Source organism: Nocardioides glacieisoli (genome assembly GCF_004137245.1).
Taxonomy (GTDB): domain Bacteria; phylum Actinomycetota; class Actinomycetes; order Propionibacteriales; family Nocardioidaceae; genus Nocardioides; species Nocardioides glacieisoli.
This window is the reverse complement of the sequence record NZ_SDWS01000010.1, coordinates 1-57671: the sequence shown is the minus strand read 5'-3', so window position 1 is coordinate 57671 and position 57671 is coordinate 1. Positions and strand designations below refer to the sequence as shown.

The following is a 57671-nucleotide window of genomic DNA, read 5'->3' as shown; positions in this document are numbered from 1 at the left end:
GGGACCTCCATGGACCTCGTGAAGGACCTGATCGACGGCCTCAACCACGAGGAGTTCCTCGTCGAGGGCTACGAGCCCACCTACACCGACCAGTGGGTCCGGGCGGTGCACTGCTACCACAACCTCGTGATCATCGAGAAGGGCGACAACCGCGAGGGCTCCAACCGCGACGCCGTCGCCCACGAGCTCTACGGCGCCTCGGAGCTCCCTGAATGACCGTTCTCCTGGTCACCAGTCGCGACCTGCCGACCGGTGAGCCGGGTGCCGCCGCGCTCGACGCGGCCCTGGCCGCACGCGGGGTCGACGCCCGCTGGGTGGTCTGGGACGACCCGGCCGTCGACTGGTCCGCTGCCTCGCTGGTCGTGCTGCGCTCACCGTGGGACTACACCGAGCGGCCCGCCCAGTTCCTCGACTGGGCGCGCTCGCTCGACCAGGCGCGGCTGCTCAACGGCGCCGACGTCTTCGCGTGGAACCACGACAAGCGCTACCTCCTCGACCTGCACCGGCTGCCCACGGTGCCGACCGCGTGGCTCACGAGCGCGGCGCAGCTCGTCGCGGCCGTCGACGACCTCGGCACGGCGGTCGTGAAGCCCGCCGTCGGCGCCGGTGGCCAGGGCCTGGCGGTGCTCGGTGCCGGCCTCGACCAGGCAGCGGCAGAGGTGCACGTCGAGGCGGGCGCGGTCGTCGTACAACCCCTCGTGACCTCGATCCGCACCCGCGGCGAGGTCTCGGTCTTCATCATCGACGGCGTCCCGGTCTGCCAGGTCGTCAAGGTGCCGGTGGGCGAGGAGGTACGGGTGCACGAGGAGTACGGCGGCTCGTCGACCGTGGTGCCCCTCGACCCGGCCTGCGTCGACGTGGCGCTCGCCGCCGACGCCGAGGCCACCCGCAGGTTCGGTCGACGGCTCGACTACGGGCGCGTCGACCTGCTCTGGTGGGAGGAGCGGTGGGTGGTCAGCGAGCTCGAGCTGATCGAGCCCGGCCTCTACCTCGATGTCGCCCCGGAGAACGCCGATCCGTTCGCCGACCTGGTCGTCCGGCGACTGGGCTGAGGCGTTTGCACTCTCGGTGGTCGAGTGCTAAACATGATGCTGGCACTCTCGACACGAGAGTGACAACGACACAGGTGGCGCTGAGGTCTGCAGAAGCCGGCGTGAATGGATCGCCGGTGGAGTGGATCGTCCGTCGCGGGCAGCCCGTCTGGTGTCGACACACAGACTCACGTCGATAGGAATCGCACGCGATATGGCCAAGCTGATTGCTTTCAACGAGGAGGCCCGCCGCGGCCTCGAGCGAGGGATGAACACCCTCGCCGACGCGGTCAAGGTCACCCTCGGCCCCAAGGGCCGCAACGTCGTCCTGGAGAAGAAGTGGGGCGCCCCCACGATCACCAACGACGGCGTCTCGATCGCCAAGGAGATCGAGCTGGAGGACCCCTACGAGAAGATCGGCGCCGAGCTGGTCAAGGAGGTCGCCAAGAAGACCGACGACGTCGCCGGTGACGGCACGACGACGGCCACCGTCCTGGCCCAGGCCATGGTCCGCGAGGGACTGCGCAACGTCGCGGCCGGCGCCAACCCGATGGGCCTCAAGCGCGGCATCGAGGCCGCTGTCGCCGCCGTGTCGGAGCAGCTCTCCAGCATGGCCATCGACATCGAGACCAAGGAGCAGATCGCCGCCACCGCGTCGATCTCCGCCGCTGACACCACCGTCGGCGAGATCATCGCCGAGGCGATGGACAAGGTCGGCAAGGAAGGTGTCATCACCGTCGAGGAGTCCAACACCTTCGGGCTGGACCTCGAGCTGACCGAGGGCATGCGGTTCGACAAGGGCTACATCTCGGCCTACTTCGCCACCGACCTCGAGCGCATGGAGGCCGTGCTGGAGGACCCCTACGTCCTCATCGCCAACTCCAAGGTGTCGACGGTCAAGGACCTCCTCCCGCTTCTGGAGAAGGTCATGCAGTCCGGCAAGCCGCTGCTGATCATCGCCGAGGACGTCGACGGCGAGGCGCTGTCGACCCTGGTCGTCAACAAGATCAAGGGCACCTTCCGCTCCGTCGCCGTCAAGGCGCCGGGCTTCGGTGACCGCCGCAAGGCCATGCTCCAGGACATCGCCATCCTCACCGGTGGCCAGGTCATCTCCGAGGAGGTCGGCCTCAAGCTCGACACCGCCGGCCTGGAGCTGCTCGGCCAGGCCCGCAAGGTCGTCATCACCAAGGACGAGACCACCATCGTCGAGGGTGCCGGCGACCAGGGCCAGATCGAGGGCCGGGTCAACCAGATCCGCGCCGAGATCGAGAAGTCGGACTCCGACTACGACCGCGAGAAGCTCCAGGAGCGCCTCGCCAAGCTCGCCGGCGGCGTGGCCGTGATCAAGGTCGGCGCGGCCACCGAGGTCGAGCTCAAGGAGCGCAAGCACCGCATCGAGGACGCCGTCCGCAACGCCAAGGCTGCGGTCGAGGAGGGCATCGTCGCCGGCGGCGGCGTGGCGCTCGTCCAGGCTGCTGCCACCGCGTTCGACAAGCTGGAGCTGACCGGCGACGAGGCCACCGGCGCGAACATCGTGCGCGTCGCGACCTCGGCCCCCCTCAAGCAGATCGCGATCAACGCCGGTCTCGAGGGTGGCGTCGTGGCGGAGAAGGTCGCCAACCTGCAGGCTGGTCACGGCCTCAACGCGGCCACCGGTGACTACGTCGACATGATCGCCGAGGGCATCATCGACCCGGCCAAGGTCACCCGCTCGGCGCTGCAGAACGCCGCGTCGATCGCCGCGCTGTTCCTCACCACCGAGGCCGTCGTGGCCGACAAGCCCGAGAAGGCTCCGGCCATGGGCGGCGGCGACGGCGGGATGGGCGGCATGGGCGGCATGGACTTCTGATCCTCGTCTGACGGAGTCGCTCGATCACCACAGCAGGGCCCCCGCTCCGGCGGGGGCCCTGCTGCACGTCCCCGGGCTGCGACGCCGCTGGTAGGAATGGCGCATGCGCCTCCCCGTCCCCGGACCTCGTGACGTCCTGTCCGCCCTCGAGCGCGGCGGTGACCAGGTCGAGGCGCTCGTCGGCGCCGTGCCGCGGATGCTGGCCCTCCTCGGCCAGGCCGAGGTGCTGGTTGCGCGGGCGTCTGCCGTCATCGATCGGGTCGAGGACGTGGCCGAGGCCGCTGCCGCGGAGGTGGCGCGGGTCGGGACGGTGGTCGACGACGCGAAGGTGCAGATCGACCGGGTCGGGACGGTGGTCGACGACGCGAAGGTGCAGATCGACCGGGTCGGGACCGTCGTCGACGGTGCCCAGGAGCGGATCGACAGCGTGGGGAAGGTGGTCGACGGCGCGGCCGTCCAGGTCGGTCGGGCGGCCTCACTGATGGACGTCCTCGAACCGCCGCTCACGACGCTGCAGCCGACGCTCCAGACCCTCGCCGACACCACGCACCCGGACGAGGTCGCGGCCCTCGTGCAGCTGATCGACCACCTGCCGCAGCTCACCGAGCAGGTCGAGCGCGACGTGCTCCCCGTCCTCACCACCCTGGGCTCGGTCGCCCCGGACGTCCACGAGCTGCTCAACGTCTCTCGCGAGCTCAACGAGATCCTCGGCAAGATCCCCGGCATCGGCCGCCTGAAGCGGCGGGTGGAGGAGGAGGACGAGGACCCGGACCGATGACCGACCGGAACCCGCCGGCGGGCCGCGTCGTCCCATCCGTAGCACCGGTCCCACCAGGAGGAATCGTGAACACCACCCGCCCCCTCGCCCGCCACCGCACCCTGCTCGCCGCGCCGCTCCTCGTGGCGCTGGCCTTCCTCACCGCGTGCGGTGCCGAGTCGGGCTCCGACGAGGCCCCGGACACGGCGACGTCGAGCAGCTCCCCGGACGCCACGACCGAGACGGGGACCCTTGCCCTCACCGCCGACGGCTCGGTCGCCGCCAAGTGCGCGATGCCGTCCGCCGAGACCCTGTCCACCTTCGACACCGCCTTCTCCGGCACCGTCACCTCCCTCGACGACGGCATGGCGACGCTGCAGGTCGACGAGTGGTACGCCGGCGACGAGGCCGCCACCGTCACCGTGGAGTCGCCCAGCAAGGACCTCCAGGACCTGCTGATGGCCGTCGACTTCCAGGAGGGCAAGACCTACCTCGTCAGCGCCACCGACACCCGGGTGACCCTCTGCGGCTTCACGGCCGAGCAGACCCCGGAGCTCCAGGCGATGTACGCCGAGGCCTTCGCCGGCTGAGCAGGCCGTCGGCCTCAGCTGGGCTTCGGTGCTCCCTTGCGGGCGTATCGCATCCATGTGATGGCGACGCACATGACCGCCCAGGCGATGCCGATGGCGTAGAACGTCGTCGGGCCGAGCGTGGTGACGCCGATCCCGAAGAAGAACGGGCCGAAAGCGGCGATCGCGGCGGTCCAGCCGATGACGCCACCGGCCTGTCGCTTCTCGAAGATCATCGGCATCTGCTTGAACGTCGACGCATTGCCGATGCCGCTGAACAAGAAGATCGCGAGCATCCCCCACAGGAACCGGTCGAAGCCGGCGTCGAGGGTCGCGGCCGACGTCGTGTCCGGCGTCAGCGCCGGGAGGGTGAACGCGATGGAGGCGATCAGGCCGACTCCGGAGACCACGGTCCACATCGCCCCGCCGGTCCGGTCCGTCAGCGGCGCGAACAACACTCGGGCACCCGCGCCGATCAACGGGCCGAGGAAGACGAACTTCACGACGTCGGGAACGTCGTAGCCCTCGACTAGGACCTTCGCTGCCGCTCCGGTGCCGCTCACGATGTCGGGGTTGCTGATGCCGTAGAGGTCGGCCATCAGCAGGCCGAACTGGGCGGCCAGGCCGGAGAAGGTGCCGAAGGTCATGATGTAGAGCAGGGTCATCAGCCAGGTGTCGACGTTGGAGAAGATGTCGAACTGCTGGCGGATGTTGGCCGTGATCGGCACCGACTTGAGCATCGTCCAGGCGAGCACGGCGGCCAGGACCATCAACGGGATCCAGATGAACGCAGCGTTCTGGTACCAGACGTCCTGGGGCGCCTTGCCGGGCATCGAGATGGTCTGGTGCGACCCGAAGAACGCGAGCCAGGAGAAGCCGATCAGGTAGGGCGTGAGCAGCTGGACGGCGGACACCCCGAAGTTGCCGATCCCGGCCTGGAGGCCGAGTGCCGTGCCCTGCTTGCGCTTGGGGAAGAAGTAGGACGTGCTGGGCATGAAGCCGGAGAACGCACCTCCGCCGATGCCGGCCAGGAAGGCCAGGACCATCAGCTCCCAGTAGGGCGCCGTGGGTTCCTGGACCCGGACGCCCCAGCCGAGCGTCGAGAAGACCAGCAGCAAGGACGTGAGGGCGACCATCTTGCGGGTGCCCATCACGGGCGGCAGGACCATCCAGAGGAGCCGGAACAACCCCGCCGACAGGCCCGGCATGGCGGCCATCCAGTAGAGCTGGGAGGTGCTGAAGCTGTAGCCGAGGGGGTTCAGCTTCGGGATGAGGGCGCTCGGGAGGAACCACGCCACGAAGGCGAGGAACAGCGAGAACGTGGTGATCCACAGGGTCTTCCACGCCAGGCCCTTGTCCCAGGTCTCCTCGTTCTCGGGATCCCAGGCGTCGAGCCACTCGCCGTTCCGGCGCGCTGCTTCGGTGCTCATGGTGGTGCCTCCTCAGGCGGTGGGTGCCGGCGCCAGCCCGGGAGCGGGACGGCGGTCGTCGGACGGGTTCTCGAGTCGACCGGCGAGCTCCGGGGACTCAGCGTGCAGCATGCGGACGACGGTCCAGTGCATCCAGACGGCACAGACGAGGGTCAGGACGAACAGGACGAAGAAGGTGCTCGACGGAAAGCCGGACCACGCCTTGGTGTAGGCGAACAGCGGTGGCAGGAAGAAGCCGCCGAGCCCGCCGAGCATGCCCACCAGCCCGCCGACCGCGCCGACGTTGTCGGGGAAGTACTCCGGGATGTGCTTGAAGACCGCCGCCTTGCCGACGCCCATCGCGCACCCGAGCAGGAAGACGAGCACCGCGAACGGCACCACCCCGATGCTGTAGGCCAGGTGCTCGCTCTGCGTGCCGTCGGGATGGCTGATGACGATGTGGCCGTTGGGCATCATCAGGATCCCGGTCACGACGAGCATGGCCCCGAAGGTCCAGTAGATGACGCGCCGCGCGCCGAAGCGGTCGGACAGGTGTCCCCCGAAGGGACGCAGCAGGGACGCCGGGAAGATGTACGTCGCGGTCAGCAGGGCGGCCGACTGGAGCGAGACGTCGAAGTTGTCCATGTAGTAGGTCGGCAACCAGGCCGCGAGCGCGACGTACGCACCGAAGACGGCCACGTAGTAGAGGCTGAACCGCCACACCCGCATGCTCCGCAGCGGCCGCACCTGCTGGCGGAGCGGCTGGCCCGTCCCGGGCGCCCGGTCCTGCTCCGGAGTGCCGAACCAGACCAGCGCAGCCATGACCAGCAGCAGCACGGCGTACACGACCGGGACCAGGCGCCAGCCCCCGTCGACGAAGCCGAAGTAGGTGGCACCGGCGGTGCCGGCGATCAACGGCGGACCGATGAACTTGGTGACCGACGCGCCCACGTTGCCCGCCCCGAAGAGGCCGAGCGCGAAGCCCTGCCGTTCACGGGGCTGCCAGGCGGAGTTCCACGCGATGCCGGCGGAGAACGAGTTGCCCCCGAATCCCACGAAGAAGGCGAGCACGACGAGCATGGCGTACGAGTCCGCGCGCGAGACGAGGTACGCGGGCACCGCCGTCGCGGCGAGGAGGAAGGTCATCACCTTCCGGCCGCCGATGCGGTCGGTGATCATGCCGGTGGGGAGGCGCCAGAGCGAGCCGTTCAGCGCGGCGGCCGCCACGATCCACGACAGCTGGACCTCGGTGAGGCCGAACTCCTCCTGGATGGGCTTGCCGAGGATGCCGAACATCAGCCACACCGCGAACATCAGGGTGAACCCGACGGTGGACAGCCACAGCACTCGGTCCTGGCCGGTCGTCTCGCTCATCAGCACTCCGTTCTCGACGAGGCGGGCACGACCCACCATCCCGGAAACTAGGGCGCTTCGGAACAACTCGGCCAACCGTGAGGACCTTGGTCCCGCACATCCGGGACCTAGTGCTCCTACTGCGCGCCAGGGGTGGCCGCACGGATCGCGGCCCCCTATGGTCGGGATCGCGGGCTGCTGTCCCGCCGCCACCTGGCGCACCCTCACCACGGAGGTCTGATGAGTCTCGAGAGCCCGCTTTCCTCGGCCCTGATCGGCGGTCGCCGGTTCTTCACCAAGGCGGAGGTGAGCGAGGACCAGCGGACTCTGCACAAGAAGGGCGGTCGCGAGGGCGACGTGTTCTACCGGGACCGGTGGAGCCACGACAAGGTGGTGCGGTCCACGCACGGCGTCAACTGCACCGGCTCCTGCTCCTGGAAGGTCTACGTCAAGGACGGGATCATCACCTGGGAGGCGCAGCAGACCGACTACCCGAGCGCCGGGCCCGACCGTCCCGAGTACGAGCCGCGCGGGTGTCCGCGCGGTGCGGCCTTCAGCTGGTACACCTACAGCCCGACGCGGGTGCGCTACCCCTACGTCCGTGGCGTCCTCCTCGAGATGTTCCGCGCGGCCAAGCAGCAGCACGGGGACCCGGTCGTGGCCTGGGGCTCGATCGTGCAGGACGAGGAGAAGGCGCGGGCGTACAAGAAGGCGCGCGGCAAGGGCGGCCTCGTCCGCGCGAGCTGGGACGAGGTGGCCGAGATCGTGGCCGCCGCCCACGTCTACACCGTCAAGCGCTGGGGTCCGGACCGGATCGCCGGCTTCTCGCCCATCCCGGCGATGTCGCCGGTCTCGTACACGTCCGGTGCCCGGTTCCTCGAGCTCATCGGCGCGCCGATGCTGTCGTTCTACGACTGGTACGCCGACCTCCCCAACGCCTCACCCCAGATGTTCGGTGACCAGACCGACGTCCCGGAGTCGGGCGACTGGTGGGACGCGGGCTACCTGATGATGTGGGGCTCCAACGTCCCGGTGACGCGCACGCCCGACGCCCACTGGATGACCGAGGCGAGGTACCGCGGCCAGAAGGTCATCGCCATCGCGCCGGACTACGCCGAGAGCGTGAAGTTCGCCGACGAGTGGGTGACCCCCGCGCCGGGCACCGACGGTGCGCTCGCGATGGGCATGGGCCACGTCATCCTCAAGGAGTTCTTCGTCGACTCCACCACGCCGTTCTTCGAGGGCTACACCAAGCAGTTCACCGACCTGCCGCACCTGGTCTGCCTCGAGCCCGCCGCGGACGGGTCGTACCGGCCCGGCAAGTTCCTCGTCGAGGGCGACCTCGGCGGCACGAGCGAGAACGCCATGTGGAAGCCGGCGCTCATCGACGCGGGCACCGGCGAGGTGCGGATCCCGCACGGCTCGATCGGTGACCGGTTCGGTGACGAGGGCGTGGGGAAGTGGAACCTCGAGCTGGGGGACATCGACCCGGCGCTCAGCATGTACCGCGACCACCAGGGCGGCACGCGCGAGGCCGTCGAGGTCGAGCTGCCCCGCTTCGACGCCGCTGACGGCAAGGTCCTCCACGAGCGGCGCGGCGTCCCGGTCGCGCGGGTCGGTGACCGCGTCGTCACCACCGTGCTCGACCTGCTGCTGGCGCAGTACGGCGTGGCCCGCGACGGCCTGCCGGGCCAGTGGCCGCGCACCGACGCGGCCGACCCGTACGGGTACGACGACCCCGCCGTGCCCGCCACCCCGGCGTGGCAGGAGCAGCACACCGGCGTGCCGGCGAGCCAGGTCACCCGGCTGGCGCGCGAGTGGGCGCAGAACGCCATCGACAGCGAGGGTCGCGGGATGATCCTGCTCGGTGCCGGCGTCAACCACTGGTTCCACTCCGACCAGATCTACCGCGCGATCCTGCTGCTCACCACGATCACGGGCACGCAGGGACGCAACGGCGGTGGCTGGGCACACTACGTGGGGCAGGAGAAGATCCGCCCGATCATGGGCTTCCAGCACATGGCCTTCGCCCTGGACTGGCACCGCCCGCCGCGCCACATGAACCAGACCGCCTACTGGTACGTGAACACGTCGCAGTACCGCTACGACACGTTCAGCGCCGACGACCTCGACGCGGGCACCGGGATCTTCGCCGGGCGGTCGGTGATGGACCTTCTCGCCCAGTCGGTCCGGCTCGGGTGGTCGCCGTCGTACCCCACCTTCGACCGCAGCAGCCTGCAGCTGGCCGACGACGCCGAGGCGGCCGGGATGGACGCCCCGTCGTACGTCGCCGCGGAGCTCAAGGCCGGGAACCTCCGCTTCGCCGTGGAGGACCCCGAGCACGAGGACAACCACCCACGGATCCTGTCGCTGTGGCGCTCCAACCTGCTCGGGTCCTCGGCCAAGGGCAACGAGTACTTCCTGCGCCACCTGCTGGGCACCGACTCGGCCGCGACGGCCGTCGAGGCGCCGCCCGACAAGCGACCGCAGGACGTGGTGTGGGCGGAGCAGGCGGCCGAGGGCCGGCTGGACCTGCTGATGACGATCGACTTCAGGATGACGTCGTCGACGATCTTCAGCGACGTCGTGCTGCCGGCCGCGACGTGGTACGAGAAGCACGACCTGTCGACCACCGACATGCACCCGTTCGTGCACTCGTTCAACCCCGCGATCGCGCCGCCGTGGCAGACGAAGTCGGACTGGGACACCTGGAAGGTCATCGCGAAGAAGTTCTCCGAGCTGGCCGTCGTCCACCTCGGCACCCGCAAGGACGTGATCGCCAAACCGCTGTGGCACGACACCCCGGAGGCGATGGCGAGCGAGCACGGCGTGGTGCAGGACTGGAAGACCGGTGAGGTCGAGCCGGTCCCGGGCAAGACCATGCCGGTGATCGCGGTCGCGGAGCGCGACTACACCGCGATCTTCGAGAAGATGACCTCGATCGGTCCGCTGCTGGAGAAGGTCGGCATGCTCACCAAGGGCGTGGCCTACGACGTCAAGCGCGAGGTCGAGATCCTGCGCCGTCGCAACGGTGTCGTGCACGGGGGAGCAGGGGACGGCCAGCCCAAGGTCGAGACCGACATCCAGATGGCCGACGCGATGCTCCACCTCGCGGGGGTCTCCAACGGCCACCTCGCCACGCAGGGCTTCCGGTTCCTGGAGAAGCGCACCGGCACCGAGCTGGCCGACCTCGCGGCCGAGCACGAGGGCAAGCAGATCACCTTCGCCGACACCCAGGTCGCGCCGGTGCCGGTGATCACCTCGCCGGAGTGGTCCGGCTCGGAGTCGGGCGGGCGGCGCTACAGCCCCTTCACCATCAACATCGAGCGGAAGAAGCCGTTCCACACCCTCACCGGCCGCCAGCAGTTCTACGTCGACCACGACTGGTTCCTCGGTATGGGCGAGATGCTCCCGGTCTACCGACCACCGCTGAACATGACGGAGCTCTTCGGGGAGGCGCCCATCGGCGAGCAGAACGAGCTCGGCGTCTCGGTGCGCTACCTCACCCCGCACAACAAGTGGTCGATCCACTCCGAGTACCAGGACAACCTGTTCATGCTCTCGCTCTCGCGCGGCGGCCAGTCGGTCTGGATGTCGGACCGCGACGCCGCCAAGGTCGGGATCAAGGACAACGACTGGATCGAGATGGTCAACCGCAACGGCGTCGTCGCGGCCCGCGCCATCGTGAGCCACCGGATGCCGGAGGGCACCGTCTACATGCACCACGCCCAGGACCGGCTGATCGACGTGCCGCTCACGGAGCGGGACGGCAAGCGGGGAGGCATCCACAACAGCCTCACGCGCGTGCTCATGAAGCCCAACCACATCGTCGGCGGCTACGCCCAGCTCGCCTACTTCTTCAACTACATAGGCCCGATCGGCAACAATCGCGACGAGGTCACGATGATCCGCAAGCGGACCGCGAAGGTGGAGTACTGATGCGCGTGATGGCTCAGATGGCCATGGTGATGAACCTCGACAAGTGCATCGGGTGCCACACCTGCTCGGTCACCTGCAAGCAGGCCTGGACCAACCGGACCGGCACCGAGTACGTCTGGTTCAACAACGTCGAGACCCGCCCCGGTCTCGGCTATCCCCGGACGTACGAGGACCAGGACGAGTGGGAGGGCGGCTGGGTCCGCAAGCCCAACGGGCGCCTCGCACTGCGAGCCGGCGGCCGCGTGAAGAAGCTGCTCAGCATCTTCTCCAACCCCAAGCTGCCCTCGATCGAGGACTACTACGAGCCCTGGACCTACGACTACGAGACCCTCCTCAACTCGCCTCAGACCGACACCTTCCCGGTGGCCCGGCCCAAGAGCCTGATCTCGGGCAAGGACATGAACGTCGAGTGGTCGGCCAACTGGGACGACGACCTCGGCGGGTCGCAGGAGCACGCGGCGCGCGACGTGATGCTCAAGGGCATCGAGGACAAGGTGAAGCTCGAGTTCGAGCAGACCTTCATGTTCTACCTGCCACGCATCTGTGAGCACTGCCTCAACCCGTCGTGCGCCGCGTCGTGCCCCTCCGGTGCGATCTACAAGCGGGCCGAGGACGGCATCGTGCTCGTCGACCAGGACCGCTGCCGCGGCTGGCGGATGTGCGTCTCGGGCTGCCCGTACAAGAAGGTCTACTTCAACCACAAGACCGGCAAGGCCGAGAAGTGCACGTTCTGCTACCCGCGCATCGAGGTCGGCATCCCGACGGTGTGCTCGGAGACCTGCGTGGGGCGGCTGCGCTACATCGGGCTGATGCTCTACGACGCCGACGCGGTGCTGGAGGCGGCGGCGGTCGAGGACGAGCATGATCTGTACGAGGCCCAGCGCGGCGTGTTCCTCGACCCCCGCGACCCGGAGGTGGAGCGGGCGGCCCTCGCCGCCGGCATCGAGGCCGACTGGATCGAGGCCGCGAAGAAGTCGCCCGTCCTGCGGCTGATCACCGACTACAAGGTCGCCCTGCCGCTGCACCCGGAGTACCGCACCATGCCGATGGTCTGGTACATCCCGCCGCTGTCGCCCGTGGTCGACGTCGTCAAGGAGACCGGTCAGGACGCAGAGGACCGGGGCAACCTGTTCGCCGCGATCGACACGCTGCGGATCCCCGTCGAGTACCTCGCCAACCTGTTCACGGCGGGTGACGTCGAGCCGGTGGACGGCGTGCTGAAGAAGCTCGCCGCGATGCGCTCCTACATGCGGGACATCAACCTCGGGCGCGAGCCCGACGCATCCATCCCCGCCGCCGTCGGCATGACGGAGGAGGAGATGTACGAGATGTTCCGCCTGCTGGCGATCGCCAAGTACGCCGACCGCTACGTGATCCCGCCGGCGCACGCCGAGCAGGCCCATGCGCTGGAGGAGCTGGCCACCGACTGCGCCGTCGACTTCGACGCCGCCGGCTCGCACTACGACCAGGCGCTGCTGGGTGAGGGCGCCGGCTATCCGACGCCGGTGGCGGTCGAGAACTTCCGGATGCTCCAGGACCGGCAGACCTCCGACTCGCTCGCCGCGCCCGACGACAAGGCCAGCCGGGTGAACCTCCTCAACTGGGACGGCAGGGGGACGCCGGAGGGGCTGTTCCCGCCGCGCGACGGGACGGGTGGTCGGTGATGTTCCGACGCAGGGGCGCGGCCGTCCGCGACGCGGACGCCGCCCGGGTCTGGGCGGTGTGCTCGGTCCTCCTGGACTACCCCACCGAGGAGATGGTGTCGTCCCTCGACGACCTCGAGTCGCTGGTCCCGGATGACGAGCACCTCGTCGGACTGATCCGGCACATGAGGGGCGCGACGCTCGCCGAGCTGCAGCAGGACTACGTCGTCACCTTCGACCACACCCGCAAGTGCGCGCTCTACCTCACCTACTTCGCCTACGGCGACACCCGCAGGAGAGGCGCCGCGCTCGTGCAGTTCAAGGAGGCCTACCGGCGCGGAGGCGTCGAGTGGTCCGAGGAGCACGGCGAGCTGCCCGACCACCTGTGCGCGGTCCTGCAGTTCGGCGCCACCGTCGACCTCGCGATCGGGCGGCAGCTCCTCGAGGACCACCGGGCCGGCGTGGAGATGCTCCGGCTCGCCCTCACCGGCTGGCGCAACGACGACGGATCGACCGGCTCGCCGTGGGCAGCAGCGCTGGTGGCGATCTGTGCCACGCTGCGTGAGCTCCGGGGCGAGGAGGCGGACGCCGTACGCCGCCTGGTCGAGCAGGGCCCACCGGCTGAGGAGGTCGGCCTCTCCGGCTACGGCGCGGACCCTGCCCTCGCCACCGGCCCGACCATCATCTCGTCCGCCGCGATCCCCGTAGGAGCTCCGCGATGAACGTCTTCCTCTGGGTGATCGTCCCCTACCTCTGCCTCGCGGTGTTCGTGGTCGGGCACGCGTGGCGCTACCGCTACGACAAGTTCGGGTGGACCACGCGCTCCTCACAGCTCTACGAGGACCGGTTGCTCCGGCTGGGCTCACCGCTCTTCCACTTCGGCATGCTCGGCGTCGTCGGGGGTCACGTGATCGGGCTGCTGGTGCCGCGGTCGTGGACCGCCGCCGTGGGCATCGACGACCACCTCTACCACTACGCAGCGGTCGGCGGCGGCCTCGTCGCCGGGGTGATGGCACTGGTCGGCATGTGCATCCTCATCTACCGGCGCCGCACGGTCGGGCCGGTCTTCTCGGCCACCACCGTGATGGACAAGGTGATGTACGCCTTCCTCGCCGCCGCGATCGTGCTGGGCATGTGGAACACGATCGCCGGCTCGATCTTCAGCCTCGGCGGGGAGTACAACTACCGTGAGGGCGTCTCGGTCTGGTACCGATCGTTCCTCGCCTTCCAGCCCGACGCCGAGCTGATGGCCCAGGCGCCGATCGGGTTCAAGCTGCACGCGCTCGTGGCGTTCGCCCTCTTCGCGCTGTGGCCGTTCACCCGGCTCGTGCACGTCTTCAGCGCGCCGCTCGGCTACCTGACGCGCCCCTACATCGTCTACCGCTCCCGCGACTCCCGGCCGGGCCAGCCCGGCAGCACGCCGAGCCGGCGTGGCTGGGACCGGGTGGGCTGACCAGACCATCACCGATCAAGGAGTGCACCCATGAAGACGACCTCGCTCCACCAGCTGGCCGACGAGCAGCTCGCCGCCGCCCGCGAGGCGAGCAGCGGCCGCGCGTCGGTCACCGTGTTCGGCGGCCACGAGCACGACCTGCGCCAGACCGTCGTCGCGCTGGCCGGCGGCCGGTCCCTCGGCGAGCACGAGTCGCCCGGCGACGCGAGCCTCCAGGTCCTCGTCGGCACGGTCCGGCTGACGGCAGGGGAGGACGTCTGGGAGGGCGGCGCCGGGGACTACCTGGTGATCCCTCCACACCGGCACGACCTCCATGCCGACACCGACGCGGTGGTGCTCCTGACGGTCGCCACGCGGTCCTGACCGGTGTGCCACTACTGCGGGTGCCGGCACATCCCCCTCATCCGCGACTACATCGCCGAGCACGAGCACGTGCTCGACCTCGGCCACCTGGCGCTGGAGCAGATCGGCCGCGGTGAGCTCGACCAGGGCCAGGCCACCGTCGCCCGGATGCGCGCCGAGCTGAGGTCGCACTGGCAGGGCGAGGAGGAGGGCGTGTTCGCGCTGATGCGCGGCGAGGAGCTCTACCGTGAGCACATCGACCCCCTCATCGCGGAGCACCGGGCGCTCGACGAGGTCCTGCGTACCCTGGACGTGCGCGACCCCGACCAGCTCGCGGTGCTCCGCGACGAGGTGGCGGAGCTGCGCGTGCACATCTCCAAGGAGGAGGACGGCATCTTCCCGGTCACCCTGGTGGAGTTCAGCGGACCCGAGTGGGACCTGGCGATCGACGCCTGGGAGCGAGCGCACCCCGGCCAGCAGCTGATGCCGGACTAGCGGACGGGGACGGAGGCGTGGCCGTGGAGGTGGTGGGACTGCTGCTCGCGGCCGGGGCGGGGGAGCGCTTCGGCGGGCCCAAGGCCCTGGCCCGCGACGGCGACGGGACCTCGTGGCTGCTGCGGTCGGTGCAGGCTCTCCGGGGCTGCGCCGAGATCGTGGTGGTGCTCGGCGCCGAGGCACAGCGAGCTGCAGCCCTGCTGCCGATGTCGGTGTCGCGGATCCACGCGGACAACTGGGAGGAGGGGATGGGTGCCTCGCTGCGCGCCGGCCTGACGGCCCTGGCGATGACCGACCACGACGTCGCCCTCGTCTCGCTCGTCGACCTCCCCGACGTCGATGCCGGCGTCGTGGGTCGCCTCCTCGACGCGGCGACAGGGAGGGACGACCTCGCCCGGGCGGCGTACGACGGTGTGCCGGGACACCCCGTGCTGATCGGCCGCGACCACTGGGCGGGCGTGGTCGAAAGCGCCACGGGCGACCGTGGGGCGCGCGACTACCTCGCCGCCCACGACACCCGCCTGGTCGAGTGTGGCGACCTCGCGACGGGTGCCGACGTCGACCGCCGGTGACGCTCCAACGTCCGACCAACGTGCCGGTCGTAGCCTGACGCCATGGTCGAAGGACTGGACTCCGCAGCGGACGTCGCCGCCCGCCTGGGCACGACCGGCTACCTCGCCGACGCCGAGCTGGCCACCGTCGTCTTCCTCGCCGCCCGCATGCAGCGACCGCTGCTGCTCGAGGGCGAGCCCGGGACCGGCAAGACGGCGCTCGCGGAGGCGCTGTCGCAGAGCCTCGGCCTGCCGCTGGTGCGGCTGCAGTGCTACGAGGGGATCGACGCCAGCCAGGCGCTCTACGACTGGGACTTCCCGCGGCAGATCCTGCACCTCCGCGCGCTCGAGGCGGCCGGCGCGGTCGACTCCGACGAGGCGGAGAAGAGCCTCTACGACGAGCGGTTCCTGCTGGCGCGCCCGGTGCTCTCCGCGCTGCGCCAGGCCCCGGCCGTGCTGCTGGTCGACGAGGTGGACCGTGCCGACGACGAGTTCGAGGCGTTCCTGCTCGAGGTGCTCTCGACCTGGCAGGTGACGATCCCGGAGTTCGGCACCGTCACCGCCCCCGAGCCGCCGCTGGTGGTGCTGACCTCCAACCGCACCCGCGAGCTCCACGACGCGCTCAAGCGGCGCTGCCTCTACCACTGGATCGACCACCCGGGCCTCGAGCGCGAGGTCGAGATCGTCCGCTCGCGGGCGCCCGAGGTGAGCGAGACGCTCGCCCGGCAGGTGGTCGGGCTGGTCCAGCAGCTGCGCACGCGCGACGACCTGCTGAAGCCGCCGGGTGTCGCCGAGACCCTCGACTGGGCGCGCGCCCTGACCTACCTCGGCACCGCCGAGCTCGACCTGGCCTCGGCCGCCGCGACGCTGGGTGCGCTGCTGAAGTACCGCGAGGACGCCGACCGGGTGAAGGCCGCGCTCGACCGGATGCTGGCACAGGCATGACGGTCGTGCGCGAGGTCGACGAAGTGCTGCTCGGCTTCACCCGTGCGCTCCGCGCCGCCGGTGTGGCGGTCACCCAGGACCGGTCGCACGCCTTCCTCGCCGCCGTCGCGGAGGTCGGGGCGGACGACGGGCAGGCGGTGTGGTGGGCCGGCCGGGCCACCCTGTGCGCGTCGCCCGACGACCTGTTCCGGCACGACCAGGTGTTCGCCGCCTGGTTCAACGCGCGCGACGGCCTGCCGCAGTCGCGGCCGAAGGACGCCTCGCGTCCGGCGACCGCGCACCTGCTGCCCGATGCGGAGGGAGCCGGGGGCAGTGACAACGAGGCGGACGACGAGGACGTGGTCCGCGCCGCGGCCTCAGCCGCGGAGGTGCTCCGCCACCGCGACGTCGCCTCGCTCGACGCCGCGGAGAAGCGGCGGCTGGCGCGGATGTTCGTGCGCCTGTCGCTGCGCCCGCCCACCCGGCGTACGGCCCGGCACCAGAGGTGGCACCGCGGCGAGGTCGACGCGTCCCGCACGCTGCGACGCTCGCTGCAGCACCTCGGCGAGCCGGGCGAGATCGCCTGGCGCCGTCGCGCGGTGCGACCGCGCCGGGTGGTGCTGCTGGTCGACGTCAGCGGGTCGATGAGTGCGTACGCCGACGCCCTCCTGCGGCTCGCCCACCGCCTGACCCAGTCGGCGCGGACCACGGGCGGCACCGTCGAGACCTTCACGGTCGGCACCCGGCTGACCCACGTCACCCGTGCGCTGCGCTCGCCCGACGCCGACCGCGCGATCGTCGCTGCCGGTGAGGTCGTGCCGGACTGGTCGGGCGGCACCCGGCTGGGCGAGACGCTGCGGGTCTTCCTCGACCGCTGGGGGCAGCGCGGGATGGCCCGCGGCGCCGTGGTCGTGGTCTTCAGCGACGGGTGGGAGCGCGGCGACGCCGAGCTGCTGGGCCAGCAGATGGCACGCCTGCAGCGGATCTCCCACCGTGTCGTCTGGGTCAACCCCCACCGCGGCAAGGCCGGCTACGAGCCGCTCCAGGGTGGCGTCGTCGCTGCCCTGCCGCACTGCGACGACTTCCTCGCCGGCCACTCGCTGGCGACGTTCGCCGAGCTGACCGAGGTGATCTCCCGTGCGTGACGTGCTGCCCGAGCTGATGCAGTGGTGGGAGGCCGGCGAGACGATCGGCGTCGGCACCGTCGTCGCCACCTTCCGGTCGGCGCCGCGGCCGCCGGGCGCCTCGATGCTCGTCGGTCCCGACGAGACCGCCGTGGGATCGGTGTCGGGCGGCTGCGTCGAGGGCGCGGTCTACGAGCTCGCCCAGACCGTCGTCTCGTCCGGCGAGCCCGTGCTCGAGCGCTACGGCGTCTCCGACGACGACGCCTTCGCGGTCGGCCTGACCTGTGGCGGCATCCTCGACGTCTTCGTCGAGCAGGTCTCCCGCACCACCTTCCCGCAGCTCGGTGAGGTGGCCGCCGACATCGAGGCCGGTCGTCCGGTCGCCCTCGCCACCGTCATCGAGCACCCGGACCCCTCGTGGCTGGGCAGGCGGATGATCGTCCGGCCCGACGCCCCCGCGGACGGAAGCCTGGGGTCCGACCGGGCCGACGCGGCGGTGCACGACGACGCGCTGGGCCTCCTGGCGATCGGCACCAACGCCACGCTGACCTACGGTCCCGACGGCGAGCGTCGCGGCGAGGGGATGCGGGTGTTCGTCTGGGGCTTTGCGCCCAAGCCCCGGATGCTGGTCTTCGGCGCGATCGACTTCGCGGCCGCCGTGGCCAAGGTCGGGTCGTTCCTCGGCTACCACGTCACGGTGTGCGACGCCCGCCCCGTCTTCGCCACCAGCTCGCGCTTCCCGGGTGCCGACGAGGTGGTCGTCGACTGGCCGCACCGCTACCTGCAGGCCGAGCTCGACGCGGGCCGCATCGACCGGCGTACGGTCCTGGCGGTGCTCACGCACGACCCGAAGTTCGACGTGCCGCTCCTCGAGGTGGCACTGCGGCTCGCGGACGACGTACGCCCCGGCTACATCGGCGCGATGGGCTCGCGGCGCACGCACGACGAGCGGCTGGAGCGGCTGGTCGAGGCCGGGCTGACCGATGCCGAGCTGGCCCTGCTGTCCTCCCCGATCGGCCTCGACCTCGGCGCCCGGACGCCCGAGGAGACCGCTGTGTCGATCGCGGCGGAGATCGTCGCGCGGCAGTGGGGCGGGTCGGGGGAGCGGCTCGCGTCGACGCAGGGCCGGATCCACCACGACGACTGAAGGACGAGGCGGGGACGGCCGACGATTGGCCCGATCGCAGGGTGGCCACCTAGGGTCTTTCGAATGTTTCGCCACCCCCCGTTGCACCGCATCATCGCTCGGCTGGCCGCACTGGTCACCGCGCTGGTCCTGCTGACCGCTGCCCCCACCCTGGTCGGTGCGCCGGCACAGGCGCGCGAGGACACGGGCACGAGCACCCGCACCGCGTCGAAGCTGCCGGTGCGCTTCGGCGTGGCGACGCTGAACCTGAAGAAGGGGATGCGGGTCGCCGGGATGCGGCACGACATCGGCCGGGTGCTCGACGGCGACGCCTCGGTGATCGGCTTCCAGGAGCGGCTGTTCAGCCGGAAGGCCCTGCGGGCCTCGCTGCCGAAGTCGTGGACGCTGCTGATGCCGCACGGTCCCACCGGCACCGACGACAACCCGATCGCCTTCGACAAGGACGTCTGGAAGCTGGAGAAGACCTGGTCGGCGCTGCTGACCGGGAAGACCTGGCGTCGGCAGAGCGGGCAGGTCGCGCACGACCAGTACGGCGTGGTGGCGGTGCTCCGCCACCGGCGGACCGGCCACACGATCCGCGCCGTGAGCTTCCACCTCCCCAACCACCTGCACAACCGACGCACCGGCGGTCCCAACTACGGCAACCTGGCCGGGGTCCAGGCGATGTGGAGGATGGCCAGCCGGATCCGCGACCTCGAGAACGGTGCGCGCCCGGCCCACCAGTTCGTCGCGATGTGCGACTGCAACGTCACGGAGAACCGCGACCTCACCGACGACCTGGTGAAGGGGCGGATCACCAAGCCGCTGCGGCTGGAGACCAACTACAGCGGCCGCAAGGGCGGGTCGGGGATCGACTACGTGATGGCCGAGCGCGGCTCGGAGTTCCGGATCGACTCCTTCGAGATGTACCGCCGGCTGGTCACCGACCACCCCGGCATCGTCGCCACCTTCCGCCGCGCGCGCTGAGGGGACTGCCGGACCTGGCGACCCGGGTCCGTCCTGCCCTGTTGCGAGCGTCACACTCGGGCTAGGTTGGCCGCGACCCGTGGGGAGCCGCCATGTCGACGAGTGATGACCTGCACGCACGCAGGCTGCGAGCCGTGCGCGCCTGGACGCACTTCGTCGCCGACGGCGACAAGGAGGCCGACACCGTCCGTCCGGAGATCCTGAGCAGCTGGCAGCTCTCCGGCGTGGTCTCGCCGGACGTGACCCACGCACCGCTGGACGACGAGGGCGACACTGCCGAGTTCTGGAACCAGTCGCCCCTGCAGACCGCCGTGACGCGGGTGCAGGACGAGCTGCGCCGGACGGCGGAGGACGGCGACCTCGTCATCGCCGTGACCGACGAGCAGACCCGCATCCTCTGGACCTACGGGGGCCGGGTGATGCGCCGCAAGGCCGAGACCGTGAACTTCGTGCCCGGCGGTCGGTGGGACGAGGCGAGCGTCGGCACCAACGCGCTCGCCATCGCCGGCCGGACCGGCGCCCCGTCGATGGTCTTCAGCGCCGAGCACTACGCCGAGGTCGTGCACAACTGGGTGTGCTGGGCCGCACCGGTCTTCGACCCCGTGACCGGTCGACCGCTGGGCGTGATCGACCTCTCGACGACCTGGGACCGCACCCACCCGATCGGCCTCGCGACGGCGCGCGTGATGGCACGACTGATCGAGGGGGCGCTGCCGGCAGACCGGCGTACGTCACCGCTCGGGGCCACCGCTCCCGCCGACCCCGGCCTCACGCTGACCCTCCTCGGCACCGCGGAGGTGTGGCTCGACGGGCAGCGACTGCTGCTCAACAGGCGGCAGACCGAGATCCTCGCGCTGCTGGCGATGCACCCGGGCGGCCTCTCCGTCGAGCACCTCCACTCGCTGCTCTACGGCGACTCGTCGGTCACCACCTCGACGCTCAAGGCCGAGGTGTCGCACCTGCGCGCTGCGCTCGCAGGGCAGCTGTCGTCGCGCCCCTACAAGCTGACGCTCCCGGTCACCACCGACGTCGAGGAGGTGCAGCGGCTGCTGCGCCGCGGCGACGTCAGGGCGGCCGTGCGGGCCTACGGCGGCGACCTGCTGCCCGGCACCGAGTCGCCGGCACTGGTGCAGATGGGCGACTACCTCGCCGTGAGCGTCCGGGAGGCGCTGCTCGTCCAGCCCGACCCCGACGCGGTCCTGCGCTACAGCGACCTCGCTCCCTACGACACCGCGGTCGTCGAGGCATGCCTGGCCTCCCTCTCGGTCCACCACCCGGTGGCGCCGCTGCTCAAGGGCAAGCTCGCGGCGGGCCGGGGCTAGTCAGTCCAACCATCCGCCAACCAGCGCGACCTAGGTTCGCACCAGACGTGACCCGCCTCACACTGGAGTGGCCTGATGACGAAGATCGAACTCACTGTCGACGGGGCTGCGGTCTCCGACGATGTCGAGCCGCGCATGCTGCTGGTGCAGTACCTGCGCGAGAAGCTCGGCAAGACCGGCACCGTGATCGGCTGCGACACCTCCAACTGCGGGGCGTGCACCGTGCACCTCGACGGCACGAGCGTGAAGTCGTGCAACGTGCTCGCCGTGCAGGCCAGCGGCCGCACCGTGACCACGATCGAGGGCCTCGCGGACACCGCCGAGGGCGACCTGCACCCGGTGCAGGAGGCGTTCCGCGAGTGCCACGGCCTCCAGTGCGGCTTCTGCACGCCCGGGATGGTGATGCAGGCCGTCGACCTGCTCGGTGAGAACCCGAACCCGACCGAGGAGGAGGTGCGGCTCGGCATGGAGGGGAACCTCTGTCGCTGCACCGGCTACCACAACATCGTCAAGAGCGTGCTCCACGCCGCCGAGACCCAGGGGGCGAAGGCATGACCGCCACCCAGGACCGCCCGGCCGCCGAGATCGGCAAGGACCGCCGGCGCAAGGAGGACCAGCGCCTGATCACGGGTCGCACGCGCTGGACCGACAACATCACCCTGCCCGGGATGCTGCACCTCGCGATGGTGCGCAGCCCGTTCGCCCACGCGAACATCACCTCGATCGACACCGAGGCAGCCAAGGCCTCGCCCAACGTGGTCGCCGTGCTGAGCGGCAAGGACTTCGGCGAGGAGCTCGGCGCCTGCATCAACGCGTGGCCGATCACCCCGGACCAGAAGACCCCCGCCCACTCGCCGATGCCGGCCGACCGGGTCGCCTTCGCCGGCGAGATCGTCGCCGTGGTCGTCGCCCGCACTGCCGCCGAGGCCCGTGACGCCGCCGAGCTCGTCGACGTGGAGTACGACGAGCTGCCGGCCGTCGTCGGCATCAAGAACGCGCTCAAGGACGAGGTGCTGGCCCACCCCGACCTGGGCACCAACAAGTCGGCGCTGTGGGTCTTCGACTCCGGCGAGGCCGGCACCGGGACCGATGCCGAGGCGGCCATCACCGAGGCCCGGGCCAACGGCATCGTGATCGAGCGCGAGTACCGCCAGCAGCGGCTCATCCCGGCCTTCATGGAGCCGCGCAGCGTCGTGGTGGACCCGACCAGCGAGCAGATGACCATGTGGTCGGCCACCCAGATCCCGCACATCCTGCGGTTCGCCCTGGCGGCCACCACCGGCGTGCCCGAGAGCAAGATCCGGGTCATCGCCCCGGACGTCGGCGGTGGCTTCGGCGGCAAGCTGCAGGCGACGCCGGAGGAGTGGATCGCCTGGGCCGTCGCCCGACGTCTGGCGAAGCCGGTGAAGTACACCGAGACCCGCAGCGAGAGCCTGATGGCGGCCCACCACGGCCGCGACCAGGTGCAGACGCTGACCCTCGCGGCCGACAAGGACGGCAAGGTCACCGGGCTCAAGGTGCACCTCGACGCCGACCTCGGGTCCTACGTCGCCATCGTCGGCGGCGGTGTCCCGGTGCTGGGCGCGTTCATGTTCAACGCGATCTACAAGTTCCCGGCCTACCGCTTCGAGTGCCAGACGGTCCTCACCAACACGACCTTCACCGACGCCTACCGCGGCGCCGGCCGGCCGGAGGCGACGTACGCCATCGAGCGGCTCATGGACGAGCTCGCCGCGGAGGTGGGCGTCGACCCGCTGGAGATCCGCGAGCGCAACTGGATCACCCACGAGGAGTTCCCGTTCACGACGGTGGCAGGGCTGGAGTACGACACCGGCAACTACGAGGCCGCCACGGCGAAGGCCAAGGCGTCCTTCGGCTACGACGAGCTGCGTCGCGAGCAGGCCGAGCGTCGTGAGCGCGGCGACCGGGTGCAGCTCGGCATCGGCGTCTCGACCTTCACCGAGATGTGCGGGCTGGCCCCGAGCCGGGTGCTCGGCAGCCTCGACTACGGCGCCGGCGGCTGGGAGAGCGCGAGCGTGCGCCTGACCCCGCTCGGCAAGGTCGAGGTCGTCACCGGTGCGAGCGCCCACGGGCAGGGCCACGAGACGGCGTTCAGCCAGATCGTCGCCGACCGCCTTGGGGTGCCCTTCGAGGACGTCGAGGTGCTGCACGGTGACACCCAGGTGGCACCCAAGGGCCTCGACACCTACGGCTCGCGGTCGCTGGTGGTGGGCGGCGAGGCGCTGGTCAAGGCGGTCGACAAGGTGATCGACAAGGCGAAGGTCCTCGCGGCGCACCTGCTCGAGGCCAACGCCGACGACCTGGACTACGCCGACGGCAGGTTCACCGTGCGCGGCACCGACCAGGGCAAGGCGATCCAGGAGCTGGCGACGGCGACCTTCGCGGGGCACGACTACCCCGAGGGCATGGAGCTGAGCCTCGACGCCGACGCGACCTACGACCCCGTGAACTTCAACTACCCGCACGGCACGCACCTCTGCGCGATGGAGGTCGACACCGAGACGGGTGCGGTGAAGATGAGGAAGTACACCTGCTGCGACGACATCGGCACGATCATCAACCCGTTGATCGTCGCCGGGCAGGTCCACGGCGGGCTCGTGCAGGGCATCGCGCAGGCGCTCTGGGAGGAGGCGGTGCACGACGAGGCCGGCACGCTCGTGAGCGGGTCGTTCGTCGACTACCTGCTCCCCACGTCGGCCGACACGATCTCCTTCGACGTCGTGCACACCGACGAGCCGAGCATCTGCACGACCAACACGCTCGGCACCAAGGGCGTCGGCGAGGCGGGGACCATCGCGTCGACCCCGGCAGTGGTCAACGCCGTCGTGGACGCCGTACGCCACCTGGGCGTGAACGACGTGCAGATGCCGTGCACGCCGGAGCGGGTCTGGCGGGCGATCCACGCCAACGACGGGGACGCACCGACACCAGCCGATGCGATGCCTCACTTCCAAGAAGGCTCTCTCAACCAGGACGAAGGAGCGGGCGCATGATCCCGGTGAAGTTCGACTACCTCGCACCCACGTCGGTCGAGGAGGCGCTGTCCGCGCTCGGCGAGCACGGCGACGAGGCGAAGATCCTGGCCGGCGGGCAGAGCCTGCTGCCGGTCCTGCGGATGCGGCTCAACGCGCCCGAGGTCGTCATCGACCTCGGTGGCATCTCCTCGCTGCGGGGGATCCGCGACGACGGCGACGCGATCGTCATCGGCGCGATGACCACGCACCACGACGTCCGCGACCACGAGCTGGTCAAGGAGCACGTGCTGCTGATCTCCAAGGCGGCGGCCGAGGTCGCCGACTCGCAGATCCGGCACCGCGGCACCTTCGGCGGCGCCCTCGCGCACGCCGACCCGGCCGGTGACCTCGGCGCTCCGGCGCTCGCCCTGGGCGCGCAGTTCGTGATCGCCGGTGCGGGTGGCACCCGCACGGTGGAGGCCGACGACTTCTTCGTCGACCTCTTCGAGACGGCCATCGGCGACGACGAGATCCTCACCGAGGTCCGGATCCCGAAGCACACCGGTTGGGGCGCGCACTACGAGAAGTTCGTGCGTGTCGCCCACCAGTGGCCGATCGTCGCGGTCGCGGCGACCGTGAAGGGCTCCATCGACGAGGCGAAGATCGGTCTGACCAACATGGGCTCGACGCCGCTGCGGGCGCGCGCCACCGAGGCCGCGCTCGCCGGTGCGAGCGCGACCGAGGACGGCGTACGAGCTGCGGCGGAGCAGGCGGCCGAGGGCACCAACCCGCCCTCGGACCTCAACGGCGCGGCTGACTACCGCCAGCACCTCGCACGCGTGCTGACCGGTCGGGCCGTCCTGAAGGCCGCGGGGGTCTGAGTCAGTGGAGCTGACCCACCGCTTCACCGTCCCCATCGGCGTCGAGGAGACCTGGGAGCACTTCAATGACATCGCGTCGGTCGCCGAGTGCTTCCCGGGTGCCCAGGTCACCGAGGCCGACTCCGACTCGTTCGCGGGCTCGGTGAAGGTCAAGCTCGGTCCGATCGCGCTGCTCTACAACGGCACCGGCACCTTCGTGGAGAAGGACGAGGCGGCGCACCGCTTCGTCGTCGACGCCAAGGGCAAGGACAAGCGCGGCAACGGCACGGCCGGAGCCAACGTGGTGGTCACGATGACCGACGCGGGCGGCTCGACGGACGTGTCGGTGCAGACCGACCTCGCCATCACCGGCAAGCCCGCGCAGTTCGGCCGCGGCGTGATGCAGGACGTCTCGGACAAGCTGCTCGGGCAGTTCGTCGCCTGCCTCGAGCAGCGGCTGACCGCTCCGGAGCCCGCTCCTGCCGAGCCCGCCCCCGCACCACCGTCCGGCGCGGGCGACCCCGCGCCGGGCGGTGACCCACTGGCCGCCGCGGCTGCTGCACCGCCGCCGAAGCCGGCGGCACCGAGGCCGCCAGCGCCCCCGCAGTCCACCGAGGCGCTCGACCTCGGCAGCGCGGTGCTGCCGGTGCTGCTCAAGTCGTACTGGAAGCAGGCCCTGGCCGCGGTCGTCGGGCTCGTGGTGCTGCGCAGGGTGTTCCGGCGCTGACCCGCTAGAACACGTTGAGCGGGCGGAACTGCACCGAGATCCGCGGCCCGGAGTGGGCGACCTTGGGCACCGCGTGCTCCCAGGTGCGCTGGCACGAGCCGCCCATCACCACCAGGTCCCCGTGGCCCATCGTCAGCGCGATCGACGAGCCGCCACCCCGCGGGCGGAGCAGCAGGCGGCGGGGGTCGCCGACGCTGACGATGGCGACCATGGTGTCCTCGGCGCGGCCCCGGCCGATGGTGTCGCCGTGCCAGGCGACGGAGTCGCGGCCGTCACGGTAGTAGCAGCAGCCGGCGGTCACGAACGGCTCACCGAGCTCCGGCAGGTAGTGGGCGCTCAGGTCCGCGCGCGCCCGGACGAGCGCGGGATGGGGGAGCGGGTCGTCGGCGAGGTAGGTGTGCACGAGGCGCGGCACGTCGACCACGGCGTCGTACATCTCCCGGCGCTCCGCACGCCACGGCACCCGCTCGACGAGCGCCGTGAAGACGGCGTCGGGGTCGTGGAGCCAGTCGCGCCGGACGTCGACCCAAGCGCCCCGGGACAGCACGCGTCGCTCCGGCGCGAGCGACGCGGCGACGGCGGTCTCGTCGGCGAAGAGGGACGACTGGAAGTCCACGAGGGGCAGCATACCCGATGGTCGAACGTGTGTTCGATCGTCAAGATACCCCGAAGGTTTTACCACATGGTTCGTCAATTACCAGACACCGGTCCAGCCCAGTCCTAGCCTGACAAGCATGGATCAAGTGGACCTCGTCGTACCGCGCCAGCGTGCGCTGAAGCATGTCCAGGTCCGTGAGCACGTCCGCGGCCTCATCGAGGCGCAGCCGCCGGGTTCCGCAGCACCGTCCGAGCGCGAGCTGGTCGCTCGCTTCGGCGTGGCGCGGATGACCGTACGACAGGCGCTCGACGCGCTCGTCGCCGAGGGTCTGCTGGAGCGCATCCCGGGACGTGGCACGTTCGTCGCGCAGCCGCCCAAGACCGCCGGTCGTCTGACCTCCTTCACCGAGGAGATCAAGCGCCGGGGCATGCTGCCGGAGTCCCAGACACTGTTGGCCCGCGTCGAGCAGGCCGGCCCTGGTGTCGCCCGAGCGCTCGACATCTCGCCCGGTGACCCCGTGCTGCACTGGCGCCGACTGCGCCGTGCCGACCAGGCCATCGTGTGCGTCGAGGACGCCTACCTCAACGAGGTGCTGCTGCCGGGGTTCCTCCAGCACGGCACGCCGACGAGCCTCTACGAAGCCCTCGCCGCGCGCGGCCTGCGGCCGACGGAGGTCGAGGACTCGATCAGCGCCGACCGCGCCAGCGCGGAGGAGGCTGCCGTGCTCGAGATCGCCGAGGGCGACCCGGTCCTGCGCCACGCACGTCGTGCGGTGTCGGGCGGCCGGATCGTCGAGGTCTCGCGCACGTGCTACCGGCACGACCGCTTCACGGTCTACCTCCAGCTCGCGGACCACTAGGTCCCACGTCCGGGGCACGCCTACCCGCGCCCGAGCTCCTCGAGCTCCCGCGCGACGTTGGCGCGCGCCTGCTCCTCCCACAGCTCGCGTCCGCGGGCGGTGTGGAACAGCGACGGTGACGCCGCCAGGTCGGCGAGCACGGCTGCCCGCCCGGCGCGGAAGTCCTCGTCGCTGACGTGCGCGAAGTCGGTGCGCACGCCGGCGACGTAGGCCTCGTAGCGCTCCTGCGGTGTCGCGAGGATCCCGAGGTCGGCGTCGCTCAGGGCCGCGCCGGCCGCGTCGTCGTCGGCCGGGCTGTGGTGCACGGTCATCCGCACGAGCCGGGCCACCTCGTCGGCGTACGCCTGTGGCAGCGCGCGCTCGGCCCACTGGGCCGACCGCTCCTCGTCGTCGTCCGCCCCGTCGTAGACCGCGTCGTGGAACCACGCCGCGAGGGCGACGGTGGTCGCGTCGAAGCCGGCACTCCCCAGCTCCTCGAGCCGGTCGAGCACCTCGGCGAGGTGGAGCCGGTCGTGGTAGCCGTCGCGGTCCCAGGCGGCGAGCAGCTCGTCGCGCAGGTCGTCGTGGTCGTCGAGCGGCCAGCGGTCGGCGAGGCTCATGCCCGCGCGGCGGTCTCGCGCTGCAGGGCCGCAGCCTGCTGGTGCCCGGACGACATGGCCCAGCGGATGGTGCGGGTGCCGAGCTGGCCGAGCACCCGGTTGGTCACGGGCGGCACCCGGGGCAGCCGGAGCTCGCGCCGCGCGTCGGGCGGCAGCAGCCCGATGGCGGCCGTGGCGAGGGACAGGTACCCCGGACGGGCCGCGAGGGGCAGGTCCGGGTGGAGCAGGAGGAACCGGATCGCATCGTGGGCCGCGGGCGTCCCGCGCAGCTCGGGGCCGTAGGCCGCCAGCATCCGCCGCAGCTCCTCCTCGGTCTGCGGGGGATCGATCACGCCGAGGTGGGCGGCCGCCACGCCGGTCTGGGCGACGTACTCGTCACGCTCCGGCCCGACGAGCCGACGCTGGCCGTAACGGTCGTGGGCCGCGAGGAAGCTGTCGATCTCGGCCACGTGCACCCAGCCGAGCAGGTGCGGGTCGCTGGCGGCGTACGGCGTGCCGTCGGGCATCGTGCCGACGACCGACTCGTGGGCGCGCTGGACGGCCCGGATGATCTGCAGCGCGTCGCGCTCGGTGCCGAAGGTCGTCATCGCGAGGTAGGTGGAGACCTGGGCGAGCCGACCCCACATGTCGCCCTGGTAGCCCGAGTGGTCGGCCACGCCCTGCATCGCCGCCGGGTGCAACGACTGCAGCATGATCGCCCTGATCCCGCCGACGAACATGGAGGCGTCGCCGTGCACGCGGGCGATGGGGGAGTCGGGGGCGAACCAGCGCGGACCCACCGTGCCGTGGACACGCTCGCGCGCCTGGTCGCCGTTGGGACCGGCGACCTTGCGGAACAGCTCGGTGTCGATGCGCTCGCGGAGGTTCACGTTCCCGAGGCTAGCCGGGGACTCCACGCAGGAGAGCCACGTCACGCGGTGGCCCTTTGACTTCGAGTACTCGAAGTTCCTACCGTCGATGACGTGACCACCCACGCCGATGCCCGCAGCTACTCCATCAAGGAGGCGGCAGCCCTCACCGGGCTGCCGGCCAGCACGCTGCGCTACTACGAGCAGATCGGCGTCATCGCGCCGATCGGCCGCGGCGCGAGCAGTGGTCACCGCGTCTACGACGACGGTGACCTCGACCAGCTCATGTGGGTGTCGTGCCTGGCCGCCACCGGCATGTCGATCGGCGACATGCGCGCCTACATGGCCAACACCAGGCTCGGCGCGGAAGCCGCTGCGGACCAGCGTCGGCTGCTCGAGGAGCAGCAGGCGCGCCTGACGACCGAGGCAGAGGCGCTGGCCCTGCGCCAGCGCTACGTCGCGCTCAAGATCGACTACTGGCGCGCGGTTGCCGACCACGACACCGCCCGGAGCGAGCAGATCTCGCGCCGGGCCCGCGAGCTCGCTGACGAGCTGCGCGCGGTCACGCACGACTAGTCCGACACCCGGACCGTCCATCCCCCCGAGAAGAACGGAAGGCTCCAGCATGCGCGTCAACGCCTATGCAGCACCCGCCGCCGGCCAGCCGCTGGCTCCCACGACCATCGAGCGCCGCGAGGTCGGCGCCAACGACGTGCTCATCGACATCGAGTACGCCGGCATCTGCCACTCCGACATCCACACCGTCAACGGCGACTGGGGCCCGCAGCCCTTCCCGCTCGTGCCGGGCCACGAGATCGTCGGCCGGGTCACCGAGGTCGGCTCCGGGGTGAGCCGCCACCAGGTCGGCGACCGCGTCGGCGTCGGCTGCATGGTCAACTCGTGCGGCGAGTGCGACCGCTGCGCCAGCGGTGACGAGCAGTACTGCGTCCAGGGCATGGTCGGCACCTACGCCGCCACCGACCGCGACGGTACGACGACCCAGGGCGGTTACTCGACCCACGTCGTCGTGGACGCCGACCACGTCCTGTCGATCCCGGAGAGCCTCGACGCCGCGGCCGCCACGCCGCTGCTGTGCGCCGGCATCACGACGTACTCGCCGCTGAAGCACTGGAACGCCGGTCCGGGCAAGAAGGTCGCGGTCGTCGGCCTGGGCGGTCTCGGCCACATGGCCGTCCAGATCGCGCACGCGATGGGCGCCGAGGTCACCGTGCTCTCCCAGTCGCTGAAGAAGCAGGAGGACGGCCTGCGCCTCGGCGCGGACCACTACTTCGCGACGAGCGACCCCGACACGTTCGAGGCCCTCGCCGAGTCGTTCGACCTCGTCATCAACACGGTGAGCGCCCGGATCGACGTGAGCGCCTACCTCGGCCTGCTCGACGTCAACGGCGCGCTGGTGAACGTCGGCGCCCCGGCGGAGCCGCTGGACGTCAACGTCTTCGCGCTGCTCTCCAACCGGCGCTCCTTCTCCGGCTCGATGATCGGCGGGATCGCGGAGACCCAGGAGATGCTCGACTTCTGCGCCGAGCACGGCATCGCCTCCGAGGTCGAGGTGATCCGCGCCGACCAGGTCAACGAGGCCTACGAGCGCGTCCTCGCCTCCGACGTGCGCTACCGCTTCGTGATCGACGCGAGCACGCTGGACTGACCGGGGGTCAGGTCGGCTCGGCGGTGAGGTCGCCCGCATCGATGATGCGGTAGGCGTAGCCCTGCTCGGCGAGGAAGCGCTGCCGGTTCTGGGCGAAGTCGGCGTCGACCGTGTCGCGCGAGACGATCGTGTAGAAGTGCGCGCTGCGGCCCTCGGTCTTGGGGCGCAGCAGCCGGCCGAGGCGCTGGGCCTCCTCCTGCCGCGAGCCGAAGGAGCCACTGATCTGGATCGCCACCTCGGCCGAGGGCAGGTCGATGGAGAAGTTCGCCACCTTGCTCACCACGAGCAGCCCGATCTCGCCGGAGCGGAAGGCGTTGAAGAGCCGCTGTCGTTCCTTGACCGGCGTCTCGCCCTTGATGACCGGGGCGTCGAGCATCTCGGCGACCTCGTCGAGCTGGTCGATGTACTGACCGATCACGAGGGTCGGCTGGTTTGCGTGCTGTCGCACCAGGTCGCGTACGACGTCGATCTTGGCGTGGGTGCACGAGGCCAGGCGGTAGCGGGTGTCGGGGTCCGAGGTGGCGTAGGCCAGTCGCTCGCCGTCGGGCAGGGTGACGCGGACCTCGACGCAGTCGGCAGGCGCGATGTAGCCCTGCGCCTCGATGTCCTTCCACGGGGCGTCGTAGCGCTTGGGGCCGATCAGCGAGAAGACCTCGCCCTCACGGCCGTCCTCGCGCACGAGCGTCGCGGTGAGGCCGAGGCGGCGACGCGCCTGGAGGTCGGCGGTCATCCGGAAGATCGGCGCCGGGAGCAGGTGCACCTCGTCGTAGACGATCAGGCCCCAGTCGCGGGCGTCGAGCAGGTCGAGGTGCGGGTAGACGCCCTTCCGCTTCGTCGTCAGCACCTGGTAGGTCGCGATGGTGACGGGGCGGATCTCCTTGACGGCACCGGAGTACTCCCCGATCTCGTCGGGGGTCAGCGACGTCCGCGCGACCAGCTCGTCCTTCCACTGCCGCGCGCTGACGGTGTTGGTGACGAGGATCAGCGTGGTGGCCTGCGCCTGCGCCATCGAGGCCGCGCCGACGATGGTCTTGCCGGCACCGCAGGGCAGCACGACGACGCCGGACCCGCCGTCCCAGAAGGACTGGGCCGCCTCGCGCTGGTAGGGCCGGAGCGTCCACCCGTCCTCGGCGAGGTCGATCGCGTGCGCCTCGCCGTCGACGTAGCCCGCGAAGTCCTCGGCCGGCCAGCCGAGCTTGAGCAGGGCCTGCTTGAGGTTGCCCCGCTCGCTCGGGTGCACCGCGACGGAGTCGTCGTCGAGCCGCGCGCCGACCATCCCGGCGATCTTCTTGGCGCGGAGCACCTCCTCGAGCACCGGGCGGTCGGTGCTCGACAGCACGAGTCCGTGCACCGGGTGCTTCTCGAGGCGGAGCCGGCCGTAGCGGCCCATCGTCTCGGCGACGTCGACGAGCAGCGCGTGCGGGACGGCGTAGCGGCTCCACGTCAGCAGCGCGTCGACCACCTGCTCGGCGTCGTGACCGGCGGCGCGGGCGTTCCAGAGGCCGAGCGGTGTCAGGCGGTAGGTGTGGATGTGCTCGGGCGAGCGCTCGAGCTCGGCGAAGGGCGCGATCGCCTTGCGGGCCTCGGCGGCCGACGGGTGGTCGACCTCGAGCAGGAGCGTCTTGTCGGACTGGACGATGAGGGGTCCGTCGTTCACGCGGAGGCCGCCTTCTGGCGCGCGCGGAAGGCAGCGACGTTGGCGCGCGAGGAGCACCGGTCGGAGCAGTAGCGACGCGACTGGTTGGGTGAGGTGTCGACGAAGACCTTGTCGCAGCGGGGCTCGGAGCAGATGCCGAGCCGGGTCGCGCCGAGGTCGCAGACCAGGTTGGCCAGCCCCATCAGCGACTCGGCGATCAGCAGCTCGGCGACGGACGACGCCCGGTTGGTGACGTGCATGTGGAGGTTGGCCGGGTCGTGGTCGGAGATCATCGGCGTGACCGGGTGGCTCGCGAGCAGGTCGTTGAGCGACCCGACCACGAGGGGTACGTCGTCCACGTCGGAGGCCTCGAAGACCGGCCGCAGCTCGGCCTGGAAGGACGTCAACGACGCGATGTCCGCGGGCGCCACCGAACGGTGCAGCCACGATCGGTCCGCCAGGTGCTCGTGCAGCGCCGCCTCGTCGGGGAGGTCGGCGTTGACGAGCGCTGCGGCGCGCTCGGCGTAACGGATGAAGTCCACCGACCCATTCTAGGGAAGTGGTCCTTACGCGGGCCTGACGGCGGTGATGCGGTGCACCGCGAACTCGCGTACGTCGTCCGCGCGGTGGTCGAACGCCGAGAGCCGCCCGCCGTCGAGCCGGCGCGGGTCGACGACCCGCTCGCTGGTGGCGCCGTGGTTGTCGACGTAGCCGATGACGACGGTGGTGCCACCCTCGATGGCGTCGCGGAGGGCGGCGAGGGCGTCGGACGGCGTGGTGGTCGAGGCGCTCGCGGGGCGCGAGGACTCGGCCCGGTCGCCGGCCCGGATCGCGGTCGCGACCGCCTGGACCTGCGCCGCCTGCCGTGCCGACACCGCGCCCGCAGGACGCCGTCCCCGCCGGCCCCGTGCGCGGCGGAGGTCGGGGCGGCTGACCCGCACGGTGCCGTCGGCCGCCTCGACCACGGGCGCGGCGCCCAGCTCGCGCAGCCGCGGCAGCAGCACGTCGAGCGGCGAGGTCGAGATCGCGACGGTCGGTGCCAGCAGGCGCAGCCCGAGGGTCCGGGACCGCGGGTCGTGCACGAGCGCGGCAAGCGCGGCCTCGTCGTCCGCGCGCAGGAAGGCCTCCGCGTGTCCGACCCGCACGCTGCCGAAGGTGCGCGCGACGTCGTCGACGAGGAACTCGAGGGGTTGCGGGACGGGGGTCTGGGAGACGCCGGCGAGGAAGTCGCGCACCTCCAGCGCCGACCACCCGGCGTCGAAGCCGCGCCGGAGCGAGCCGGGGGTGAAGCGGTAGACGGTGGCACCGCCGCGGGACTCCACGTCGGCGAGCAGGTGCAGCCGGCGGGCGACCTCGGTCTCGAGGGGCCCGGGCGCCACCGCGGTGAGGTCGGCCTGGAGCAGGACGTGGTCGACCGGACGCGGCAGCTGCGGGTCCAGCGCCGCGGCCGCTGCCGGCAGGTCGTCGTCGGCGACCAGGCGGCCGCTCGGCGGGAGGCCGCCGGCACCGCTGACGCCGAGCACCGCGGCCTCGTCGAGGGCCGCCGTCACCAGGTCGGCGAAGATCGCCGGCCGGCGCGGTCGCAGCCACTCGACGTGCTGCACCACCGACGCGACTCCCGTCCCGACGGCCAGCACCTCGCCCTCGGGGACGCCGGCCAGCACGCGGAGCGCGAGGCGTCGGGCCTCCTCGGCCAGGCCGCTTGACAGCTCGGGCGCCAGGGCGTTCCACGACTTGCCCGTCTGGTCGCGCGAGCCCACCAGCGACGGGACCCGGCTGCTCGCCAGCCACCCGCCGACGAGCCGGGCCCACCGCTCGGCCGTCGGGCGCCCCGACCACACGTCGAACTCCTCGGTCGGCAGCCAGGCCGGTGTGCCGTCCGGCTCGGCTCCCTCGGCGATCAACCCGGCCGAGAGCGCGACCTCGACGAGCAGCGCTGCGCCAACCTCGTCGACGTGCAGCTCGCGCGCCACCAGCTTGAGGTCGCGGACCGCCAGGCCCCCGCTGCGCAGCACGCTCGGCGGCTGCACGCCCCAGTGGTCGAGCAGCAGCTCCGTGCGTCGTACGACGTCGAAGGCGGCACCCGCAGCCGTCCGGGCGACCAGGGCCGGGTCGCGCGACGTGGTGGCGAGGGGCGGCACCTCGTCGACCGGCTCGGTGGTGGTCCGCCCGCCGCGCAGCGCGAGCCCGACCTCGCCCGGCAGCACGACGGTGTCGCCGTCGCGCGGCACCAGCAGCCGGCGGCTGATCAGCTCCTCGGCCGGGCTCGCCGCCTGCTCGGGGGAGACCGTGCGGCGCGCGGAGCCGGTCGTTCCCTCGCCGCCGTGGGCATCGACGTGGCGCAGCATCGCGGTCGCGGCGGGGCTGAGCTCGGCGAGCAGCGAGGCCACCCTGTCGGGCGAGGGCGGCTCGGGGCTCGAGGGCCGCAGGCCGCTCACCAGGCCGGGCATCCCGCGCATCGCGTCGGCGACGCCGCTCAGCGCGCGGATGCCTCCGGGCGCCTCCCAGGCGAGGGCCAGGTCGAGCAGTCGCTCGACCGCTTCACCCGCACGGGCGGGGTCCGCGTGCACGATCGACGCAAGTCCCGCCGAAGTGGTTTGACCTGCAACCAGCAGGGCATCAAGCACGGAAAGCTCCAGACGGTCCAGGCCGTCGAGGGCTCGGTGGATCGACGAACGCGTGGCAGCCCGCGAGGCGAGCTGCGACGAATCCTGAGGGGCGGGTGTGGCGAGATCTGGACGGGCCCGCAGGAGCGCCACGAGTCGCTCGTCCGGCCAGCTCCGCAGCTGGTCGGCGAGGGTTCGTGCGGGTGTCGCCCGCCCACGACTGGACATCCCTCCTACGCTATCGCCCGGGCTGGAGTCGCCGCCCTGCACGACGCGGAGAGGGCGCGCATGAAGAACGTTGATCTGCACCACGGGGCGGCGAGCGACGTCGGCCTGGTGCGCAAGGTCAACGAGGACTCGTTCCTCGTCGCGCCACCGGTCTTCGTCGTCGCCGACGGCATGGGCGGGCACTCCGGCGGCGACGTCGCGAGCCAGATGGTCGTCGAGGAGTTCCAGCGCCTCGCGGAGTCCTACGACCCCACGCGCGGCGCCGAGCAGGTCGCCGACACCTTCGCGCGCGCGCAGGCGCGGATCATCGACTTCGGCAACGCCCATCGCGCGATGACGCCCGGCTGGCACGCCGGCACCACCGCGGTCGTCGCCGTGCTCGTCGACGACAACGGCGTCGCGAAGTGGCTGCTGGCCAACCTCGGCGACTCCCGCATCTACCGGATCACCGACGGAAGCCTCGAGCAGATCAGCGTGGACCACTCGGTCGTCCAGGAGCTGATCGACTCGGGCGAGATCACGGCCGAGGAGGCCGCGACCCACCCCGAGCGCCACGTGATCACGCGCGCGCTCGGCAGTCCCGAGGGCATCCACCCCGACTTCTTCCTGCTGCCGCTCGGCTCCGTCGAGCGGCTGCTGCTCTGCAGCGACGGCGTCACCGGGATGATCGAGGACAAGGAGATCGAGGAGATCCTCGAGACCGTCGCCGATCCCCGCGATGCCGCCGACAGGCTGGTGCGCGCTGCGGTCGCCGCAGGCGGCCGTGACAACGCGACCGCTGTCGTCGTCGATGTGGTGGGATTGGTGAAGGACGCCTCGTATGACTCCCAGCGCCAGCTGGAGAGCCTCGAATCCAAGCTGGGGGGACGACTGTGAGCACCGATGCCAGGTTCGCGCCGGGGGACTGGTACGCCGTCGTCGGCGACCACGTCACGGTCGTGCTGCCCGGCAGCCAGCGCGATCGCGTGGCTGCCCTGTGGGATCTCGCGGACGCCGGCGCGACGGCCGACGCCGTGCTCGACGCCCTCCTCGCGGGCGGGCTGTCCACGCTCGACCACGTCGCCCTCGTCGCCCACGGCGATGACTCCACCCGCCTCATCGTCCGCGGCGCTCCCACCGCCACGGTCGCGACCACCGAGGGCGAGGAGATCGTCAGCGCGAGCGCCGGTGCGGCCTGGGCCGAGCGCCTCGTCACCGGGGTCACCAGCGTCCGCGTCACCCTTGCCGGGGACGGCGACGTCGAGCACGCCCTCACCGCCGGCATCGCCCGGGTGTCCGTCGTCGAGTTCGGTACGCCGCCGGCAGCGCCGGCCGCGCCCGCCGAGGAGCCGGCCGCGCCGGTGATGGCGGTCGAGCCGGACCCCGAGCCGGAGCCCGAGCCCGAACCCGAGCCGGAGCCGACACCTGAGTCCGTCCCCGAGGCCCCGATGAGCTTCGGCGAGCCCGAGGACGACCCGACGCCGACGGGGGAGACCCCGGTCGTCGAGGCGCCCGGCGCCGACGACTGGCCGGACCGCGACGGGAACACCGTGGCCGGTCCGCCCGCGCGCGACTTCGACCGTCCGCCGATCCCCGGCCAGGAGATGGCCCCGGAGGTGGTCTCGGACCCCGTGGCCTCGCTGGTCTTCTCGACCGGTGACGTCGTGCTCGTCGACCGGGCGGTCCTGGTCGGCCGCGCGCCGGAGGCTCGCCGCTTCGCCTCCCACGACCAGCCCCACGTGGTGACCGTGTCGAGCCCGCAGCAGGAGATCTCCTCGACGCACCTCGAGATCCGTCCCGGTGCCGGCGCCGACCACGGCTCGGCCATCGCCACCGACCTCGGCTCCACCAACGGCACGGTCCTCGCCCAGCCCGGCCTGGACCCCGAGGAGCTCAAGGCGGGCATTGCCGTCAGCCTGATCCCCGGCGCGGTGCTCGACCTCGGCGACGGCGTCACGATCCAGGTCACGAACCCCTGAGCGTGGCCCCGTGATCCGTCAGCAGCACGACACGACGTACCCGATCGCCCAGCTCGAGCGGCGGTTCACGGCCTTCGCCGTGGACCGCCTGCTGGCGTGGAGCCTGGTCGTCGTCGTCGGGGTCGTGACGGCGATGCTCGTCTCCGACGAGGTGTGGACGGTGATCGGCGCAGTCGCCGGCACCGTGGTCGTGCTGTGGCTGGTCTCCTCCATCGTGCTCGGCGCCACCGGGAGCTCGCCCGGCAAGGCACTGTCGGGCCTGCGGGTGGTGCACCACGGCACCGGCACCCCGATCGGTGTCGGCCGGGCCCTCCTGCGCTCGCTCGTGCTCGGGGTGGCCGGCCTGCCCACCTTCGGCATCGGGCTCGCCGCCCTGGCGTGGACGGCCGTCGAGGAACGCGGTCGCCGGCGTCGCGGCTGGCACGACCACCTGGCCCACAGCATCGTGGTCGACGTACGTCCTCCCCCCGCGGTCGCCGACGTGGCCGACGAGGGGCCGCGCCACATCGTCAACCTGACCGCCATGCGCCTCGTCCCGGCACCCCCGGTGGAGGCGGTGCGGACCCCGGAGCGGTCCGAGCAGTCGATGCGGCGCCAGCAGCTGCCGCCCGAGGTGACCCAGCAGCCGATCCAGCCGCCGATCCAGCCACCGGCGGCCCTCGCCCAGACCGTCACGCGTCCCGTGGCGCCGGCCTACGCCGCGGCCCCGGGGCAGGCACCGCAACCCCCCGCCCAGCAGACGTCGCTGGAGGACGCCCCGACCCAGCGGCGCCCGCAGCCGGTGCCCGCGCAGCCGGTGCCGGCCAACCCGCACCAGCCCCCGGCCCAGCGGTGGCGGGCGCACTTCGACAACGGCGAGAGCTTCGTGATCGCCGGCCTCGCGCTGGTGGGTCGCCGCCCCGAGCCCCGCAACGGCGAGCAGGTCGCGCACCTGATCCCGCTGCAGTCGGCCGACATGTCGGTGTCCAAGACCCACGCCCAGTTCGGTCCCGCCCCCGACGGCACGATCGTGGTGATGGACCGCGGATCGACCAACGGCACCGTGCTCGTGCGCCAGGGCATGTCGCGCCAGCTCGCGCCCGGGAGGCCCGCCGCGCTCCTGCCCGGTGACAAGGTCGTCTACGGCGACCGCGAGATGACCATCACCCGCGAGCTCTGAGCCGCCGTCCGTCACGGCGGTGCAGGATGGGCGCGTGCCGTCCTTCCTCGACCTGCTCTACGACGAGGCGCCGCTCGCCGCGTTCGACGAGCACCTCGCCCGCGCCGAGCGCGACCTCGGTGAGGACGAGGCGGCCGTGCTCCGCTCGGAGTACGACGTCGCCCTCCGGCTGCGCGACCTGATCACCCGGATGCGCTCGCGGGAGGCGGAGCTGTCCGCGCTCTACGAGACGGCGTCCGACCTCACCGCGATCCGCGACGTCGACACGATCCTGGCCGCCATCGTGCGACGCGCCCGCCAGCTGCTGCACTGCGACATGACCTACCTCTCGCTCAACGACGAGGACGACGGCGCGTCCTTCATGAAGGTGACCGACGGGGCCCTGACCCGCGAGTTCCAGAACCTGCGCCTGCCCCTCGGCACCGGCCTGCTCGGCCTCGTCGCGCAGACCGGGGCCGCCTACTTCACCGAGGACTACGCCACCGACGAGCGCTTCGTGCACCAGGGCTACATCGACGAGGCCGTAGCTGGCGAGCAGATCCGCGCGATCCTCGGGGTGCCGCTCGTCCTCGACGGGGTGGTCATCGGCGCGCTGCTCGCGGTGCACCGGTCGGTGCGGCGGTTCCCGCAGGCCGAGGTCAGCCTGCTGACGTCGTTCGCCGCCCACGCCGTGGTCGCGCTCGAGAACGCCCGGCTCTTCGCCGAGCTCGACGAGGCCAACCGGTCGCTGACCCGCCACACCGAGGCCGTCGACGCCGCCGCGCTGGCGCACGACCGGCTCACCGACCTGCTCATCGGGGGCGGTGGCATGGTCGAGGTGGCCGAGGTGCTGTCCGGCGTGCTCGACGCGGCCGTCTCGGTCTGGACGCCCGCCGGTGAGCTCGAGGCGGGCGAGGATCCCGGCCTCGCGTGGACCGCCGCGGTCGCCGCGGCCGTGACGTCGGGCCGCTCGGTGGAGATCGACGGCGGCCTGGTCGCTGCGGCCCTCGCGGGCACCGAGCACGTCGCCACCCTCGTGGTCCGACGTGACGAGCCGCTCGACCTCGCCGGTCGTCGGACGCTCGAGCGCGGTGCCCTCGTGACCGCACTCGTCCTGCTCTTCGCCCGCTCGGTCACCGACGCGGAGGAGCGGCTCGGCGGCCAGCTCCTCGCCGACCTGCTCGCGCCCGGCACCACGTCGCGCGACCGGCTGCGTGATCGCGTACGCCGCCACAGCGCGAGCCTCGACGGACCGCTCGTCGTGGCCGCAGCGGCCATCGACGGAGCCGACGCCCACCGCGCGGGTCGGGCGGCGGTCGCGCTCGCGCGCCGGATGTCCGGGCTGGCCGGCGAGCACCGTGGCGCGGTCGTCGCGGTGGTGCCGGGCGAGGACGCGCGCCGGGTGGGCGCCGACCTGCAGGCCGCGATCGCGGCCGCCGGCGGCCGGGCGACGGTCGGGGTGGCGGCCACGGGCGAGGCCGACGACGACGACCGGCTGGTCGCCGCGCACGCGGAGGCACGCCGGTGCCTCGACACCCTCGTGCGGCTGGGTCGCGTCGGCGAGGTGAGCGACCCGGCGGGGCTGGGAGTCGCCCGGCTGCTGCTCGGCGACAACGACCCCGAGCACGTGGCGGCGTTCGTCGACACGATGGTCGGTCCGGTGCGCGAGTGGGACCAGCGGCGGGGGACCGGGCTCGTCGACACCCTGGAGGAGTGGTTCGCCAGCGGCGGGCGGCTCAAGGAGACGGCTGCGGCGCTGCACGTGCACCCCAACACCGTCACCCAGCGGCTCGACCGGATCGGCGAGCTGCTCGGCGACGGCTGGCGCGAGCCCGCGCGCTCCCTCGACCTGCAGCTTGCCCTCCGGCTGGCGCGGCTGCGCGGAGGCTGACCCCTCCGACATGTGCGTCGGGCACATGTCCAACGGCGAAGTGTGGCCGCGCGGACCATGTGCCGTGCGTCACTCCGATCCCTACGGTGAAGCCATGACCACCTTCGAGGGACGACGCGCGCTCGTCACCGGCGCCGCCAGCGGCATCGGCGCGGCGATCGCGACCCGGCTCGCCGAGGGCGGCGCCGAGGTCCACCTGCTCGACCGCGACGAGGAGGGCGTGGCCAAGGTCGCGGCCCGCATCCACGGCACCCCGCACGTCGTCGACCTGACCGACGAGGCGGCCATCGACGCGCTCGACCTCGACGTCGACATCCTGGTCAACAACGCCGGCATCCAGCACGTCGCGCCCGTCGAGGACTTCGACCCCGAGCAGTTCCGGATGATCCACGCGCTGATGCTGCACGCTCCGTTCCTGCTCGCCCGCCGGGTGCTGCCCGGCATGTACGCCCGCGGCTGGGGCCGGCTCGTCCACGTGTCCAGCGTCCACGGCCACCGTGCGTCGGCGTACAAGTCGGCCTACGTCAGCGCCAAGCACGGGCTCGAGGGCCTCTCCAAGGTCATCGCCCTCGAGGCCGCCGACAAGGGCGTCACCAGCAACACCGTGTGCCCCGGCTACGTCCGCACCCCGCTCGTCGAGGGCCAGCTCGCCGACCAGGCGCGCAGCCACGGCATCCCCGAGGACGAGGTCCTCGACACCGTCCTGCTCGCCCGCACCCCGGTGCGCCGCCTCGTCGAGCCGGAGGAGGTCGCGGACGCGGTGGCCTTCCTCTGCGGCCCGACCGCGACCTCGATGACCGGCTCGTCCCTGCTCCTGGACGGCGGCTGGACCGCCGCCTGACCCACACCCGACCACCCGCCGCACGCACCCCCCGATGAAAGGCACGTCCATGACCACCGACACCTCCACCACGACCGGGACCGGCGCGCCGGGCGCACCGCCCGAGCGCACCAACATCGTCAAGGTCGTCTTCGCGTCCCTCATCGGCACCGCCGTCGAGTGGTACGACTTCTTCCTCTACGGCTCCGCCGCGGCCCTGGTCTTCGGCACGCTGTTCTTCCCCGAGAGCGAGCCCGCGACGGCCACGCTCCTGGCCTTCGGCACCTACGCCCTCGGCTTCGTCGCCCGCCCGCTCGGCGGCGTGGTGTTCGGCCACTTCGGCGACAAGGTCGGCCGCAAGAAGATGCTGGTCTTCTCGCTCTTCCTGATGGGCATCGCCACCTTCGCGATCGGCCTGCTGCCGACGTACGCCTCCATCGGCGTCGCCGCACCGCTGCTCCTGCTCTTCTGCCGCCTGCTCCAGGGCTTCGCCGTCGGTGGCGAGTGGGGCGGCGCGGTGCTGATGGCCGCCGAGCACGGCGACGACTCGCAGCGTGGCTTCTGGTCCTCGTGGCCGCAGGCCGGCGTCGCGCTCGGCAACCTCTTCGCGACCGGCGTCCTCTGGGTGCTCGCCGCGGTGCAGAGCGACGCCGACTTCAACGCGTGGGGCTGGCGGATCCCGTTCCTGCTGAGCGCGATCCTGGTCGGGGTGGGCCTGTGGGTCCGGCTCTCGATCGAGGAGTCGCCCGTCTTCGCGGAGGCCAAGGCCGAGATGGAGACGAAGAAGACCCCGCACCTGCCGCTCATCGAGGTCTTCCGCAAGTACCCCCGCGAGGTCTTCGTGGCGATGGGCATGCGCATGGCGGAGAACATCTCCTACTACCTCTTCACGATCATCTCGATCTCGTTCCTCACGATCTACGCCGGCACCGCCGACGACAAGTCGCTGATCCTCAAGGCACTGCTGATCGGTTCGGTGGTGCACTTCGTGACGATCCCGCTGGTCGGCGCGCTGAGCGACCGGGTCGGTCGCCGGCCGCTCTACCTCGCCGGTGCCGTGGGCGTCGCCGCGTGGTCGTGGGTGTTCTTCGACCTCATCGCCTCGCGCTCCGAGGGCAAGATCATCCTCGCGATCGTCGTCGGCCTGGTGCTGCACGCGCTGATGTACTCCCCGCAGGCGGCCTTCTTCTCCGAGCTCTTCGGCACCTCGGTGCGCTACACCGGCGCCTCGGTGGGCTACCAGCTCGCGTCGATCTTCGCCGGCGCGCTCGCCCCGATCATCGCCATCGACCTCCTGGGCAAGGCGAGCGAGGGCACCGCGAACGTCGACAAGGTCGCGATCTACATGACGATCGCGTCGGTCATCACGATCGTCGCGGTGCTCTTCGCCAAGGAGACCAAGGCGACCTCGCTCCGCCACGACCGGGTGCTCAACGACTGACCGGTCGTCCGTGTGCCGGTCAGCGGGTGAGCGCGACCGGCACGCGGGTGATCCCGCCGCGGGCGCCGAGCCACACCAGCTCGCCGTCGTCGAGTCCGCCGGGCGTGGTGGGCCCGGTCACCGTGATGGTGAAGCGGGCCGACTGCCCCGGCGCGAGGCGTACGGCGAGGGGCTGCACGCTGACGCGGTGGGAGGTGAAGCCGCGGGCGGTCACCGAGAAGTACTCCGGGCGGGTGCCGACGTTGGTGAGGGTTCGCACCGCGGTGCCGCGGCGCACGGTGAGGAGCAGCGAGCTGGTGTTGAGGTCGGCCAGCGTGTGCTGGCGGAGCGCGCGGCGCCACGCGCGCGCGGGCACGTCGAGGGCTAGGTGGGCCGTGGGTGCCCGGCTCGGCAGCGCGCCTGAGCCCTGGGCCAGCACCGACGAGCCCGGGATGGGTCGCGCCGAGCCGGCGACGAGCGAGCGGACCACGGAGGCCGACCAGTCGTCGTGCTCGGCCAGCACGAGGGCGGCCAACCCGCTCGCGTGCGCGGTGGCGGCGGAGCTGCCGCTGAAGACCCCCCACGTGCGACCGCTCGCGTCAGGCAGGGCGCCGAGGACGGCGTCGCCGTCGGCGACCGCGTCGGGCTTGACCGACGGTCCGCGCGGGTCGCCCGAGGCGCTCCACGGTGCCGTACGCCGGGTGCCGGGGTCGCCGCTGACGCGGGACATCCGCACCCGGGCGTCGGGGTGGCCGGCGACCCAGCGGCTGAAGCTCCGGCCGGCGGTCGCGGTCAGGTGGACGGTCGGGACGGAGTGGAAGTCGGCCGTGACCGACCCCGGGCGCAGGTTGACCAGCACCATCGCGCGGCCTCCGGCGAGGGCGACGTTGTCGGACTTGTCGACCCGGCCGATGCCGCCACGGCGGCACACGACGACGCGGCGCGCGACCTTGCGCGAGTCGAGCGACCCGCTGAGGCACTGACCGGCATCCCGGCGGGAGACGCCCGGTGCTGCGGCGTCCTGCGCCAGCACGGCACGACCGCGGACCGCCGCGGGCCTGCCGCCTCCGGTGAAGGTGCGCCCGCCCGGGCCGGTGACCACGCCGCGCGACATCCGGCCGACGGCCGAGCCGACCGTCGTGACCCAGGGCGAGCCGTGGGCGGCGTACGCCGTTCCGCCGGAGTTGCCGGCCGCGCCGACCACCACGATGTCGGCCTCCGCGGCGCCGAGCAGGGCGCGCTGGAGGGTGTCGATGCCGTCGCCGCCGGCGAGCGCGAGGTTCAGCACGTCGACGCGGTCGGCGACGGCGGCGTCGACGGCCGACACCACGTCGGCGGTCGAGCAGCCGTCGTCGGCGGGGTCGGGGGCACCCCAGCACGCCTTGTAGGCGGCGAGGCGGGCCTGCGGGGCGACACCGCCGAACCGGCCGGCGTCCCGGCCGTCGACGCGGACGCTGACACCGGCGTTGCCGGCCGCGACCGAGGAGACCTGGGTGCCGTGGCCGAGCACGTCGCGGGCCGACAGCGACTCCGACGAGCGGACCCGGTCGGTGCCGAAGCCGGCGGCGAACCACCGGGCGCCGACGACCTTGCGCGTGCAGTCGTCGGCCGACCACCCGTCGCCGCCGGCGCACTCACCGGCGAAGTCCTCCGGGTCCCGGCCGAGGCCGGGGACGTCGGCGAAGGCGGGGGAGTCCGGTGCGATGCCCGAGTCGACCACGCCGATCACCACGCCGGCGCCGCCGCGCAGCCGCGGGGACGCGGCGCCGCGGACGGTCGCGAACGACGTACGACCAGCGAGCGGTCGCACCTCGTCGGGCTCGATCAGGGCGATGCCGGGCTGGTCGTCGAGGGCGGCGAGCTGGGCGTCGGAGAGGGGCAGCGCGAAGCCGTTGAGGGCGGTGGTCCAGCGGTAGACCGGCTCGCCGGCGCCGATGGCCGCGAGGACCGCGTCCTGCCGGGCGAGGAGGTCGGCCGCGTCGCGCGTGCCGGCGGACGTGCCGGGTCCCTGCAGCGTGACCAGCGTCAGGGACGGGGGCCCGGCCGCATCCGTCGCGTCCTCGGCGAGGGCGACGCTGGAGACGGACAGGGCGACGCCGAGCGCGAGCAGGCCGCAGCCCACGATCCGCCCCACGCGTCGTCCCCGCACGGTCCCCACCTTCACTGCCCCGTCGTACGTCCAAGGTCTCGAACCGCCCATGATCGCAGCACCGGCGACGCGAGACAAAGCCCTCCCTCCGGGCGGAACCCGTTGGTGGGGGTGGCCGGGTGCCGCCTATCCTTTGGCGGCGCCCGCGGAGTGCAGGCGGCGAGGACCGGAACAGGTGGGGAGAGACCGTGCCCAGTGGCAAGGTGAAGTGGTTCGACGTGGAGAAGGGCTTCGGCTTCCTGTCGCAGGAGGACGGCCCGGACGTCTACGTCCACTCCGACGCGCTCCCCGAGGGCACCCCCTCGCTCAAGGCCGGCACCAAGGTCGAGTTCGGCATCGCCCAGGGCCGTCGCGGCGACCAGGCCCTCCAGGTCCGCATCGTCGACGCCCCGGCGTCGGTCACCCGCAACCAGCGCAACGCGCAGCGCAAGAACCCCGAGGCGATGGTCACCATCGTCGAGGACCTGATCAACATGCTCGAGGGCGTCGAGGAGGGCTACCGCCACGGCCGCCACCCCGAGCGCGCCTCTGCGCGTGGCACGGCGAAGGTGCTGCGGGCGCTTGCGGACGAGCTCGAGCTCTAGGTCCGGCTCTCGGTAGCCGGGGAGGCTGCCGGCCGCATCCCGGCGGGCCGGGTGACCAGCACGAACGTCGCCCACGCGCCGAGCACGCCTGCCGCGACGCCCAGGCCGAGCTGGGGGTTGAGCGGCATCGCGATGCCCACGAAGCCGCCGATCACCCAGGCGAGCTGCAGCGTCGTGTCGGACCGGGCGAACGCGCTCGCCTGGATCCGGCTCGGCACGTCGCGCTGGATGGTCGAGTCGAGCGAGAGCTTGGCGAGGGCCTGCGCGAGCCCGGCGGTCAGGCCGAGCAGCGCGAGGGCGAGCAGCCCGTAGAACAGCGAGGCGATCACGACGACGACCGCGTCGGCCAGCAGTGCGAGCACCACGGTGGCGGCCGGGTTGAGCTTGCGGAGCACGGAGCCGATCGCGATGCCGAGGGTGTTGCCGACGCCGGCCGCGCCGATCACCAGGCCGAGCAGCACCTCGGGTTTCCAGTCGCCGATCGGGTTGTCGCGCAGCAGGAACGCCATGAACATCGTGAGGAACCCCGACAACCAGCGCGGCCCGCAGTTGGCCCGCAGCGCGAAGGCCACGGCCGCCGGGATCCGGGTCTTCGGGCGGCGGCTGCCCGCGGCGACCTCGGTCGACCCGGTGAGCACCAGCTCACCCTCGCCCTGGCTGGCGTCGACCTTGTCGGGCAGCCGGATCGCCCAGATCGTGGCGAGCACGAAGACCACGAAGCCGTAGCGCAGCGACCACTCCGGCCCGAAGGTCGAGGCGAGGATCGCGAGCGGTGCCGAGACGGCCGCACCGACGACCCCGGCGAGCGACACGCGGGCGTTGGCCTTCACCAGCGTCAGTCCGGGCGGCAGCAGGCGGGGGACGGCAGCGGCGCGGGTGACGCCGTAGGCCTTGGACGCGACCAGGACGCCCAGTGCGGCGGGGAACAGCCACGCTGACTCGGTGATCACGGCGGTGGCCAGCACCCAGCAGAGGAACGCGCGGGTCGCCATGGTCGCGCCGACCGCCCAGCGGCGGCCGTGGCTGAAGCGGTCGAGGAACGGGCCGATCAGCGGAGCGACGATCGCGAAGGGGAGCATCGTCAGGCCGAGGAAGAGCGCGACCTGGCCGCGCGCTTCGCCGGTGGGGACCTGGAAGAACAGCGTGCCGGCCAGCGAGATCGCGACGGCCGCGTCACCGGCGGCGTTGAAGGCGTGCAGCTCGATCAGGCGCGACAGCCCGGAGTCGCCGGCGCCCTCGGCCCGCGCCGCGCGCCGCGCCTGCGAGACCGCGTACTGGCCCGCCGTGCCGGCCCCGCGGCCGGCGACGCGCGCGCCCCGGCCCGCGGCCTTCGCGCCGCGGCCGGCCGCCCGCGCGCCCCGCGCGGCGCCCGACAGCGAACGTCGTACGGCACCGGGTCGGGGAGGCGACGGCGTCGACGAACCGGGTGGCAGCGACGTGCGGTAGGGCTGGGTGTCCTCGCCCGGATCCTGCTCGGTGTCCTGCTCCGGGTCGTGCTCCTGCGCCTGCCCCGGGGACGGGTCGGGGCGGTCGCTGGTCACGGGGACCATCTTGGACTACCGCCCCGACAGCACGGGTACGCCGTCCGGGCCGGGTGCCGACGGGACAGGACTGCGGACCATTTGTCATGATGGCGCACGTGATCGCTCTCCCGACCCGTTCCGGCAAGCCGGACTCGGCCCTCGCCAAGGCCGCTGACCTCGCGCGCGGCATCGTGCTCGAGGTCGCCGACGGCGACGAGGTGGGTGACCACCTGGGTGCGTACGCCGAGGGGGAGCGGGTCGTCACGCACCACTTCGCCTGCACCCGACCCGGCTACCCCGGCTGGCACTGGTCGGTCACGCTCACCCGCGCCAAGCGCGGCAAGGACCTGACCGTCAACGAGGTCGTCCTGCTGCCCGGTGACGACGCGATCGTCGCCCCGGTGTGGGTGCCCTACAAGGAGCGCCTCCAGCCCGGCGACCTCTCGCCCGGCGACCTGCTCCCGGTCGAGGACGAGGACGCCCGCCTGGTCCCGACCTACCTCGTCGGCGACGACCCGCTGGACGACGACGACCGCGCCCAGGTGCGCCGCGTCGCGCAGGACCTGGGTCTCGGCCGCGTCCGCACGCTGAGCCGCGAGGGCCTCGACATGGCCGCCGAGCGCTGGAACGCCGGCACCGGCGGGCCCGACGCGCCGATCGCCAAGAGCGCCCCCGACCAATGCTGGTCGTGCGGCTTCCTGGTCCGGCTCAACGGCTCGCTCGCCGACCGCTTCGGGGTCTGCGCCAACGGCAACGCCAACGACGACGGCTCGGTGGTCACCTTCGACCACGGCTGCGGAGCTCACTCCGAGGTCAAGCTGGCCCGCAAGCAGCAGCCGCTGCCGATGCCGGACCACGCCTTCGACACCCTCACCGACGACGAGTTCGAGAAGCTCTGAGACGCAGCGCCGAGGTCAGCCCTGGAGGGCGTGGCCGAACGACGTGGGCGCGGGTGCGTCCTCGTCGCGGGAGAGCACCCAGACCGTGTAGTCGTCCGCCGGCGGGTGGAGCTCGTACGACCCCGCGCGCAGGTCGACGCGCAGCCCGCACGCCGTGACGTCGGCGACGAAGTCGTCGGGACTGTAGGCACGGGCCGTCGCGGGTCCGTCGACGGGGTGGAAGCCGACCAGGGCCCGACCGCCGGGGGCGAGCACCGTGCGCACGCGCCTCAGCACCTCGCGCTCGGTGTCGGGGGCGAGGAAGACCATCACGTTGCCGACGAGCACCACGAGGTCGTAGTCAGCCCCGAGGTCGGCGGGCGCGACGTCGAGGACGTCCGCGTGGACCACGGCGAGGTCGGGGTAGGTGCGGCGCGACTGCTCGACCAGCGCGGGGTCCGGCTCGACCGCGGTGACCGCGTGCCCCCGGGCCTGCAGTGCTGCGGCGACCCGACCCATCCCGGAGCCGATGTCGAGGATGCGGGCGCCGCGACCGACGAGCACGTCGGCGAGGCGCGCCTCACCGTCGACGTCGGCTCCCTCCTCGACCAGGCGGGCGAACTTCGTGCCGTAGCCGCGGTTGCCCTCGCCGGCGAGCTCCCAGCGGGTCTTCGGCAGGTCCGAGCCGTGTGTGTCGGGCGTGCTCATCGGTGGCGCGCCTGCTGGACGGCGCGCTCCTTGCGGCGACGACGGCAGTACTCCAGCCCGCAGAGGCCGAGGCCGAAGCCGGCGAGGCACGTCCAGAGCCACCAGGTGCGCCCGCTCTCCTGCAGCGTGCCCCAGAAGGGGAGGAGGCCGAGGAAGCCGAGCAACCAGAGCGCCGTGCCGACCTCGGTGGTGCGGACGCCGTCGACGTCGAGCGGCGCGACCTGCGCCACGATGTAGGTGCGGTTGCCGATCTCGTGCTGCATCGGCTGCTCGTCGCCCAGGTCCACGAGCGTCACGCTACCTCGCGGCGGCGAGGCGAAACACGCACGTCACACCGCTCTGCCACACTGCCGTTCCGTGAGCGACGACACCCAGACCACGCGGCCCACCCCGAAGGCCTCCGGCCTCGACGGGTTCTTCCGCATCACCGAGCGAGGCTCGAGCGTCGGGAGCGAGGTCCGCGGCGGCGTCGTGACCTTCCTGACGATGGCCTACATCATCGTGCTGAACCCGCTGATCCTCGGCTTCGTGCCGGACTCGACGGGGGCGTTCCTCGGCGGAGGGCCCGGCGACGGGTCGAACCTGCCCGTGATCGCCGCGGGCACGGCCCTGGTCGCCGGCGTGCTGACGATCCTCATGGGGGCCGTTGCCAACTTCCCGTTGGCGCTCGCGACCGGCCTCGGGCTCAACGCGTTCGTCGCCAACGCCATCGCCACCCGGTCGACCTGGGAGGACGCGATGGGCCTGATCGTCCTCGAGGGCATCATCATCCTGGTCCTCGTGCTGACCGGCTTCCGCAAGGCCGTGTTCCACGCGGTGCCGCAGCAGCTGAAGGTCGCGATCTCGGTCGGCATCGGGCTCTTCATCGCCCTCATCGGCTTCGTCGACGCGGGCTTCGTGACCCGCATCCCCGACGCGTTCCAGACGACGGTCCCGGTCCAGCTCGGCAACGGCGGCACGCTGACCGGCTGGCCGGTCCTCGTCTTCGCGATCGGCGTCGTGCTCATCATCGCGCTCTGGGTACGCCGCGTGCGCGGGGCGATCCTGATCTCGATCATCGTCACGACGGTGCTGGCGTTCGTGGTCCAGGCGGTCCTCGACCTCGGTGCAGCGGCCCAGGACGGTCCGGGCAACTGGGCGCTCAACGTCCCCGAGCTTAACGGCGTCGTCGACGTCCCGGACTTCGGCACCCTCGGCCAGTTCTCCCTCTTCGGGGCCTTCTCATCCGTGGGCTTCCTCGCCGCCCTGCTCCTCGCCTTCACGCTGCTGCTCGCCGACTTCTTCGACACGATGGGCACGATGACGGCCATCGGCGCCGAGGCCGGGCTCAACGACGAGGAGGGCATCCCGCCCCACTCGCAGCGGATCCTCATCGTGGACTCCGTCGCGGCGATGGCCGGCGGTGCCGCCGGCGTCTCGTCCAACACGTCCTACATCGAGTCGGCCTCCGGCGTCGGCGAGGGCGCGCGCACCGGTCTCGCGTCGGTCGTGACGGGCGTGCTGTTCCTGCTCGCGACGCTCTTCGCCCCGCTCGTCGAGGCGATCCCCTCCGAGGCGGCCGTGCCGGCCCTGGTCCTGGTCGGCTTCCTGATGATGCAGCAGGTCAGGGGCATCGACTGGGAGGACCTCGAGATCGCGATCCCGGCGTTCCTGACGATCGTGCTGATGCCGTTCACCTACTCCATCAGCGTCGGCATCGGTGCCGGCTTCCTGGCCTACGTGCTGATCAAGCTGGTGGTCGGCAAGGCGCGCGAGGTGCACCCACTGATGTGGATCGTCGCGGCCCTCTTCGTCGTGTACTTCGCGATCGCCCCGATCACCTCCTGGCTCACCTGAGTCGTCCCGCTGCTCACCTCTTCAGTGATCCCCGGCTGACCGGGGATCACTGAACATGTCGGCCCGTGCACGGCCTGACAAGTTCAGCGAGAGCCTGACAAGTGGCGGATGACCCAGCCGCCGGCCGCCGGAATAGTTAGCACAGGTAATGAGTTATGCTAACGACATGCCGACCGCCGACCTCCGCACCGACGCCGGGCTCGCCTCAGAGCTCCGCGCCTCGGTCATGCGCCTCCGCCGACGCCTGGCCCACGAGCGCCACCCCGACAACGACCTGAGCATCGGCCAGATGGTCGTGCTCGGGCTGCTCGTGCGGCTGGGGGAGCAGACCGTCGGCGACCTGGCCCGCGCCGAGCGGGTCCAGCCGCCGTCCATGACCCGAACGGTCAACTGTCTCGAGGGCGACGGCTACGTCGTACGCCGTCCGCACGAGACCGACGGCCGCCAGGTCGTCGTCTCGCTGACCGACGCCGGTCGTGCCGCCGTGCTCGCCGACCGGCAGCGCCGCGACGCCTGGCTGTCGCAGCAGCTCTCCCGCCTGACGCCCGCCGAGCGGGCCACCCTCCGCGAGGCCGCCCCGATCCTGGCCCGCCTCGCCACCACCGACTGACACACCGACTGACCGAGACCGACCGAGGAGTCACCACGAGTCCCACGTTCCGTTCCCTCGCGAACCCCAACTACCGCCGCTACGCCGCCGGCGGCGTGGTGTCCAACACGGGCACCTGGATGCAGCGTGTCGCCCAGGACTGGCTGGTTCTCGAGCTCGCCGTCGGCTCCGGCGCCACCGCGCTCGGCATCACCACGGGGCTGCAGTTCCTTCCCTTCCTGCTCCTGACGCCGTTCGCCGGGCTGGTCGCCGACCGGATGCCCAAGCAGCGCCTGCTCCAGCTGACCAACCTCGGCATGGCACTGCCCGCCCTGGTCCTCGGCCTGCTCGCCGTCACCGGCACCGCCGAGGTGTGGCACGTCTACGTCCTTGCCTTCCTGCTGGGTTCGGCGTCGGCCTTCGACGCCCCCGCGCGCCAGTCGTTCGTGTCCGAGATCGTCGACCCGGTCGATCTGACCAACGCGGTCGGCCTCAACTCCGCCAGCTTCAACGCCGCGCGTCTCGTCGGCCCCGGGCTGGCCGGCCTGCTCATCGCCGTGATGGGCGGGGGAGCCGTCGGGACCGGGTGGGTGATCCTGCTCAACGCGGTGTCGTACGCCGCCCCGATCTGGTCGCTGCGCCACCTCGACGTCGCCCGGATCGACTCGCCCGCCCTGGCGCAGCGCGGACCTGGCGCACTGCGCGAGGGCGTCGCCTACGTCCGCGCCCGGCCCGACCTGATGCTGGTGCTCGGGCTGGTCTTCTTCGCCGGCACGTTCGGCCTCAACTTCCAGATCACGTCCGCGCTGATGGCCACCGAGGTCTTCGGCAAGGGGCCGACCGAGTTCGGCCTGCTCGGCAGCTTCCTGGCCGTCGGCTCGCTCACCGGCGCCCTGCTGGCTGCGCGCCGCGAGCACGTACGCCACCGACTCGTCGTGGGCTCCGCGCTCGCGTTCGGTGCCACGGTGATGCTCGCCGGCCTGATGCCGACGTACCTCACATTCGCGCTCCTCACGCCGATCACCGGCCTCACCGCACTGACGTTCATCACCAGTGCGAACACCTACATGCAGCTGCACACCGACGCCGGCGTCCGAGGCCGGGTGATGGCGCTCTACCTGATGATCTTCATGGGCGGCACGCCGGTCGGCGCGCCCATCATCGGCTGGATCGGACACGAGTACGGCGCGCGCTGGACGCTGCTCGGTGGCGGCCTCATGACGATCGTGGGGGTTGTGCTGTCTGCGATGCTGTACCTGAGGCTCGAACGGGCCCGCCACGGGCGGGTCGCCGCGAACGATGAAGTGGCCCAGGGCGACGTGCAGGACGGCGCCCGGACGGCTCCTGCGGCGTTTTGACCCTGCCCGTACGCCCCGAGTAGCCTCAATCCTTGTGTCTGGCACGCCCAGACCCCTGCGCGCGCACTCAACTGCCCGCTGGTGGGGAGCGGCCCTCGGGGCCGCACAGGCACAGATCTCCACCGCAACACCCCCGAGTCCGGCACCGCGCCGGTCCGAGACGAGAAGACAGAGAGAGGGAACCACCCGGTGCCCACCATCAACCAGCTGGTCCGCAAGGGCCGCCAGGACAAGGTGTCGAAGTCCAAGACGCCCGCCCTGAAGGGATCTCCGCAGCGCCGTGGCGTCTGCACCCGCGTCTACACGACCACCCCGAAGAAGCCGAACTCCGCCCTCCGCAAGGTCGCCCGCGTGCGCCTGAGCAGTGGCGTCGAGGTCACCGCCTACATCCCGGGTGTCGGTCACAACCTGCAGGAGCACTCGATCGTGCTCGTGCGCGGCGGCCGTGTGAAGGACCTTCCCGGTGTCCGCTACAAGATCATCCGCGGCACGCTCGACACCCAGGGTGTCAAGAACCGCAAGCAGGCCCGCAGCCGCTACGGCGCGAAGAAGGAGAAGTAATGCCTCGCAAGGGTCCCGCTCCCAAGCGCCCCCTCGTCTCTGACCCGGTCTACGGCTCGCAGCTGGTCACCCAGCTCGTCTCCAAGGTCCTGCAGGACGGCAAGAAGGCCGTGGCGCAGCGCATCGTCTACACCGCTCTCGAGGGTGTTCGCGACAAGACCGGTTCCGACCCCGTCGTCGCGCTCAAGCGCGCGATGGACAACGTCAAGCCCGCCATCGAGGTCAAGTCCCGCCGCGTCGGCGGTGCGACCTACCAGGTCCCCGTCGAGGTCAAGGCCAACCGCTCCACCACGCTGGCGCTGCGCTGGCTCGTGGGCTACGCCGCCGACCGTCGCGAGAAGACCATGGCCGAGCGCCTCATGAACGAGATCCTCGACGCGAGCAACGGCCTCGGTGCCGCTGTGAAGAAGCGCGAGGACACCCACAAGATGGCCGAGTCCAACAAGGCCTTCGCCCACTACCGCTGGTGATCTGAGCGGGGCTCCCGTCGGGAGCCCCGCCCCGCCATCAACAACCCACCAACTCTTACGAGGGACTGAGACTTTCAGTGGCTGTCGACATCACCACCGACCTCAACAAGGTCCGCAACATCGGCATCATGGCGCACATCGATGCCGGCAAGACCACCACCACCGAGCGCATCCTCTTCTACACCGGCATCACCTACAAGATCGGTGAGGTGCACGACGGTGGCGCCACGATGGACTGGATGGAGCAGGAGCAGGAGCGCGGCATCACGATCACGTCCGCCGCGACGACCTGCTGGTGGAAGGACCACCAGATCAACATCATCGACACCCCCGGTCACGTGGACTTCACCGCTGAGGTCGAGCGCTCGCTGCGCGTCCTCGACGGCGCCGTCGCCGTGTTCGACGGTGTCGCCGGTGTCGAGCCCCAGACCATGACGGTGTGGCGCCAGGCCAACAAGTACTCCGTGCCCCGCATGTGCTTCGTCAACAAGCTCGACCGCACGGGCGCGGACTTCTTCCGCTGCGTCGACATGATGGTCGAGCGCCTCAACTCCACCCCGCTCGTGCTCCAGCTGCCGATCGGTGCCGAGGGCGACTTCATCGGTGTCGTCGACCTGATCGGCATGCGCGCCCTCGTGTGGCGCGGCGAGACGACGATGGGCGAGGACTACGAGGTCGAGGAGATCCCGGCCGAGCTCGCCGAGCAGGCCGCGGAGTACCGCGAGAAGCTCATCGAGACGCTGGCCGAGGCCGACGACGACATCATGGAGAAGTTCCTCGAGGAGGGTGAGTTCACCGTCCCCGAGCTCGAGGCCGCGATCCGTCGCGCCACCCTCGCCGACAAGCTCAACCCGGTCCTGTGCGGCACCGCGTTCAAGAACAAGGGCGTGCAGCCCCTGCTCGACGCCGTCGTGAAGTTCCTGCCCTCGCCGCTCGACATCGACGGCATCCAGGGCCACTCGGTCAAGGACGAGAACGAGGTCATCGTCCGGCAGCCGTCCGACGACGAGCCGTTCTCCGGTCTGGCCTACAAGATCGCCACCGACCCGCACCTGGGCAAGCTGATCTACGTCCGGGTCTACTCCGGCAAGCTCGAGGCCGGTTCGACCGTGGTCAACTCGGTCAACGGTCGCAAGGAGCGGATCGGCAAGGTCTACCAGATGCACGCCAACAAGCGTGAGGAGATCGCGTCGGTCGGTGCCGGCCAGATCGTGGCCGTCATGGGCCTCAAGGACACCAAGACCGGTCACACGCTGAGCGACCCGCAGAACCAGGTCGTCCTCGAGTCGATGACGTTCCCGGCCCCCGTGATCGAGGTCGCGATCGAGCCGAAGACCAAGAGCGACCAGGAGAAGCTCGGCACCGCGATCCAGCGGCTCTCCGACGAGGACCCCACGTTCACCGTCAAGGCGGACGAGGAGACCGGCCAGACGATCATCGCCGGCATGGGCGAGCTCCACCTGGAGATCCTCGTCGACCGGATGAAGCGCGAGTTCCGCGTCGAGGCCACCGTCGGCAAGCCGCAGGTCGCCTACCGCGAGACCATCCGCAACACGGTCGAGAAGCACTCCTACACCCACAAGAAGCAGACGGGTGGTTCGGGTCAGTTCGCCAAGGTCGTCATCAACCTCGGTCCGAACATCGACCCCGAGACCGGCGTCGGCGCGGGTTACGAGTTCAAGAACAACGTGTCGGGTGGTCGCGTGCCGAAGGAGTACATCCCTTCGGTCGACCAGGGCGGCCAGGAGGCCATGGAGTTCGGCGTGCTCGCCGGCTACCCCATGGTCGACGTCCTCTTCTCCCTCGAGGACGGCGCCTACCACGACGTCGACTCGTCCGAGCTCGCGTTCAAGATCGCCGGCAACCAGGCCTTCAAGGAGGCCGCCCGCCGGGCCAAGCCGGTCCTGCTCGAGCCGATGTTCGCGGTCGAGGTCACCACGCCCGACACGTTCCTCGGCACGGTCATCGGCGACATCAACTCCCGGCGCGGCCAGATCCAGGCCCAGGAGGAGCGTCACGGCGACATGGTCGTCAACGCCCTTGTGCCCCTGTCGGAGATGTTCGGGTACGTTGGCGACCTGAGGTCGAAGACCTCCGGTCAGGCGTCGTACTCCATGGAGTTCGACTCGTACGCCGAGGTTCCCTCGAACATCGCCGAGGAGATCGTCAAGAAGGTCCGCGGCGAGTAGTCGCCCCGGACCGGGCCACGAGCAACCAGGCCCGCACCACCCCCGCAACACACCCATGAGTTCAAGTTCAAACCCAACCAGGAGGAGCCCCAGTGGCTAAGGCGAAGTTCGAGCGGACCAAGCCGCACGTGAACATCGGCACCATCGGTCACATCGACCACGGCAAGACGACGCTGACCGCGGCGATCACCAAGGTGCTGCACGACAAGTACCCGAATCTGAACGAGGCCTCGGCCTTCGACCAGATCGACAAGGCTCCCGAGGAGCGTCAGCGCGGCATCACGATCTCGATCGCGCACGTCGAGTACCAGACCGAGGCGCGCCACTACGCGCACGTCGACTGCCCGGGTCACGCCGACTACATCAAGAACATGATCACCGGTGCCGCGCAGATGGACGGCGCGATCCTCGTGGTTGCCGCCACCGACGGCCCGATGCCGCAGACGCGTGAGCACGTGCTCCTCGCTCGCCAGGTCGGCGTGCCGGCCCTGGTCGTGGCGCTGAACAAGTGCGACATGGTCGACGACGAGGAGCTCATCGAGCTCGTCGAGATGGAGGTGCGCGAGCTCCTCTCCGAGTACGAGTTCCCCGGCGACGACATCCCCGTCGTCCGCGTTGCCGCCTTCCCGGCCCTCCAGGGTGACGAGAAGTGGGGCGAGTCGATCGTCGAGCTCATGGCCGCGGTGGACGAGTCCATCCCGACCCCCGAGCGCGAGACCGACAAGCCGTTCCTCATGCCCGTCGAGGACGTCTTCACGATCACCGGTCGTGGCACCGTCATCACCGGTCGCATCGAGCGCGGCATCGTCAAGGTCAACGAGGAGGTCGAGATCATCGGCATCCGCGAGACCGCCCAGAAGTCGACCGTCACCGGTGTCGAGATGTTCCGCAAGCTGCTCGACGAGGGCCAGGCGGGCGAGAACGTCGGTCTGCTCCTCCGTGGCACCAAGCGCGAGGACATCGAGCGCGGCATGGTCGTCATCAAGCCGGGCACCACGACGCCTCACACCAACTTCGAGGCCTCGGTCTACATCCTCAGCAAGGACGAGGGCGGCCGCCACACGCCGTTCTTCAACAACTACCGTCCCCAGTTCTACTTCCGTACGACTGACGTGACCGGTGTTGTGACCCTGCCCGAGGGCACCGAGATGGTCATGCCGGGTGACAACACCGAGATGTCGGTCGAGCTCATCCAGCCCATCGCCATGGACGAGGGCCTCCGGTTCGCGATCCGTGAGGGTGGCCGCACCGTCGGCGCCGGCCGCGTCGTCAAGATCACCAAGTGATGACGGAGCCGACCACCCTCGGGTGGCCGGCTCCGCCCAATGCCGGCAACGCCGGCAAGATCACCAAGTGATCTGAGCGCCTGAGGGCGCACACGCACCACACCGAGACCCCGCCTCCCGCAAGGGAGGCGGGGTCTCGTGCATCCTCGGCACCTGCTGACTAGGGTCGCGGGGTGCCCCGAGAGTCCATGAGCGTCTGGCGGCTGGAGTTCCCGCAGCCTCCGGGGTGGCGGGTCGAGTGGCTGGGCCCGTACACCTCGCACTGGCTCACCGCCGAGGCGGAGGAGATCGTCCGCTACATGGAGGCCGAGCACCGCGTCACGCACCCGCACCCCCGAGACCCCGGCATCTTCGAGTCGTATCCCGGCGATGACCGGCTGTCGTGCGGCTGTGCGAGTCGCTCGCTCCTCGAGCAGTGGTTCGGCGACTACCTCCCCCGGCTCCTCGCACAGGGCGCACACGTCACGCACTACTCGGTGCCCGCTGCCGCCGTCGTCGAGGACTCACCCGAGCAGGTCCTGTTCATCACCCGGATGGCCACGGTCGTGGAGCGCACGGGCCATGAGGCGCCTACGCCGATGATCCGCAGCAGCGCGGGGTCGCGCACGTCGATCATCGCCGCGAGCGGCGGCACGTACGACTTCGAGGCGAGCTAGGCGGCGCGGTCGCCGAGCAGCAGGCCGACGTCCTCGAGGAGTCGCTCGACCCGTGCCCGTTCGACGTCCCGTTCCACGCCCGCCGGCAGTAGCGCCAGGAGGTGGGGGATCTCGAAGGCGTCCGCGCCCTCGGCGAGCGCGGCGTCGTACGCCAGTCGCGTGCCCTCCCACTTCGCGAAGCGCAGGCCGTCCCGGGCGAAGGCCACCCGCAACCGACGCAGGTCGGCGGCGACCTGCTCGACGGGCCTGCCCCGCGGCGCCAGTGGTGCGGGACGGACGGGACGGGCGAGCCTGACCACACGGGTGCCGAGGCGACGCTGCCACCCGTGCCAGCCGGCCCACATCCCGAACATGCACATGAGCAGGACCTGGATGCCCATCCAGGTCACCACCAGCGGACCGAAGTCCCGGAGCCAGCTCACCCTCTCCACGGTACGCCTGGGACGCCCTGCCGTCACCACGCCCGCGGCACCGGTCGGGGCACGGCAGGATGGGCTCATGGGGTTCACGAAGGCCGAGCTGGAGTCATTCCGCGACGTCGAGGTCCCGGACCTGCTGCCACCGGTCGACCGGCCGCTGCGACTCCTCTTCGTCGGCATCAACCCCGGCCTCTGGACCGCCGCCACCCAGACCCACTTCGCCCGCCCGGGCAACCGGTTCTACCCCGCACTCCTGCGCGCCGGGATCCTCCAGCAGCAGGTCGACCCGTCGGCCGGGATGACGGACGAGGACCGCGAGCTGTTCCGCAGCCGCGGCATCGGGATCACCAACGTCGTCGCGCGCGCGACGGCGCGGGCGGACGAGCTGACCGTCGAGGAGCTGCGCGACGGTGGGCGGCGACTCCGTGAGCTGGTCGCCGAGCGCCGGCCCGTCGTGGTGGCGGTCGCGGGCATCACTGCCTACCGCTCTGCGTTCGGCGAGCGGAAGGCCACGGTGGGCGAGCAGCCCGAGCGCTGGGGCACCTCGCGCGTCTTCGTCGTGCCCAACCCCTCGGGCCTCAACGCCCACGACACGGTCGACTCCCTCGCAGCGGCGTACGCCGAGGCGGCGCGGGCTGCGGGAGTCCTCGGCGGTGCCTAGCTGGCGGTAGGACGTGTCAACAGGTGGGTGGCGCGGACGTGTCTGCTCCGGCGGCGGCGGTGGTGTCGTCGGAGTGGGGGCGCGATCGATGAGGTGCGGGC

At 71.4% G+C, this 57671-nt stretch carries 54 protein-coding genes (1 of these 54 running past the window's edge); 41 read left to right on the top strand and 13 right to left on the bottom strand.

Annotated elements, in window-relative coordinates; genetic code table 11:
• The 5 genes from EUA06_RS18770 to EUA06_RS18750 all read left to right on the top strand — a co-directional run.
• Positions 1 to 216, top strand: the 3' end of a protein-coding gene (locus EUA06_RS18770) for a class I SAM-dependent methyltransferase (protein WP_129478651.1). 621 nt of this gene lie to the left of the window's left edge; only the last 216 of its 837 coding nucleotides appear in the window; its start codon lies beyond the left edge, outside the window; the stop codon is at positions 214 to 216.
• Positions 213 to 1052, top strand: coding sequence for an ATP-grasp domain-containing protein (locus EUA06_RS18765; RefSeq protein ID WP_129478649.1), 840 nt, complete (start codon positions 213 to 215; stop codon positions 1050 to 1052). Before EUA06_RS18770 ends, EUA06_RS18765 begins: the two co-directional genes overlap by 4 nt.
• A gap of 193 nt (positions 1053 to 1245) precedes the next feature.
• Complete coding sequence (gene groL / locus EUA06_RS18760; RefSeq protein WP_129478647.1) at positions 1246 to 2880, top strand: chaperonin GroEL; 1635 nt, start codon at positions 1246 to 1248, stop codon at positions 2878 to 2880.
• Between the two features lie 103 nt (positions 2881 to 2983).
• A complete protein-coding gene (locus EUA06_RS18755) occupies positions 2984 to 3658 on the top strand; it encodes a hypothetical protein (protein WP_129478645.1) in 675 nt (224 codons plus the stop codon).
• 65 nt (positions 3659 to 3723) lie between these two features.
• Positions 3724 to 4227, top strand: coding sequence for a hypothetical protein (locus EUA06_RS18750; protein WP_129478643.1), 504 nt, complete (start codon positions 3724 to 3726; stop codon positions 4225 to 4227).
• Between the two features lie 14 nt (positions 4228 to 4241).
• Here the strand turns inward: EUA06_RS18750 and EUA06_RS18745 are convergent, their stop codons facing one another.
• Complete coding sequence (locus EUA06_RS18745; RefSeq protein WP_129478641.1) at positions 4242 to 5636, bottom strand: MFS transporter; 1395 nt, start codon at positions 5634 to 5636, stop codon at positions 4242 to 4244.
• Positions 5637 to 5648: 12 nt separating this feature from the next.
• Positions 5649 to 6989 carry an MFS transporter gene (locus EUA06_RS18740; protein ID WP_207208434.1) on the bottom strand — a complete coding sequence of 447 codons (1341 nt, stop codon included), beginning with the start codon at positions 6987 to 6989 and terminating at the stop codon, positions 5649 to 5651.
• A 219-nt stretch (positions 6990 to 7208) separates the two neighbouring features.
• Between EUA06_RS18740 and EUA06_RS18735 the strand changes: the two genes are divergently transcribed.
• The 16 genes from EUA06_RS18735 to EUA06_RS18660 all read left to right on the top strand — a co-directional run bounded on the left by EUA06_RS18735 (position 7209) and on the right by EUA06_RS18660 (position 25436).
• Positions 7209 to 10907: a nitrate reductase subunit alpha gene (locus EUA06_RS18735; protein ID WP_129478638.1), complete on the top strand. Its 3699-nt coding sequence runs from the start codon at positions 7209 to 7211 to the stop codon at positions 10905 to 10907.
• Positions 10907 to 12571: a nitrate reductase subunit beta gene (narH, locus tag EUA06_RS18730; protein WP_129478636.1), complete on the top strand. Its 1665-nt coding sequence runs from the start codon at positions 10907 to 10909 to the stop codon at positions 12569 to 12571. Before EUA06_RS18735 ends, narH begins: the two co-directional genes overlap by 1 nt.
• The gene (gene narJ / locus EUA06_RS18725) at positions 12571 to 13272 is read left to right on the top strand and encodes a nitrate reductase molybdenum cofactor assembly chaperone (RefSeq protein WP_129478634.1); all 702 of its coding nucleotides are present in this window, start codon (positions 12571 to 12573) and stop codon (positions 13270 to 13272) included. Before narH ends, narJ begins: the two co-directional genes overlap by 1 nt.
• Positions 13269 to 14003, top strand: a complete 735-nt coding sequence (narI, locus tag EUA06_RS18720; protein WP_129478632.1) for a respiratory nitrate reductase subunit gamma — start codon at positions 13269 to 13271, stop codon at positions 14001 to 14003. The genes narJ and narI overlap by 4 nt, the downstream gene beginning before the upstream one ends.
• A 30-nt stretch (positions 14004 to 14033) precedes the next feature.
• A complete protein-coding gene (locus EUA06_RS18715) occupies positions 14034 to 14366 on the top strand; it encodes a cupin domain-containing protein (RefSeq protein ID WP_129478630.1) in 333 nt (110 codons plus the stop codon).
• 3 nt (positions 14367 to 14369) lie between these two features.
• Positions 14370 to 14840, top strand: a complete 471-nt coding sequence (locus tag EUA06_RS18710) for a hemerythrin domain-containing protein (protein WP_129478628.1) — start codon at positions 14370 to 14372, stop codon at positions 14838 to 14840.
• 23 nt (positions 14841 to 14863) lie between these two features.
• Positions 14864 to 15412: a nucleotidyltransferase family protein gene (locus EUA06_RS18705; protein ID WP_242498248.1), complete on the top strand. Its 549-nt coding sequence runs from the start codon at positions 14864 to 14866 to the stop codon at positions 15410 to 15412.
• A gap of 42 nt (positions 15413 to 15454) precedes the next feature.
• Positions 15455 to 16336, top strand: a complete 882-nt coding sequence (locus EUA06_RS18700) for an AAA family ATPase (protein ID WP_129478624.1) — start codon at positions 15455 to 15457, stop codon at positions 16334 to 16336.
• Positions 16333 to 17460 carry a vWA domain-containing protein gene (locus EUA06_RS18695; protein ID WP_129478622.1) on the top strand — a complete coding sequence of 376 codons (1128 nt, stop codon included), beginning with the start codon at positions 16333 to 16335 and terminating at the stop codon, positions 17458 to 17460. Before EUA06_RS18700 ends, EUA06_RS18695 begins: the two co-directional genes overlap by 4 nt.
• Positions 17453 to 18586: an XdhC family protein gene (locus EUA06_RS18690; protein WP_165354447.1), complete on the top strand. Its 1134-nt coding sequence runs from the start codon at positions 17453 to 17455 to the stop codon at positions 18584 to 18586. Before EUA06_RS18695 ends, EUA06_RS18690 begins: the two co-directional genes overlap by 8 nt.
• A 63-nt stretch (positions 18587 to 18649) precedes the next feature.
• Positions 18650 to 19552 carry an exonuclease/endonuclease/phosphatase family protein gene (locus EUA06_RS18685; protein WP_129478620.1) on the top strand — a complete coding sequence of 301 codons (903 nt, stop codon included), beginning with the start codon at positions 18650 to 18652 and terminating at the stop codon, positions 19550 to 19552.
• A 92-nt stretch (positions 19553 to 19644) separates the two neighbouring features.
• The gene (locus EUA06_RS18680; RefSeq protein WP_129478618.1) at positions 19645 to 20874 is read left to right on the top strand and encodes a transcriptional regulator; all 1230 of its coding nucleotides are present in this window, start codon (positions 19645 to 19647) and stop codon (positions 20872 to 20874) included.
• A 75-nt stretch (positions 20875 to 20949) separates the two neighbouring features.
• Positions 20950 to 21429 carry a (2Fe-2S)-binding protein gene (locus tag EUA06_RS18675; RefSeq protein WP_129478616.1) on the top strand — a complete coding sequence of 160 codons (480 nt, stop codon included), beginning with the start codon at positions 20950 to 20952 and terminating at the stop codon, positions 21427 to 21429.
• Positions 21426 to 23888, top strand: a complete 2463-nt coding sequence (locus EUA06_RS18670) for a xanthine dehydrogenase family protein molybdopterin-binding subunit (protein WP_129478614.1) — start codon at positions 21426 to 21428, stop codon at positions 23886 to 23888. The genes EUA06_RS18675 and EUA06_RS18670 overlap by 4 nt, the downstream gene beginning before the upstream one ends.
• Positions 23885 to 24730 (top strand): FAD binding domain-containing protein, encoded by an 846-nt coding sequence (locus tag EUA06_RS18665; protein WP_129478612.1) that lies wholly within the window; start codon positions 23885 to 23887, stop codon positions 24728 to 24730. The genes EUA06_RS18670 and EUA06_RS18665 overlap by 4 nt, the downstream gene beginning before the upstream one ends.
• Before the next feature lie 4 nt (positions 24731 to 24734).
• A complete protein-coding gene (locus EUA06_RS18660) occupies positions 24735 to 25436 on the top strand; it encodes an SRPBCC family protein (RefSeq protein WP_129478611.1) in 702 nt (233 codons plus the stop codon).
• A 4-nt stretch (positions 25437 to 25440) separates the two neighbouring features.
• Here EUA06_RS18660 and EUA06_RS18655 read toward each other — a convergent pair whose 3' ends face one another.
• On the bottom strand, positions 25441 to 26052 hold the full coding sequence (locus EUA06_RS18655) for an alpha-ketoglutarate-dependent dioxygenase AlkB (RefSeq protein WP_242498247.1): 612 nt from the start codon (positions 26050 to 26052) through the stop codon (positions 25441 to 25443).
• Positions 26053 to 26170: 118 nt separating this feature from the next.
• Between EUA06_RS18655 and EUA06_RS18650 the strand changes: the two genes are divergently transcribed.
• The gene (locus tag EUA06_RS18650; RefSeq protein WP_129478607.1) at positions 26171 to 26893 is read left to right on the top strand and encodes a GntR family transcriptional regulator; all 723 of its coding nucleotides are present in this window, start codon (positions 26171 to 26173) and stop codon (positions 26891 to 26893) included.
• A 20-nt stretch (positions 26894 to 26913) separates the two neighbouring features.
• On the opposite strand, the gene EUA06_RS18645 is transcribed toward EUA06_RS18650, so the two are convergent.
• Positions 26914 to 27492 (bottom strand): HD domain-containing protein, encoded by a 579-nt coding sequence (locus tag EUA06_RS18645; RefSeq protein WP_129478605.1) that lies wholly within the window; start codon positions 27490 to 27492, stop codon positions 26914 to 26916.
• Entirely contained in the window at positions 27489 to 28361 is an 873-nt protein-coding gene (locus EUA06_RS18640) for an oxygenase MpaB family protein (RefSeq protein ID WP_129478603.1), read from the bottom strand. Before EUA06_RS18640 ends, EUA06_RS18645 begins: the two co-directional genes overlap by 4 nt.
• A gap of 93 nt (positions 28362 to 28454) precedes the next feature.
• Between EUA06_RS18640 and EUA06_RS18635 the strand changes: the two genes are divergently transcribed.
• The gene (locus tag EUA06_RS18635; protein WP_129478601.1) at positions 28455 to 28916 is read left to right on the top strand and encodes a MerR family transcriptional regulator; all 462 of its coding nucleotides are present in this window, start codon (positions 28455 to 28457) and stop codon (positions 28914 to 28916) included.
• A 49-nt stretch (positions 28917 to 28965) separates the two neighbouring features.
• Entirely contained in the window at positions 28966 to 30006 is a 1041-nt protein-coding gene (locus EUA06_RS18630; RefSeq protein WP_129478600.1) for an NAD(P)-dependent alcohol dehydrogenase, read from the top strand.
• 7 nt (positions 30007 to 30013) lie between these two features.
• Here EUA06_RS18630 and EUA06_RS18625 read toward each other — a convergent pair whose 3' ends face one another.
• Genes EUA06_RS18625 through EUA06_RS18615 form a run of 3 tightly spaced genes read right to left on the bottom strand, consistent with a single transcriptional unit; the run spans position 30014 to position 34212 of the window.
• Positions 30014 to 31663, bottom strand: coding sequence for a DNA repair helicase XPB (locus EUA06_RS18625; RefSeq protein WP_129478598.1), 1650 nt, complete (start codon positions 31661 to 31663; stop codon positions 30014 to 30016).
• Positions 31660 to 32184, bottom strand: coding sequence for a CGNR zinc finger domain-containing protein (locus EUA06_RS23140; RefSeq protein WP_129478597.1), 525 nt, complete (start codon positions 32182 to 32184; stop codon positions 31660 to 31662). The genes EUA06_RS18625 and EUA06_RS23140 overlap by 4 nt, the downstream gene beginning before the upstream one ends.
• 24 nt (positions 32185 to 32208) lie before the next feature.
• On the bottom strand, positions 32209 to 34212 hold the full coding sequence (locus EUA06_RS18615) for a helicase-associated domain-containing protein (protein WP_242498246.1): 2004 nt from the start codon (positions 34210 to 34212) through the stop codon (positions 32209 to 32211).
• A gap of 324 nt (positions 34213 to 34536) precedes the next feature.
• On the opposite strand from EUA06_RS18615, the gene EUA06_RS18610 reads away from it, so the two are divergent.
• The 6 genes from EUA06_RS18610 (at position 34537) to EUA06_RS18585 (ending at position 41724) form a co-directional block, all read left to right on the top strand.
• Complete coding sequence (locus EUA06_RS18610) at positions 34537 to 35352, top strand: PP2C family protein-serine/threonine phosphatase (RefSeq protein ID WP_129478593.1); 816 nt, start codon at positions 34537 to 34539, stop codon at positions 35350 to 35352.
• A complete protein-coding gene (locus EUA06_RS18605) occupies positions 35349 to 36434 on the top strand; it encodes an FHA domain-containing protein (protein WP_129478591.1) in 1086 nt (361 codons plus the stop codon). Before EUA06_RS18610 ends, EUA06_RS18605 begins: the two co-directional genes overlap by 4 nt.
• Before the next feature lie 10 nt (positions 36435 to 36444).
• Positions 36445 to 37593 carry an RDD family protein gene (locus tag EUA06_RS18600; RefSeq protein WP_129478589.1) on the top strand — a complete coding sequence of 383 codons (1149 nt, stop codon included), beginning with the start codon at positions 36445 to 36447 and terminating at the stop codon, positions 37591 to 37593.
• 34 nt (positions 37594 to 37627) lie between these two features.
• Positions 37628 to 39463, top strand: coding sequence for a helix-turn-helix domain-containing protein (locus tag EUA06_RS18595; RefSeq protein WP_129478587.1), 1836 nt, complete (start codon positions 37628 to 37630; stop codon positions 39461 to 39463).
• Positions 39464 to 39557: 94 nt separating this feature from the next.
• Positions 39558 to 40304, top strand: coding sequence for a 3-hydroxybutyrate dehydrogenase (locus EUA06_RS18590; RefSeq protein ID WP_129478585.1), 747 nt, complete (start codon positions 39558 to 39560; stop codon positions 40302 to 40304).
• A 49-nt stretch (positions 40305 to 40353) separates the two neighbouring features.
• Positions 40354 to 41724, top strand: coding sequence for an MFS transporter (locus EUA06_RS18585; protein ID WP_129478583.1), 1371 nt, complete (start codon positions 40354 to 40356; stop codon positions 41722 to 41724).
• A 19-nt stretch (positions 41725 to 41743) separates the two neighbouring features.
• Here the strand turns inward: EUA06_RS18585 and EUA06_RS18580 are convergent, their stop codons facing one another.
• The gene (locus EUA06_RS18580) at positions 41744 to 43852 is read right to left on the bottom strand and encodes a S8 family serine peptidase (RefSeq protein WP_129478581.1); all 2109 of its coding nucleotides are present in this window, start codon (positions 43850 to 43852) and stop codon (positions 41744 to 41746) included.
• Between the two features lie 188 nt (positions 43853 to 44040).
• Between EUA06_RS18580 and EUA06_RS23265 the strand changes: the two genes are divergently transcribed.
• Positions 44041 to 44436, top strand: coding sequence for a cold-shock protein (locus tag EUA06_RS23265; RefSeq protein WP_129478579.1), 396 nt, complete (start codon positions 44041 to 44043; stop codon positions 44434 to 44436).
• Here EUA06_RS23265 and EUA06_RS18570 read toward each other — a convergent pair.
• Positions 44433 to 45977, bottom strand: a complete 1545-nt coding sequence (locus tag EUA06_RS18570; protein ID WP_242498245.1) for an MFS transporter — start codon at positions 45975 to 45977, stop codon at positions 44433 to 44435. The genes EUA06_RS23265 and EUA06_RS18570 overlap by 4 nt on opposite strands.
• Positions 45978 to 46075: 98 nt before the next feature.
• Between EUA06_RS18570 and EUA06_RS18565 the strand changes: the two genes are divergently transcribed.
• Positions 46076 to 46858, top strand: a complete 783-nt coding sequence (locus tag EUA06_RS18565; RefSeq protein ID WP_242498244.1) for a DUF3027 domain-containing protein — start codon at positions 46076 to 46078, stop codon at positions 46856 to 46858.
• 15 nt (positions 46859 to 46873) lie between these two features.
• On the opposite strand, the gene EUA06_RS18560 is transcribed toward EUA06_RS18565, so the two are convergent.
• Positions 46874 to 47545, bottom strand: coding sequence for a class I SAM-dependent methyltransferase (locus tag EUA06_RS18560; RefSeq protein WP_129478573.1), 672 nt, complete (start codon positions 47543 to 47545; stop codon positions 46874 to 46876).
• Entirely contained in the window at positions 47542 to 47832 is a 291-nt protein-coding gene (locus EUA06_RS18555) for a DUF2530 domain-containing protein (RefSeq protein ID WP_242498243.1), read from the bottom strand. Before EUA06_RS18555 ends, EUA06_RS18560 begins: the two co-directional genes overlap by 4 nt.
• A gap of 70 nt (positions 47833 to 47902) precedes the next feature.
• On the opposite strand from EUA06_RS18555, the gene EUA06_RS18550 reads away from it, so the two are divergent.
• From EUA06_RS18550 to EUA06_RS18515, 8 genes are all read left to right on the top strand, one after another.
• Entirely contained in the window at positions 47903 to 49381 is a 1479-nt protein-coding gene (locus EUA06_RS18550) for an NCS2 family permease (protein ID WP_129478571.1), read from the top strand.
• Between the two features lie 166 nt (positions 49382 to 49547).
• On the top strand, positions 49548 to 49991 hold the full coding sequence (locus EUA06_RS18545; protein WP_242498242.1) for a MarR family winged helix-turn-helix transcriptional regulator: 444 nt from the start codon (positions 49548 to 49550) through the stop codon (positions 49989 to 49991).
• Positions 49988 to 51328: an MFS transporter gene (locus EUA06_RS18540; protein ID WP_340640800.1), complete on the top strand. Its 1341-nt coding sequence runs from the start codon at positions 49988 to 49990 to the stop codon at positions 51326 to 51328. The genes EUA06_RS18545 and EUA06_RS18540 overlap by 4 nt, the downstream gene beginning before the upstream one ends.
• A 189-nt stretch (positions 51329 to 51517) precedes the next feature.
• Positions 51518 to 51889, top strand: a complete 372-nt coding sequence (rpsL, locus tag EUA06_RS18535) for a 30S ribosomal protein S12 (RefSeq protein WP_056599611.1) — start codon at positions 51518 to 51520, stop codon at positions 51887 to 51889.
• On the top strand, positions 51889 to 52359 hold the full coding sequence (gene rpsG, locus EUA06_RS18530; RefSeq protein WP_129478565.1) for a 30S ribosomal protein S7: 471 nt from the start codon (positions 51889 to 51891) through the stop codon (positions 52357 to 52359). Before rpsL ends, rpsG begins: the two co-directional genes overlap by 1 nt.
• 128 nt (positions 52360 to 52487) lie before the next feature.
• Positions 52488 to 54548 (top strand): elongation factor G, encoded by a 2061-nt coding sequence (gene fusA / locus EUA06_RS18525; protein ID WP_422879777.1) that lies wholly within the window; start codon positions 52488 to 52490, stop codon positions 54546 to 54548.
• A 92-nt stretch (positions 54549 to 54640) separates the two neighbouring features.
• Positions 54641 to 55834, top strand: a complete 1194-nt coding sequence (gene tuf, locus EUA06_RS18520; protein ID WP_129478561.1) for an elongation factor Tu — start codon at positions 54641 to 54643, stop codon at positions 55832 to 55834.
• A gap of 173 nt (positions 55835 to 56007) precedes the next feature.
• Entirely contained in the window at positions 56008 to 56490 is a 483-nt protein-coding gene (locus EUA06_RS18515) for a hypothetical protein (RefSeq protein WP_129478559.1), read from the top strand.
• Here the strand turns inward: EUA06_RS18515 and EUA06_RS18510 are convergent.
• On the bottom strand, positions 56487 to 56912 hold the full coding sequence (locus EUA06_RS18510; protein WP_129478557.1) for a hypothetical protein: 426 nt from the start codon (positions 56910 to 56912) through the stop codon (positions 56487 to 56489). The genes EUA06_RS18515 and EUA06_RS18510 overlap by 4 nt on opposite strands.
• A gap of 76 nt (positions 56913 to 56988) precedes the next feature.
• On the opposite strand from EUA06_RS18510, the gene EUA06_RS18505 reads away from it, so the two are divergent.
• Positions 56989 to 57570 carry a mismatch-specific DNA-glycosylase gene (locus EUA06_RS18505; RefSeq protein WP_129478555.1) on the top strand — a complete coding sequence of 194 codons (582 nt, stop codon included), beginning with the start codon at positions 56989 to 56991 and terminating at the stop codon, positions 57568 to 57570.
• Positions 57571 to 57671: the final 101 nt, after the last annotated feature.

Bases quoted from the DNA above. Each gene is read 5' to 3' on its own strand.
- EUA06_RS18765 (WP_129478649.1), top strand. From the start codon at position 213: ATGACCGTTCTCCTGGTCACCAGTCGCGACCTGCCGACCGGTGAGCCG.
- groL (WP_129478647.1), top strand. From the start codon at position 1,246: ATGGCCAAGCTGATTGCTTTCAACGAGGAGGCCCGCCGCGGCCTCGAG.
- EUA06_RS18755 (WP_129478645.1), top strand. From the start codon at position 2,984: ATGCGCCTCCCCGTCCCCGGACCTCGTGACGTCCTGTCCGCCCTCGAG.
- EUA06_RS18745 (WP_129478641.1), bottom strand. From the start codon at position 5,636: ATGAGCACCGAAGCAGCGCGCCGGAACGGCGAGTGGCTCGACGCCTGG.
- EUA06_RS18740 (WP_207208434.1), bottom strand. From the start codon at position 6,989: ATGAGCGAGACGACCGGCCAGGACCGAGTGCTGTGGCTGTCCACCGTC.
- EUA06_RS18735 (WP_129478638.1), top strand. From the start codon at position 7,209: ATGAGTCTCGAGAGCCCGCTTTCCTCGGCCCTGATCGGCGGTCGCCGG.
- narH (WP_129478636.1), top strand. From the start codon at position 10,907: ATGCGCGTGATGGCTCAGATGGCCATGGTGATGAACCTCGACAAGTGC.
- narJ (WP_129478634.1), top strand. From the start codon at position 12,571: ATGTTCCGACGCAGGGGCGCGGCCGTCCGCGACGCGGACGCCGCCCGG.
- narI (WP_129478632.1), top strand. From the start codon at position 13,269: ATGAACGTCTTCCTCTGGGTGATCGTCCCCTACCTCTGCCTCGCGGTG.
- EUA06_RS18715 (WP_129478630.1), top strand. From the start codon at position 14,034: ATGAAGACGACCTCGCTCCACCAGCTGGCCGACGAGCAGCTCGCCGCC.
- EUA06_RS18700 (WP_129478624.1), top strand. From the start codon at position 15,455: ATGGTCGAAGGACTGGACTCCGCAGCGGACGTCGCCGCCCGCCTGGGC.
- EUA06_RS18695 (WP_129478622.1), top strand. From the start codon at position 16,333: ATGACGGTCGTGCGCGAGGTCGACGAAGTGCTGCTCGGCTTCACCCGT.
- EUA06_RS18685 (WP_129478620.1), top strand. From the start codon at position 18,650: ATGTTTCGCCACCCCCCGTTGCACCGCATCATCGCTCGGCTGGCCGCA.
- EUA06_RS18680 (WP_129478618.1), top strand. From the start codon at position 19,645: ATGTCGACGAGTGATGACCTGCACGCACGCAGGCTGCGAGCCGTGCGC.
- EUA06_RS18675 (WP_129478616.1), top strand. From the start codon at position 20,950: ATGACGAAGATCGAACTCACTGTCGACGGGGCTGCGGTCTCCGACGAT.
- EUA06_RS18670 (WP_129478614.1), top strand. From the start codon at position 21,426: ATGACCGCCACCCAGGACCGCCCGGCCGCCGAGATCGGCAAGGACCGC.
- EUA06_RS18665 (WP_129478612.1), top strand. From the start codon at position 23,885: ATGATCCCGGTGAAGTTCGACTACCTCGCACCCACGTCGGTCGAGGAG.
- EUA06_RS18650 (WP_129478607.1), top strand. From the start codon at position 26,171: ATGGATCAAGTGGACCTCGTCGTACCGCGCCAGCGTGCGCTGAAGCAT.
- EUA06_RS18645 (WP_129478605.1), bottom strand. From the start codon at position 27,492: ATGAGCCTCGCCGACCGCTGGCCGCTCGACGACCACGACGACCTGCGC.
- EUA06_RS18630 (WP_129478600.1), top strand. From the start codon at position 28,966: ATGCGCGTCAACGCCTATGCAGCACCCGCCGCCGGCCAGCCGCTGGCT.
- EUA06_RS18610 (WP_129478593.1), top strand. From the start codon at position 34,537: ATGAAGAACGTTGATCTGCACCACGGGGCGGCGAGCGACGTCGGCCTG.
- EUA06_RS18590 (WP_129478585.1), top strand. From the start codon at position 39,558: ATGACCACCTTCGAGGGACGACGCGCGCTCGTCACCGGCGCCGCCAGC.
- EUA06_RS18585 (WP_129478583.1), top strand. From the start codon at position 40,354: ATGACCACCGACACCTCCACCACGACCGGGACCGGCGCGCCGGGCGCA.
- EUA06_RS18560 (WP_129478573.1), bottom strand. From the start codon at position 47,545: ATGAGCACGCCCGACACACACGGCTCGGACCTGCCGAAGACCCGCTGG.
- EUA06_RS18545 (WP_242498242.1), top strand. From the start codon at position 49,548: ATGCCGACCGCCGACCTCCGCACCGACGCCGGGCTCGCCTCAGAGCTC.
- rpsG (WP_129478565.1), top strand. From the start codon at position 51,889: ATGCCTCGCAAGGGTCCCGCTCCCAAGCGCCCCCTCGTCTCTGACCCG.
- fusA (WP_422879777.1), top strand. From the start codon at position 52,488: ATGGCGCACATCGATGCCGGCAAGACCACCACCACCGAGCGCATCCTC.
- EUA06_RS18505 (WP_129478555.1), top strand. From the start codon at position 56,989: ATGGGGTTCACGAAGGCCGAGCTGGAGTCATTCCGCGACGTCGAGGTC.